The organism is Pseudomonas sp. LRF_L74 (assembly GCF_965644255.1).
Lineage (GTDB): Bacteria > Pseudomonadota > Gammaproteobacteria > Pseudomonadales > Pseudomonadaceae > Aquipseudomonas.
In genome coordinates this window covers 1-57398 of sequence record NZ_CBFFRH010000012.1, presented here as the reverse complement: position 1 = coordinate 57398, position 57398 = coordinate 1, and the positions used below count along the sequence as shown (strand labels likewise).

Below are 57398 nucleotides of genomic sequence, written 5' to 3'. Positions count from 1 at the left end.
GCGCCTGCCGCCGACAGTTGCTCGGCCAGTGCGAAGCCCACATTGCCAAGCCCCTGTATGGCAATGCGCAGTCCCTCCAGATCATCGCTGCCCAGGCGTGCCCAGGCACTGGCGCGAATACCCGCGAGCACGCCCAGCGCCGTATGCCCGGAAGGATCGCCGGCAGCGCTGGTGCTGGTGACGTGGCGGGTGTGCCGGGCGACGCAATCCATATCGACACTGGATGTACCGCTATCGACCGCGGTGACATAGCGACCGGCGAGGGACTCGACCATCCGTCCGAAGGCTTCGAACAACGCCGCGCGATTGGCAACGTGGGGCGGACGCATGATCACCGCCTTGCCGCCACCCAGCTCCAGCCCGGCGAGCGCGGCCTTGTAACTCATGCCACGGGCCAGACGAATGGCATCCTCGATAGCGCTTGGCTCGTCCGCATAGGGTAGATAACGACAGCCACCGAGCGCCGGCCCCAGGCGCGTGTCGTGAATGGCGACGATGGCACGCAGGCCGGTCGCCGGATCGGAAAAAAGATGCAACGCTTCTAGCCTGGCGCTTTCCATCATGACGAACATGCGGACGACCTCGCTGGCCTCTTATTGTATGGCCAGTATAGATCGGGCCCGGCGGCACGCCGGGAGCGGAAAGCTTCAGGACTCTCGATCCATCCTTGCAGCTACCGCCCCTGCACTTTCCACCAGTTGCAGAACTCCTCCAGCGCCGTCCAGATCGGTACGCGCGGTTCGTAGTCGAGATACCGCCGGGCACGAGCGATGTCCAGGGAGAAATCCCGCGCCATCACTGCCACGCCAAGGCGATACAGGGACGGCTCTGGCTGGCCGGGCCACAACCTGCACACGCCTTCATTGAGCAGCGCCGCGCTGTAGGCCGCCGCGTACGGCACATGGCGCCGGACCGGTGGTAACTGCAACTGGCGCAGCACGAAGTTGACCACGTCCCACAGTGGCACAGGCGCGCCGTTGCTGATGTTGTAGGCCTTGCCCAGCGCCAGGTCAGGCGCCAGCAAGCTCGCGAGCAGCGCATCGTTGAGATTCTGCATGCTGGTGAAGTCGACCCTGTTCAGGCCGTCGCCGATGATCGCCAGGCGCTTCTTGCGCTGCATGGCGATCAGCCGCGGGAAGATGCTGGTATCACCTGCGCCGGTGACGAAGCGCGGGCGCAGCGCGATCACCTCCAGGCCGAACTCCTGGGCCTCCAGGGCTTTCTGCTCGGCGATGTACTTGGTCTTGCCATAGTTGTCGGCGATGCGCTTGGGCACCTGCTCTTCGCGTAGCCCGACATGGGACTTGCCGTCGAAATAGATCGACGGCGACGACAGGTGCACCAGGCGTCGCACACCCTGGCCGAGGCAGCCTTCGACGACGTTCTGGGTCAGCACCACGTTGGCCTGGTGAAAATGCGCGTACTTGCCCCATACACCGACCGCGCCGGCACAATGCACCACCGCCTCGACGCCCCGGCACAACTGATGGGCCAGGTTGGGATCGGACAAATCGCCCGGCACGAACTCGGCACCACGATTGGTCAAGTGGCGCACAGCCTCGGGGCGCCGGCCGTTGACCCGCACCTGCAGCCCCTGCTCCAGGGCGAAACGGGCAAAACGTCCGCCAATGAACCCGCTTGCCCCGCTCACCAGAATCTTCATCGTCAGCATTTCCCTTGTTCACTCGCCACCAGCCAGGCGCCAGCGTGACTCAACAGGTGGCCGGTCAGATCATTGAGCAACTCGCCGCCATTGCGCCAGTGATGCCAGTACAGCGGTACATCAACCGAGCGATCGGTCATCAGTTCGCATAGCTGCCCGCCGGCCAGCTCCTCGCGCACTTGCTGCTCCGGCACCAGCCCCCAGCCAAAGCCGGCAACCGCCATCTGCACGAAACCCTCCGAAGACGGGCACAGGTGATAGTCGAAAGCACTGGTCACGCCCATGGCCGCCAGGAAGCGATGCTGTAGAAAATCATCCGGCCCGAACACTACACAGGGCGCCAGCCCCAGACTACGCGCGTCGACCCCGTTGGCGAAATGCCGGGCGATGAACGCCGGACTGGCGACGGCACGGTAGCGCATGGCACCGAGCAGCAACGAGCGAGCCCCGGCCACTGGACGCTCCGCGGCGCAGACGCAGGCCGCCACTTCGCCGGCCCGCATGCGCTTGAGGCCGACTTCCTGGTCTTCCACCACCAGATCGAGCAACAGCCCATGACGCGAGCAGAACTCGCCCGTGACCGGCGCCCACCAGGTCGCCAGGCTGTCGGCATTGAGCACCAGGCGCAGGCGCTCGCGCGCAGCGCCGTCATCGAGCCCGGGCACCTGGCCTTGCACGTCTCGTTCGAGCAGGCGCACCTGTTGCACATGATTGAGCAGGCGCCGGCCGACATCGGTGGCCACTGGAGGGGTGCCCCTGACCAGCACGGGCTGGCCGATGCGCGCCTCAAGCAGCTTGATCCGTTGCGATACCGCTGATTGCGACAGCCCCAGCAACTGCGCGGCGCGTTCGAAACCACCCTGTTCCACCACCGCCGCCAGGGCCGCCAGCAATTTGTAATCGAACATCAATTTTCCTAATGAGAGATCAGCAGGATTCGTTTTTCTTATATAGCGCCTTTTCCCAGAATGACCACCTCGATTCTTCAGGAACAGGGTCATGAGCGAACGCAATCCTTCCTTGTATTCCAGCCTGGGAGCGGCCTGACATGTGGCAGAGCTACGTCAACGGCCTGCTGGTCGCCGCCGGGCTGATCGTCGCTATCGGCGCACAGAATGTCTTCGTCCTGGCTCAGGGCCTGCGCCGCGAGCACCACCTGCCGGTCGCGGCACTCTGCGTGCTGTGCGACGCCTTGCTGGTGGCAGCAGGCGTGTTCGGCCTGGCCACGCTGCTGGCGCACAGCCCGCTACTGCTGGCCATCACCCGCTGGGGCGGAGCGGCATTCCTGCTCTGGTATGGGCTCAAGGCGTTGCTGCGCGCGCTACGCCCACAGGCGCTGGAACAGAATCGCGAACAGGCGCCACGCTCCCTGCGCGCCGTACTGCTGGCCGCGCTGGCGGTCACCTTACTGAATCCCCACGTGTACCTGGACACCGTACTGCTGATCGGTTCCCTAGGCGCCCAGCAGGCGGTGCCAGCCGCCTATGCGGCCGGTGCTGCCTGCGCTTCACTGCTATGGTTCTTCGCCCTGGCGCTGGGCGCAGCCTGGCTGGCGCCGTGGCTGGCGCGCCCCGCGACCTGGCGCCTGCTCGATCTGACGGTCGCCGCGATGATGTTCGCCGTGGCCTTTCAACTCCTGCTGCCGGCACACGCCTGAGGCGACGCCCATCACCGTTGTCCCGATGCCGGCCCAAAAGGCACAGAACAGCGCACCAGACGCCCTTTGCCCACACAGTTGCTGCGTGGATAACGCAGTCGGGCCGGTGCTATGATCCCGACCCTGCGGTAATAAAAGAGTACAAACTCACACCGCTCATCCGGCCGCCCCGTGAACGGCCCCGCGCTTGTCGCGCACCTTTAAGACCTGATGAAAGGAGATTCACCATGGCTTTCGAATTACCGCCGCTGCCTTACGCGAAGAATGCCCTCGAGCCGCACCTGTCCGCCGAGACCCTGGAAATCCACCACGACAAGCACCACAACACCTACGTGGTGAACCTGAACAACCTGGTGCCAGGCACCGAGTTCGAAGGCAAGAGCCTGGAAGAGATCATCAAGACCTCTTCCGGCGGCGTGTTCAACAACGCCGCCCAGGTCTGGAACCACACCTTCTACTGGAACTGCCTGAGCCCGAACGGCGGCGGCCAGCCGACCGGTGCCCTGGCTGACGCGATCAACAGCGCCTTCGGCTCCTTCGACAAGTTCAAGGAAGAGTTCAGCAAGGTTTCCATCGGCACCTTCGGCTCCGGCTGGGGCTGGCTGGTGAAGAAGGCCGACGGTTCCCTGGCCCTGACCAGCACCATCGGCGCCGGTAACCCGCTGACCAGCGGCGATACCCCGCTGCTGACCTGCGACGTCTGGGAGCACGCCTACTACGTCGACTACCGCAACCTGCGTCCGAAATACGTCGAGGCATTCTGGAACCTGGTCAACTGGGACTTCGTGGCCGCGAACTTCGCTGGCTGACAAGCCCTGACGACGCAACGAAGAACCCGGCCACACGCCGGGTTCTTCGTTTATAGCCACGACGTTCACACCCGCGTGTCTCGCCAGCGCATTCCCGGCCCTGGCGGCACCATGCAAATTGTCCTGAAAAATACGTTTTATGGACTGCTGGCCCTTTGACGGCTACCGCGCATTTGCCAATACTCAGCGCTCACAAGCCTTCAGTAGCGAACAAGGAATACGCGCTTGAAGCTGGAATTGAAAAACAGCCTGTCGCTCAAATTGCTTCGTGTCGTACTGCTCTCTGCACTGGTCGTCGGTGTGGTGTTGAGTTGCGCGCAGATCGTCTTCGACGTTTACAAGACCCGCCAGGCAGTGGCCAGCGATGCCCAGCGCATCCTCGGCATGTTCCGCGACCCGTCGACCCAGGCGGTATACAGCCTCGACCGCGAAATGGGCCTGCAAGTCATCGAAGGCCTGTTCCAGCATGAGGCGGTGCGCAAGGCATCCATCGGCCATCCTGACGAACCCATGCTCGCCGAACGCTCGCGCGACCTACAGGATTCACCGCTGCGCTGGATCACCGACCCGCTGCTGGAAAAGGAACAGACCTTCAGTACCCGCCTGGTCGGCAAAGGCACCTACAGCGAGTACTACGGCGACCTGAGCATCACCCTGGATACGGCCACCTACGGTTCGGCGTTCCTCACCAGCTCGGTGATCATCTTCATTTCCGGCGTATTGCGGGCGCTGGCCATGGGCCTGGTGCTGTATTCGGTCTATCACTGGCTGTTGACCAAGCCGCTGTCGCAGATCATCGAGCACCTGAGCCGGATCAATCCGGACCGTCCCAGCGAGCACAAGCTGCCAATGCTCAAGGGCCACGAGAAGAACGAGCTGGGCATCTGGGTCAACACCGCCAACGGCTTGCTTGCCTCCATCGAACGCAATACCCAGCTACGTCGCGAAGCCGAGAACAGCCTGTTGCGCATGTCGCAATACGACTTCCTCACCGGCCTGCCCAATCGCCTGGAGCTGCAGCAGCAACTGGACCAGATCCTTGACGAGGCCGGGCGCCTGCAACGTCGCGTTGCCGTACTGTGCCTGGGTCTCGACGACTTCAAGGGCATCAACGAACAGTTCAGCTATCAGACCGGTGACCAGTTGCTGCTCGCCCTGTCCGATCGCCTGCGCACCCACAGTGGCAAGCTCAGCGCCCTTGCTCGCCTCGGCGGCGACCAATTTGCCCTGGTCCAGGCCGACATCGAACAACCCTACGAAGCTGCCGAGCTGGCACAAAGCATACTCGACAGCCTGGATACCGCCTTTGCCCTGAAAGAACATCAGGTTCGCCTGCGCGCCACCATCGGCATCACCCTGTTCCCCGAAGACGGCGACACCACCGAGAAGCTGCTGCAGAAAGCCGAGCAGACCATGACCCTGGCCAAGAGCCGCTCGCGCAACCGCTACCAGTTCTACATCGCCAGCGTCGACAGCGAAATGCGTCGCCGTCGCGAGTTGGAGAAAGAGCTGCGTGAAGCACTCAGCCGCAACGAGCTCAGCCTGGTCTACCAGCCCCAGGTCGATTACCGCGACCACCGGGTGAGCGGTGTCGAAGCCCTGCTGCGCTGGCAGCATCCGCAATACGGCATGGTCTCGCCGGATCTGTTCATTCCACTGGCCGAGCAGAACGGCAGCATCATCGCCATTGGCGAGTGGGTGCTCGACCAGGCCTGCCGCCAGTTGCGCGAATGGCACGACCAGGGCTTCAGCGACCTGCGCATGGCGGTGAACCTGTCGACGGTGCAACTGCACCACACCGAACTGCCGCGCATGGTCAGCAACCTGCTGCAGGTCTATCGCCTGCCCGCCCGCAGCCTGGAACTGGAAGTGACCGAAACCGGCCTGATGGAAGACATCACCACCGCTGCCCAGCACCTGCTCAGCCTGCGCCGCGCCGGCGCGCTGATCGCGATCGACGACTTCGGCACCGGCTACTCCTCGCTCAGCTACCTGAAGAGCCTGCCGCTGGACAAAATCAAGGTCGACCGCAGCTTCGTCCAGGACGTGCTGGAAGACGAAGACGACGCGACCATCGTCCGCGCCATCATCCAGCTCGGCAAAAGCCTGGGCATGCTGGTCATCGCCGAGGGCGTAGAAACCCTCGAACAGGAAAGCTACATCATCGCCCAGGGCTGCAACGAAGGTCAGGGCTACCTCTACAGCAAGCCGCTGCCCGCCCGTGAAGTCACCCTCTACCTGAAACAGGCTCGTCGACTGAGCAAAGCCAGTACGACGCACTGAGCTGAAAGCGTAAGATCAGAACCGGGACATGCTTCCCATCGCGCGCGTTACGACCAGGCTCAGGGCCCATGTCGTTGGGGCTGGAGTGTTGATTTTGAACAGGCCGCTTTGGGGCAAGAGCGGACGTTCCACGAACACCCGGTCCACACTCAATCGTCATTCCCGCGAAGGCGGGACAGCGGCTCCATCGCTGGACAGCGCTTGCGCTGGCCCGAAGGGGAACAATCCAAATGCACTGAGTCTTCTGGGTTCCCGCCTTCGCGGGAATGACGGAGGGATAACGAACGTCCGCAGTTGCCTCGATACAGCCATTCAGGCTGAAACCTCGACGGTGCCATGCGGTGATCGGATGGGCCAGGCGACATTTGCCTCAGCCCTCCACGATAGACGTCAGGCCGCTTTTCTCAGCAGGTAGAAGCCCGCTATCGCGCAGATCAACGCGGGTACGGTTACCGCCAGCAACGGCGAGAAACCGAACACCAGGCTCGAAGGGCCGAGCAACTCCTGGCCAATACGGAAAATGAACCCTACCAGTACACCGGTAAAGATACGCTGTCCAAGGGTAACCGAACGCAACGGGCCGAAGATGAAGGAAATCGCCATCAGCACCAGGGCTGCGGTGACCAGCGGCTGCAGGACCTTGGTCCAGAAGGCCAGCCAGTAGCTGCGATTGTTCAGCCCCTGGTCGCCCAGATAATGGATATAGCTCCACAAGCCCGTCACCGATAGCGACTCCGGCTCCATTACCAGGGTGCCGAGCAGTTGAGGCGCCAGTTGCACGTCCCAATTCACACGGGCCTCATTGACCACTTCGGTATGGTCGCCCTTGAGTTGGGTGGTGGTCACACCCTCAAGCAACCAGCGGTCGCCCTGGTAGGAGGCTTTCTTGGCAAAGCTCGAAGCCTGCAGATGACGCTGATCGTCGAACTGTTGGCGAGTCACGCCGTACAGAACGCCATTGGGCTGGACCGAGTTGATGTGCACGAACTCCTGGCCCTGGCGGTGCCACATGCCATGTTTGGAACTCTGGGCCACACCACCACCTTGGGCCAGCGAGCGACCGGCCTGGGCCTGGTTCTCGCTCCACGGCGCCAGGTACTCGCCGATCAGGATACCGACCACCATCAGCACCAGCATGGGCTTCATCACCGCCCAGACGATACGCCCGACTGAGATTCCGGCCGCCCGCATGATGGTCAGCTCACTGCTACTGGCCAGGCTGCCAAGGCCGATCAGACAGCCGATCAAAGCCGCCATCGGCAGCATGTCGTAGATCCGCCGGGGCGCGGTGTAGAGCACGTAGATCAGCGCATCGAGCGTGCCGTAGGAGCCGCTGAGGTCGCCCAATTCGTCGATGAAGGCGAACAGCAGGGCCAGCCCGGAGATGACACCGAGCACGGCAAGGATGGCCATGAACACACTGGCGCCGATGTAACGATCAAGCCTGGACATGAGCCACCCCTTTGATTGCGCGGCGACTTGCCAGCTTGAGTTTCAACGGTTCCCACAGGAACAGACCGAGGCCGACCAGCAGGAACAGCAGGTGTACCCACCACATGCCGAGGCTCGGCGGCAGCTTGCCCTTGTCCAACTGGCCGCGAATCGCGATCAATACGCCCAGATAGGCCATGTACAGCAGGATCGCTGGCAGCAACTTGAGGAAACGTCCCTGGCGCGGATTGACCCTGGCCAGCGGCACTGCCATCAGGGTCACGATGAACACCAGCAGCGGAATCGAGAAGCGCCACTGCAGCTCGGCCTGGTGCCGGGCATCCTTACTGGCGAACAGTTCGCGGGTGGGAATCGCCTCGCGCTCGCTGACCTCGACCGCCGCACTGGGCTTGGGCAGCAGGATGCCGTAGGTCTCGTACTGGATCGCGCGGTAGTCGGCCTGGCCCGGGTTGCCGTCATAGCGATAGCCATTCTCCAGGATCAGGTAACGGCTGCCGTCGGGCTTGATTTGCTGATGCCCCTTCTCCGCCACCAGCACGGTGATGGCGGGCTCTTTCTTGCTCTTGCCGTCGGCGCCGCTGCGCTCGCGCTTCTCGGAAATGAACACGCCTGCAAGCTCGGCGCGGTCCGCCGACAGTTTCTCGGTATAGGTGACCCGCGAGCCATTCTTCATCGACTGGAAACGCCCGGGCTCCAGGGTATCGAACTCGCTCAGGGTGTCCTGCTGGTTGAGAATCCGGCCGACCTGGGTCACCCCCTGGGGCGCCAGGCTCAGGCTCAGCCAAGCCACCAGCAGTGCGACCAGAGCGGCTGGCGCCATGGTGTAGGCGAGCAGGCGGCGGTTGCTCATGCCGGTGGCGGTGAGCACGGTCATCTCGCTGTCCAGGTACAGACGTCCGTACGCCAGCAGGATGCCGAGGAACAACCCCAGCGGCAGGATCAGTTGCAGGAAGCCGGGCATCCGGTAGCCCATGATCAGGAACAGCACGCTCGGATCGAGCAGCCCCTGCGCCGCTTGCGCCAGGTACTTGATGAAGCGACCGCTCATGATGATCACCAGCAATACGGCACTTACCGCGCTCATGGTGATCAACAGCTCGCGGGATAGATAACGGAACAGGATCAAACCAGACACTCCAGGGTTGTCAGGCTCAGGCGGCTACGCTCAAACTAGCCGGCCACTGGCCGGACCCGCACATCGGCAGGCCCACGAAAAAATAGCGGGCATTATCCGTTAAACCCGACTCTTTGTCTTGGGGACAGCTCACCATGGAATTCCTCGTAAAAAGCATTCGTCCAGAAACCCAGAAGACCGCCACCCTGGTGATCCCGGTCGGTGAAGGGCGCAAGCTCGGCAACATCGCCCAGGCCGTCGACAAGGCCAGCGCTGGCGCCATCAGCGCCGTGCTCAAGCGCGGCGACCTGACCGGCAAGCCGGGCCAGACCCTGTTGCTGCACAGCGTGCCGGGCCTCAAGGCCGAGCGCGTGCTGCTGGTCGGCAGCGGCCAGGGAGAGCTATCGGACCGTCAATTTCGCAAACTGGTTGCATCGGCCCATGGCGTATTGAAAAGCCTGGCCGGCGGCGACGCGCTGATCGCCCTGGGCGAGCTGGCCGTGAAGGGCCGCGATGCCTACGGCAAGGCGCGCCTGCTGGTGGAAACCCTGGCCGATGGCGCCTACGTGTTCGATCGGTTCAAGAGCAAGAAAGCCGAACCCAAGGCCCTGAAGAAGATCACCCTGGTCGTCGACAAGGCTGAAGTGGCCGAGGTCGAGCGCGCCAGCCTGCACGCCCGCGCCATCGTCGCCGGCACCACCTTCACCAAGGACCTCGGCAACCTGCCGCCCAACCTGTGCAACCCGGTCTACCTGGCCGAGCAGGCCAAGGCCCTGGGCAAGGCGCACAAGAACCTCAAGGTCGACATCCTCGACGAGAAGAAGCTCAAGGAGCTGGGCGCGGGTGCCTTCCTCGCCGTCGCCCAGGGCAGCGAGCAACCGCCGCGCATGATCGTCATGCAGTACAACGGCGGCAAGAAAGGCGAGCAGCCCTACGCCCTGGTCGGCAAGGGCATCACCTTCGACACCGGCGGCATCAGCATCAAGCCTGCTGCCGCCATGGACGAAATGAAGTACGACATGGGCGGAGCCGCCAGCGTGTTCGGCACCCTGCGCGCGGTACTCGAACTGCAACTGCCGATCAACCTGGTCTGCCTGCTGGCCTGTGCCGAGAACATGCCGAGCGGCAGCGCGACGCGTCCGGGCGACATCGTCACGACCATGAGCGGCCAGACCGTGGAAATCCTCAACACCGACGCCGAGGGCCGCCTGGTGCTGTGCGACACCCTGACCTACGCCGAACGCTTCAAGCCACAAACGGTGATCGACATCGCCACCCTGACCGGCGCCTGCATCGTCGCCCTGGGCAGCAATGCCTCCGGCCTGCTGGGCAACGACGACGACCTGATCCAGGACGTACTCAAGGCCGGCCAGTTCGCCGACGACCGCGCCTGGCAACTGCCGCTGTTCGACGAATACCAGGAGCAGCTTGACAGTCCATTTGCCGACATTGCCAACATCGGTGGCCCCAAGGCCGGCACCATCACCGCGGCGTGCTTCCTCTCGCGCTTCGCCAAGAGCTTCAAGTGGGCACACCTGGACGTGGCCGGCACCGCCTGGATCAGCGGTGGCAAGGATAAAGGCGCCACCGGTCGCCCGGTTCCGCTGCTGACCCAATACCTGCTGGATCGGGTCAAGTGACGCGAGTCGAGTTCTACGTTCTCTCCACCAGCAACACGGCAGACCGCCAGCGCGCGGCCTGCCAGTTGGCGTTGAAGGCCTGGCGCGCCGGCATGCAGGTTTTCCTGCGCGGCGCGGACAGTGCCCAGTGCGAGACACTGGATGATCTGCTGTGGACGTTCAAGGGCGATGCCTTCGTACCCCACGACCTGCATGCCAGCGATCCGCTGGCACCGGTGGTGATAGGCCTGGACGAGCAGCCTGAAGCCGACAACGGCCTGTTGATCAACCTGCATCCGGCGCTGTCACCGCACCTCGGAAAGTTCACTCGGATCATCGAGATCGTCAACCAGGAACCCGAACTGCTGGCCCTGTGCCGGGAGAATTTCCGGCTCTATCGGCAGAAGGGCTATGATCCCAAGCGGGTCGAGTTGTAACCCTGTCGTTCGTCCCTTCATGCATCCGCCTTTCTCGCCGGCCGCCCGGTGAACCGCAAACAGGCTTCTGAACCCATGGACACCCCCAAACCGACGAAACCCGGCCACCTGCTGGACGACCTCGAAACCATTCGCCAATTGCTGGAGAACGACGGCCTGGAGCCGCCATTGCTGACCGAGCAGTTGGATGACGACGTTCAGATCCCGCTGCTCGATGACGTCATCGAGCCCGGGCCGTCCGCACCCAATCCACCTGCTCCGCTTCCGGCGCCGCCTGCCGCCAGCACTCCAGCGCCCGTTCGCCCTGCGCCACCGGCCCAGGCAGCGACGCCCGACATCAGCGAATCGTTGCAGCGCAGCCTGAATGCCCAGGGCGTCGGCGAACTGCGTCGCCTCGATGGCGAACTGCGGTCTGCTGCGCAACTGATCCTGCAGGATGTGATCGACGATTTCGTGCCGCAGATCGAAGCCGAGCTGCGCCGCCGTCTCGATGCCCGGCTGGATCGCCTGATCGCCCAACGGCGTAATTAATATCCAGTAAAGCGCTGGTGGTGTACGTATTCAGGACGCCACCGCCTGTTGCGCCACTACTGGCTCCGGCGACCTTTCTTGCGCCTTGAGAATCAGGCTAGCGGCCTTCTCCGCGATCATCACTGTGGGTGAACAGGTGTTGCCGGAAACGATGGTCGGCATGATCGAGGCATCGGCGACACGCAGCCCCGGGACGCCCTGAACACACAGTTCGTCGTCGACCACCGCCAACGCATCCCGGCCCATGCGGCAGGTGCCGACCGGATGGAAGATGGTCGTACCGATACGCGAAGCCGCCTCGTGCAATTCCTCTTCACTCTGCAGCGACGGTCCCGGCAAGTATTCTTCAGGCCCGAAGGCGCGCAGCGCCGGAGCACAGACGATGCGCCGGGTCAGGCGGATGGCATCAGCGGCGACCCGCAGGTCCTCCGGGTCAGACAGGTAATTGGGGTCGATGAGCGGCGCCTCGCGCGGATCATGGGAACGGATAGCCACCTGCCCACGGCTGCGAGGTCGTAGATCACACACCGAGGCGGTGAACGCGGGAAAGCTGTGCAGCGGCTCGCCGAAACGGTCCAGCGACAAGGGTTGGACGTGATACTCCAGGTTGGCGGTGGCCTGCTCCGGCCCCGAGCGGGCGAAAGCACCGAGTTGGCTGGGCGCCATCGACAGCGGCCCGCCACGGTTATAGAGGTACTGCATGCCCATGGCCATCTTGCCCCACAGGCTGCCGGCGATCTGGTTGAGCGTGCGGGTACCGTTGATCTTGTAGATCAGGCGCAGTTGCAGATGGTCCTGCAGGTTGGCGCCGACCCCCGCCAGTTCGTGACGCACGCCGATGCCCAGGCGCTGCAACAATGCACGAGGGCCGATGCCCGAACGCTGCAGGATGCTCGGCGAACCGATGGCGCCAGCACAGAGGATGATTTCGCGGCGGGCGCGGAACTGCCGCTCGGCATCTTGCCAGCGCGCACTGACCGCCACCGCTCGGCCCTGCGCCAGCAACACCTTGTCCACTTCCACGCCGGTCAACACCGTGAGGTTGCTGCGCTTTCGTGCCGGACGGAGAAACGCCTTGGAGGCATTCCAGCGAATGCCCGCACGCTGGTTGACCTGGAAATAGCCACAGCCCTCGTTATCGCCGCCGTTGAAATCATCCACGGCAGCGATACCGTTCTGTGCCGCGGCCTCACGGAAGGCATCGAGGATTTCCCAGGACAGCCGCTGGCGCTCGACCCGCCACTCGCCCTTGCCACCATGCAAGGCGCTCTCACCGTCGAAATGATTCTCGCACTGACGGAACAACGGCAGCACGTCGCGCCAGCCCCAGCCCCGATTACCAGCAGCGGCCCAGCGATCATAGTCGGCTGCCTGGCCGCGCATGTAGATCATGCCGTTGATCGATGAACAGCCGCCCAGCACCCGGCCGCGCGGGTAGCTCAGCGCGCGACCACCCAGGCCATCCTGTTGCTCGGTCTTGAAACACCAGTCGGTGCGCGGATTGCCAATGCAGAACAGGTAGCCAACGGGAATATGAATCCAGGGATAGTTGTCGTTGCCGCCAGCTTCCAACAGCAGCACGCGGTGCCGTGGATTGGCGGACAGGCGGTTCGCCAGCAAGCAACCGGCAGGACCGGCACCGACGACCACGTAATCGTATTCAAGGCTTTCGGGCAGCATGGAATACCTCGTCTGTATTTATCGTTCTTGTTGGTTTCGATCCTATTGGTTAGTTTTCGAATGACAAACAGTTGTTTTCACCCACCCGCTGTGCGTTTTTGAACAACCCATGGAGTGACAGCCGTGTTCGACTGGAACGATCTGCGCTACTTCCTCGAGCTGCAGCGCAGTGGCCGCCTGCTCACCGCGGCCAAACGCCTGAACACCAGCCACGCCACCGTGGCCCGCCACATCCAGGCTATCGAACGACAACTCGGCAGCGCGCTGTTCATCCAGCATGCCCAGGGCTACGACCTCACCCCGGCCGGCCAGGCCCTGCTCAAACATGCCCAAGCCATGGAAGAAGTCGCCCTGCTCGCGCAGGAGGAACTGACCCAGTCGCGCACGCCGCTGGGCAAGGTGCGCCTGGGCGTGACCGAAGGGCTCGGGGTAATGTTCCTCGCCTCGCGCCTGGGCGAGCTGTTCGAACGCCATCCTGGCCTGGAAGTCGAGCTGGTGGCAGTGCCTCGCTTCGTCGGCATCCTCAATCACGAGGCGGAAATCAGCATTCACCTGGAGCGGCCCAACGCCGATCTGCTGGTCACCCGCAAGCTCAGCGACTACCGCCTGGCGCTGTATGCCACCGAGCAGTACCTGGAAAAAGCGCCACCACTGCGTGACCGAGATGACCTCGCCAATCACGCCTGGATCGGCTACGTCGACGACCTGCTGTTCAGCCAGGAGCTGATGTTCCTCGACAGCTTCTGTCGCAATCCCACTGTGATCCTGCGCAGCACCAGCGTGATCGCCCAACACCAGGCCGCGCGCTCCGGCCTGGGCATCGCCGTGCTGCCCCGCTACATCGGCGACAACGACCCGAACCTGCGCTGCCTGCTACCGGACCTGGCGATCCAGCGCAGCTACTGGCTGTGCACGCGGCGTGAGCTGCACCGTTCGGTGCGTCTGCGAGTGGTCTGGGATTATCTCGTCGAGCTTTGCGAGCGTGAGCAAGAGGTACTGTTAGGCGCCTGATCCCGCATGACGACTTTGTTATACTCGCCCGCTTTTCCGCTCAGTTGCCTATAGGGTCCCGCCGCACTCATGGACAAGACCTACCAGCCCCACGCCATCGAAACGCCTCTGTACGAGAACTGGGAGGCGAAGGGTTACTTCGCCCCGCAAGGTTCCGGCGAACCCTACACCATCATGATCCCGCCGCCGAACGTGACCGGCAGCCTGCACATGGGCCACGGCTTCAACAACGCGATCATGGACGCGCTGATTCGTTTCCGCCGCATGCAGGGTCGCAACACCCTGTGGCAACCCGGTACCGACCACGCCGGTATCGCCACCCAGATGGTGGTTGAGCGCCAGCTCGCCGCCCAGGGCATCGACCGTCACGACCTAGGCCGCGAAAAATTCCTGGAAAAGGTCTGGGAGTGGAAGAACGAATCCGGCGGCACCATCACCCGCCAGATCCGTCGCCTCGGCTCCTCGGTGGACTGGTCGCGCGAGCGCTTCACCATGGACGACGGCCTGTCCGAAGCGGTCAAGGAAGCCTTCGTGCGCCTGCATGAAGACGGCCTGATCTACCGCGGCAAGCGCCTGGTCAACTGGGACACCAAGTTCCACACCGCGATCTCCGACCTCGAAGTGGAAAACCACGACGAGAAAGGCCACCTGTGGAACCTACGCTACCCGCTGGCGGATGGCGAGAAGACCGCCGAAGGCCAGAGCTACCTGATCGTCGCCACCACCCGCCCGGAAACCGCCCTCGGTGACGCCGCCGTCGCCGTGCACCCGGACGACGAGCGCTACAAGAAGCTGATCGGCAAGTACGTCGAGCTGCCCCTGGTAGGCCGCCGCATCCCGATCATCGCCGACGACTATTGCGATCCTGAATTCGGCACCGGCTGCGTGAAGATCACCCCGGCCCACGACTTCAACGACTACGAAGTCGGCAAGCGCCACAACCTGCCGCTGATCAACATCTTCGACAAGGACGCCGCCGTCCTGCCGGGCGCGCAGATCTTCAACATCGATGGCAGCGTCAACGCCCTGATCGACTCCGGCCTGCCGGCCGAATACGCCGGGCTGGACCGCTTCGAGGCGCGCAAACGCATCGTCGCCGCCTTCGAGCAACTGGGCCTGCTGGAAAAGATCGAAGACCACGCGCTGAAAGTGCCGAAGGGTGACCGTTCCGGCACCATCATCGAGCCGTGGCTGACCGATCAATGGTACGTCTCCACCAAACCGCTGGCCGAGAAAGCCATCGCCGTGGTCGAGAGTGGTGAAATCCAGTTCGTGCCCAAGCAGTACGAGAACATGTATTTCAGTTGGATGCGCGACATCCAGGACTGGTGCATCAGCCGCCAACTGTGGTGGGGCCATCGCATTCCGGCGTGGTACGACCAGGCCGGCAACGTCTTCGTCGGCCGCGACGAGGCGGAAGTACGCGAGAAGTACGATCTCGGCGACCGCGCCCTGCGTCAGGACGATGACGTGCTCGACACCTGGTTCAGCTCCGGCCTGTGGACGTTCTCCACCCTCGGCTGGCCCGAGCAGACCGACTTCCTCAAGACCTTCCACCCCACCGACGTGCTGGTCACCGGCTTCGACATCATCTTCTTCTGGGTCGCCCGGATGATCATGATGTCCACCCACCTGACCGGGCAAATCCCGTTCAAGACCGTCTACGTCCACGGCCTGGTGCGCGACGGCCAGGGCCAGAAGATGTCGAAGTCCAAGGGCAACGTCCTTGACCCACTGGACATCGTCGATGGCATCGACCTGGAAACCCTGCTGGCCAAACGCACCAGCGGCATGATGCAGCCCAAGCTGGCCGAGAAGATCGCCAAGCAGACCAAGGCCGAGTTCCCCGAAGGCATCGCCAGCTACGGCACCGACGCCCTGCGCTTCACCTTCTGCTCGCTGGCCACCACAGGCCGCGACGTGAAGTTCGACATGGGCCGCGTCGAGGGCTACCGCAATTTCTGCAACAAGCTGTGGAACGCCGCCAACTTCGTCATCGAGAACACCGATGGCAAGGACACCGGCGTCAACGGTGAAGAGGCGGCCGGCGCTCCGGTGGAACTGTCCGCTGCCGACCGCTGGATCATCAGCCGCCTGCAACGCGCCGAAAGCGACGTCACCCGACACCTCGACACCTTCCGCTTCGACCTGGCGACCCAGGCGCTGTACGAGTTCGTCTGGGACGAGTACTGCTCCTGGTACCTGGAACTGGTCAAGCCGGTGCTGTGGGACGAAAACGCCCCGGCCGAGCGCCTGCGCGGCACCCGCCGCACCCTGGTTCGCGTGCTGGAGGTGATCCTGCGCCTGGCCCATCCGTTCATGCCGTTCATCACCGAGGAAATCTGGCAGCGCATCAAGGCGCAGGCCGGTGTCAGCGGTGACACGCTGATGCTGCAACCCTGGCCGGTGGCCAACGAGAGCCGCATCGACGCGAGCGCCGAAGGTGACATCGAGTGGGTCAAGACGCTGATGCTCGGCGTGCGGCAGATCCGTGGCGAGATGAAGATTTCCATGGCCAAGCGCATCGACGTGGTCCTGGCCAACGCCAATGCCGAAGACCTGCGCCGCCTGACCGAGAACGCGCCGCTGCTGAACAAGCTGGCCAAGTTCGAATCGGTGCGCATCCTCGCCGACGGCGAAGAAGCACCGATGTCCGCGACCACCCTGGTCGGCGACATGCAGGTGCTGGTGCCGATGGCCGGCCTGATCGACAAGGACGCCGAACTGGCGCGCCTGGACAAGGAAATCCAGCGCCTGGATGGCGAGGTCAAGCGGGTCGGCGGCAAGCTGGCCAACGAAGGCTTCGTCGCCAAGGCGCCAGCCGAAGTGCTGGACAAGGAACGCGCCAAGCTGGCCGAAGCCGAACAGGCCCTGGCCAAGCTGGTCGAGCAGCGCGGCAAGATCGCCAGCCTGTAACAAGAAGAGGCCCGCCCAGCGCGGGCCTTTTTCATGCAGTCACGGATGAGCGTGCCGCGCAGCCTGCGCAACCTCGCCGAGGTGAATATCCACCTGATACCCGCCCCGCCAGGCGCGGCAGTTCTACTCCGCCGCCATCGCACTTCGAGCCCGCATCGTTCCGCGCTACACTCCGCCAACCCGAAGCGCAACGGCCGAAGGAACGTGCCGGCGTTGAAACAGGACAAGGAATGAGCCGATGAATATCGACGACCTGGAACTGCACGAATCCGCAGATCGCGAGTGCAAACTGGCCGCAGGCGCGGATGGCAAGGGCCGCCTGCCCGAAGACTTCTGGAGCACCTACAGCGCTTTCGCCAATACCCACGGCGGGTTGGTCTTGCTGGGTATCAAGGAACGTAACGGGCGCCGGGAAATACACGGGGTGGAAAAACCCGAGCGTATCCTCAAGGCCCTGTTCGACACCCTGAACAACCGGCAGAAAGTCAGTGCCAACCTGCTTGAGGATCGACACGTACGCTGCGTGCCGACCGCCGAAGGCACGATCATCCGTATCGAAGTGCCGGCAGCCTCACGCAAACAGAAACCGGTCTACCTGAACGGCAATCCGTTCGGAAATACCTACCGACGCCTGCACGAAGGTGACCGTCGCTGCGATGACGAGACGGTCAAGCGCATGCTCGCCGAGCAGGTCGAAGAAAGCCGCGACGTGCGCATTCTTTCCGGCTTCGGCCTGGACGAACTGAACATGACGAGCCTGCATGCGTACCGAAGCATGCTCGCCAGCCACCGGCGCGATCATCCCTGGCTGGCACTCGACGACCTGGCCTTCCTCAAGGCCATCGGCGGCTGGCGGCGCGAGCGCGAAACCGATGCTCAAGGCCTGACCGTGGCGGGGCTGTTGATGTTCGGCAACTGGCCGGCGCTGCAGGAGGCCCTGCCCTACTACTTCCTCGACTATCGCGAACAGGGCGAGGAAGACACCCAGACCCGCTGGCTGGACCGCCTGGTGCCAGATGGCAGTTGGTCAGGCAACCTGTTCGATTTCTATCGCAGGGTCGTGGGCAGGCTGGTCGCCGACCTGAAGGTTCCCTTCGCCCTGAAGGGGCAAGTGCGCCAGGACGAAACGTTGCTTCACCAATCCCTGCGTGAAGCATTGGTGAACACCCTCGTACATGCCGACTACTCGGATCATGCCTCTATCCTGATCGTCAAACGTGACGACGGCTTCCTTTTCCGCAACCCCGGCCTGATGCGCGTACAAGCCAACCTGGCCCTGCAGGGCGGTGAAAGCGACTGTCGCAATCGCACGCTGCACCAGATGTTCCTGCTGATCGGCCTGGGCGAGCGCGCGGGCTCTGGATTGCCGAAGATTCGCCAGGGCTGGGACAGCATCGGCGGGCAGTTGCTGCTGGTCGACGATCTTGAACCCTATGAGCAGACCCGACTGGAGTTGCTCTGGCCCAGTACGGCTTCACCGATTGCTTCACCGATTGCTTCACCGATTGCTTCACCGATTGCTTCACCGATTGCTTCACCGATTGCTTCACCGATCAACACCGCTGCGATCAGTGCGACCATCCTGCAACGACTCAAGGCGGAGCCCAATCTCTCCACCCGTGCACTCGGTGAGCAACTCGGGGTGTCCAAGCGCACCATCCTTACCTACATCGACAAGCTCAAGTCCACTGGAGCGTTGCGCCGTATCGGCAATCCCCGCAGTGGCCACTGGGAAGTGGTCGATGGGGAAAACGCCTGAGCTACAGGTCGCCACTTTTTCACGGAATCCCCCATGGACGTCAGCAAGACCAAGACCAGTTTCTATCGTCGCCTCTACGTCGCCTGGCTGATCGACAGCGGCGCGGCCACCAGCGTGCCAGCCCTGCTGGAAGCCACCGGCATGCCCCGGCGTACCGCTCAAGACACGCTCACGGCCCTTGGCGAACTGGATATCGAGTGCGAGTTCGTCCAGGAGGGCGGCGCACGCAACAACGCGGGCCACTACACCATCCGCGACTGGGGCCCGATTGATCGCTCCTGGGTCGCGGCCCACCAGGACAGGATCAAGACACTGCTGGGTTATCCCTGAGACATTGGCGTCGGCTGGCCAATGGAGACGATATGAATCCCCAACTGCTTCTGGTCCTCGCCCTGCTATTCGGCACGGTCGCCCTGTTCGCTCTCAACAAACCGCGCATGGATGCCGTCGGCCTGCTGGTGCTGGTTGCCCTGCCACTGTCTGGAGTCATCGACATCCAGCAGGCCCTGTCCGGTTTCGGCGATGCCAACGTGGTGCTGATCGCGGCGCTGTTCGTGATTGGCGACGGCCTGGTACGCACCGGGATCGCCTATCGCCTGGGTGACTGGCTGGCGGCTCGTGCCGGCAACAGCGAAGTACGCCTGATCACTCTGCTGATGCTGGCCGTGGCCGGCCTCGGTTCAGTGATGAGTTCCACCGGCGTGGTCGCGATCTTCATTCCGGTAGTGATCAGCGTTGCCGCGCGCCTGCGCCTGTCGCCCACCCGGCTGATGATGCCGCTGGCCTTCGCCGGCTTGATCAGCGGCATGCTGACCCTGGTCGCGACGCCACCCAATCTGGTGGTCCATGCCGAACTGCTGCGCGCTGGCCTGCAAGGTTTTGGCTTCTTCAGCCCGACCATGATCGGTCTGCCGGTGCTGATTCTCGGCATTGGCTACATGCTCCTCGTGCGCCACTGGTTGCAGCGTGACGACGACTCGACGAGCGGCACAGCGGCACGCCCGACCCTCGCCGATCTGTCACGCAATTACCGGCTCGGTGAACGCGAGCGACGCTTGCAGGTAAAAGCCGGTTCATCGCTGGCCAGCCAGGTTCTCGACGAACTGGCACTGCGCCGCCAGCACGGCATCAATGTGATTGCCGTAGAGCGCCAGCAGCAGTTTCGCTCGTTGCTGCTGATGGCGACCGGCAGCACCCAGTTGCAAGTCGGCGACGTGCTCCTGGTGGACCTGGCCAGCCCCGCGATTGGCCTGCTCGGCATTTATGAGGAACTAGGCCTCGAACCGTTGCAGTTGAACGCCTCGTACTACTCGCGCCACTCACACCAGTTGGGCCTGGCCGAAGTGGTGCTGCCACCGGAATCGCACTTGGCTGGCAAGACCGTTCAAGAGATCGCCTTCCGTAGCCGCCATCGCCTCAACCTGGTCGGCCTGCGCCGCCAGGGTCGGGCCATCGAAGGCGTACTGGTCGACGAAACCCTGCGCGCAGCCGACAGCATGCTGGTGGCTGGCGAATGGAAATACATTCACCGCCTGCAACAACAGACTCGCGACTTCCTGGTACTCGGCCTGCCAGTGGAAGTGGACGAGATCGCACCCGCCATTCGCAAGGCGCCTTACGCGTTACTCAGCGTGGCGGTGATGATCGGCCTGATGATCAGCGGCGTGGTCCCCAATGTACTGGCCGCCTTGATTGCCTGCCTGCTGATGGGCGCATTCCGCTGCATCGACCTGGATAGCGCCTACCGCTCCATCCACTGGCCGACCCTGATCCTGATCGCCGGCATGCTGCCGTTCGCCCAGGCATTGCAACAGACCGGCGGTGTCGATCTGGCGGTGCATGGCTTAGTGGCATTGCTGGGCGACGCGGGTCCGCACGCAATCCTCGCCTGCCTGTTCGTGCTCACCGCAGTGATCGGCCTGTTCGTGTCCAATACCGCAACCGCCGTGCTCATGGCCCCGGTCGCCATCGCGACCGCCCAAAGCCTCGGCATGTCGCCTCTGCCCTTCGCCATGACTGTCGCCCTCGCCGCTTCGGCAGCGTTCATGACCCCGGTGTCCTCGCCGGTGAACACGCTGGTGATGACGCCAGGCCGCTATCGTTTCGGTGACTTCGTGCGGGTTGGCGTGCCCTTCACCGTGCTGGTGATGCTGGTCAGCGTATTGCTGATTCCATGGTGCTTTCCCTTCTGAGAACCTGCTCACGATCTCGGGTTAGCTCTTTTGGCCGCTTTGAGGCAGGAGCGGACGTTCGTACGGTGAGCATTATTACGCGGTGTGTTTAGCCGTCATTCCCGCGAAGGCGGGAACCCAGAAGCGCTTTTTATTTGGGTTCCCGCCTTCGCGGGAATGACGGAAGAACGAACGTCCGCAATTGCCTCGAAGTAGCCATTCGAAAAAGCTCGAAAAGATCGTGAACAGGTTCTGAGCGTTCTTTTCAAAAACCTGTACAAACTAAAAATCCTGTACAACTTTCCCATCCCGTGCTTTCTTGTACAAGAACGATCTTCTTGTACAAGTATTCGCGGAGGTGGTCATGGGCGTTCCTCTCAAGCTGGGTATCAGTGCCTGCCTGCTCGGTGAACCCGTGCGCTTCAACGGCGGGCACAAGGAATCGCGCCTGTGCAGCCATACGCTGAGCGAGCACTTTCAACTGGTGCCGGTGTGCCCTGAAGTCGCCATTGGTTTGGGCACGCCACGCGAAGCCATTCGCCTGGTCGGCGCCCCCGAAGCACCGCGCGCGGTCGGCACGCGTAACCCGGACTGCGACGTCAGCGATGCGCTGCTCGGCTATGGCGCGCTGATGGCGAACAAGATGAATGACCTGTGTGGCTATATCTTCATGCAGAAGTCACCGTCCTGCGGCCTGCATCGAGTCAAGGTCTACCAGGCCAATGGCTATCCGGCCGACGCTGGCAGTCGCGGCCTGTATGCCAGAGCCTTCTGCGAACATCGCCCGGATCTGCCGGTAGAAGAGGAAGGCCGCCTCAACGACCCCGTGTTGCGCGAGAACTTCCTCGCTCGCGTCTATGCCTACGCCGACTGGCAACAGGTACTGGCCAACGGGCTCACCCGAGCGGCCCTGACCGACTTCCACGCTCGCCATAAATACCAGCTGCTGGCCCACCATCCCGAGCAATACAAAGCACTTGGCCGCCAGCTCGGCGACCTTGGCGAACACGATCTCCAGGCATTCGCCCCGCGTTACTTCAGCCAGCTGATGCGGGCCTTGAGCAAATGCGCCACACGTGGCACCCACAGCAACGTGCTGCAGCACCTGGCCGGTTACCTGAAGCGGGTGATCGGCCGGGAGGAAAAGCACGAGCTTGGCCTGCTGATCGAACAATATCGAAGCGGAATAGTGCCGCTGGTGGTGCCCATCACCCTGCTCAAGCACTACTTCCGCCGCCACCCGGACCGCTATATCGCCGAGCAGGTTTACCTGCAGCCGCATCCGGAAACTCTCAGCCTGCGGAATTCCATCTGATGAGCCTCGATTACCAAGACGCGATCGCACAGGGCTACCTGCCGATTCGTGAAGTCGCCCGAACCACCGGGATCAACCCCGTCACCCTGCGCGCCTGGGAGCGTCGCTATGGCTTGGTGGTGCCCTACCGCACGCCGAAAGGCCACCGCCTGTACTCGCCGGAACACGTACAGCGCATCCAGGCGATTCTCAGTTGGCTCGACCGTGGCGTCGCAGTGAGCCAGGTACGCGATCTGCTCGAAGAGCGCGCGCCGCAAACACAACCACGCAACGAAGACGGCGACTGGCAGCAGCGGCGCGACAGCCTGCTGCAGTGCATCGCCCAGCAGGCCGAGCGCGCCCTCGAAGAGGCCTTCAACCGCCTGACCTCGCTCTACCCGCCGCGCACCTTGTGTGAACACTTGCTGTTGCCACTGCTCGACGAACTGGACCAGCGCTGGCGCCAGCAGGCTCTGGGCCTGCAACTGGAGCAAGCGTTCTTCCACACCTGGCTGCGCAGCAAGCTCGGGGCGCGTATCCAGCACGCCAGGCGCCAGGCCAGCGGCGCGCCTCTGCTGTTGGTCGGTATCGGCTCGCGGTCGATGGAAGCCGGGCTGTGGCTGAGCGCCTGGCTGACCACCAGCGCCGAATGCCCGGTGCAGGTGATCGAGGGGCCGCTGTCAGCCAGCGAGCTGGCCGTGGCGCAGGAACACCTCGCCCCGCGCGCACTGGTGCTCTACGCCAGCCAGCAACTGGAGGATCGCTACATCCAGCGCGACCTGCCGCAATTGCTGCGAGCCGACCAGGCGCCGCTGATTCTCGCCGGCCCGGCCAGCCATATCCACCAGCAGGCCTTGCAGGAATTGACGGGGCTGCACCGGGCCAACGACCCACTCGCCCTCCAGTTGCGCTTGCAGGAACTGGGTCTGTTCAGCGAATGAAGGATTTTCCATGCGTCAACTGATGTGGTTTCGCACCGACCTGCGCGTCCAGGACAACACTGCCCTGAGCGCAGCCATGCAATCAGGGCCGACCGTGGCGCTGTTCCTGATCAGCCCTGTGCAATGGCGCGAGCACGACGATGCGCCGTGCAAGGTCGATTTCTGGCTGCGCAACCTCACCGAACTGAGCAAAGCCCTCAACGCATTGAACGTGCCGCTGCTGATTCGCCAGGCGGACCACTGGAACGATACGCCCGCCGTGGTCGCCGAGGTCTGCCGCGAGCACGATATCGGCCAAGTGCAGGTCAACGACGAGTACGGCATCAACGAGACGAAACGCGACCAGGCCGTGGAAGCGGCATTGAAGAACATCCAAGTCGGCTTCCAGGGCCACCTGGACCAGTTGTTCTTCCAGCCCGGTAGCGTGCTGACCCAGAGCGGCGGCTACTTCAAGGTCTTCAGCCAGTTCCGCAAGGTCTGCTACCAGCGCCTGCACAGCGCCCTGCCGCAACGGGTCGCCGTTGTGGATAAGCAGCAGCCGCTGCAAATTGCCAGCGACAAGGTCCCCCATCAGGTCGACGGATTCGAAACGCCGGACAAGGCCCTGCGCGACCTTTGGCCAGCGGGTGAACATGCGGCCCTAGAGCGACTGTCACGCTTCGCCGACGAAGACCTTGACGACTACCACGAACAACGCGACATGCCGGCCATCCCCGGCACCAGCACGTTGTCGAGTTACCTCGCTGCTGGCGTCGTCTCGCCGCGCCAGTGCCTGCATGCGGCGCTGCGCCACAACCACGGCGAGTTCGAAAGCGGCGGCAAAGGCGCCGTCACCTGGATCAACGAATTGCTCTGGCGTGAGTTTTACAAGCACGTACTGGTGGGCTACCCACGGGTCTCGCGGCATCGCGCGTTCCGCCCGGAGACCGAGAAGCTGGACTGGCGCCATGCCGAGAAAGACCTGGAAGCCTGGCAGCAAGGCCGAACCGGTATCCCAGTCATCGACGCAGCGATCCGCCAGTTGCTTGCCACCGGCTGGATGCACAACCGCCTGCGCATGGTGGTGGCGATGTTCCTCAGCAAGAACCTGCTGATCGACTGGCGCGAAGGTGAGCGCTTCTTCATGCGTCACCTGATCGACGGCGATCTGGCAGCCAACAACGGCGGCTGGCAATGGAGCGCCTCCACCGGCACCGACGCCGTGCCGTACTTCCGCATCTTCAACCCGATCAGCCAGTCCGAACGCTTCGACCCGAACGGCGAGTTCATCCGCGAATGGCTGCCCGAACTAAAAGACCTGAGCAAACGCGATATCCACAACCCGGCCAAACTCGGCCTGTTCGGCGCAACGGATTATCCACAGCCTATCGTCGACCTCGGCGCCAGCCGTGAGCGCGCCTTGCAGGCCTTCCGTGACCTGCCGTCGCGAGGAGAACTCGATGACTGACTTCCTGCAGCGTTTCGCCGAAGGCTTCGCCAGCCTCGACAAGCACAACCTGGAACGGGTCGAAACGCTGTACAGCGCCGACATCGCCTTCCGCGACCCGCTGCATGAGGTCCATGGCCTGAAAGAATTGCGCGCTTACTACGCACAGCTCTACGCCAACCTCAGCGCACTGCGCTTCGTCTTCGACGCTTTCGACGAACTGCGCGAGGGCGAAGGCTACCTGCGCTGGACCATGCATTACCGCCACCCGCGCCTCGCGGGCGGCAAGCCCCTGCAACTGGAAGGCTGCTCGCACCTGCTCTGGCGTGACGGCAAGGTCTATCGCCACCGCGACTACTTCGATGCCGGCGCACTGCTCTATGAACACATCCCGGTGCTCGGCGGAGCGATTCGCCTGCTGAAACGGAGGCTGGCATGAAACGCATCTGGCTCACCGGCGCGAGCAGCGGCATCGGTGCGGCCCTGGCCGAACTGCTGCTGCAACAAGGCCATCGCCTGGCCCTCAGCGCACGCAACGAAGAGGCCCTGGAACGGCTGGCCAAGTGCTTCCCCAAGCAGGTGCTGGTGCTTGCCGGCGACCTGACCGATCCACAGCAGGTCGCCACGATCGCCGAGCAGATCGCCCAGCGCTGGGGCGTGCTGGACCAGGTGATCCTGAATGCCGGCACCTGCGAATACCTGGACAGCCGTGCCTTCGAGGCCGCATTGATCGAGCGGGTCATGCGTACCAACCTGCTGGCCGCCAGCTACTGCATCGAAGCCGCGCTGCCGCTGCTGCGCCTGAGCAAGACGCCCCACCTGGTCGGTGTCGCCAGCTCGGTGACCTTTCTTGCCCTGCCGCGCGCCGAAGCCTATGGCGCATCGAAAGCGGCGCTGCGTTACCTGTTCGAATCGCTGCGCATCGACCTGGCCAGCGAAGGCATCGCGGTCACCCTGGTCAGCCCCGGCTTCGTCGACACGCCGCTGACCCAGGGCAACGACTTCCCCATGCCGATGCGCTGGCCGGTGGATAAAGCCGCCCATCACATCGCCGCGCGGCTGGACAAACGCCCCTACGAAATCGCCTTCCCCACGCCATTCATTCTCGGGCTCAAACTGCTCGCCGCGCTGCCCCAAGGGTTGCGCCTGGCCATCGGCAAACGCCTGTCGCGCACCCAGGACAGCCACTCATGAAGATCGCCATCATCGGCAGCGGCATTTCCGGCCTGACCTGCGCCCACCTGCTCGCCCGCCGTCACGACATCACGGTGTTCGAGGCCAGCGACTGGATCGGCGGCCACACCCACACGGTCGATGTGCAGGTGAATGGCCAGAGCCATGCCATCGACACTGGCTTTATCGTCTTCAACGACTGGACCTATCCCAACTTCATCAAGTTGCTGGACCGGCTCGGCGTCGCCTCGCGGGCCACGGAGATGAGCTTCTCCGTGCACGATCCCATCACCGGCAGCGAATACAACGGCAACAACCTCAACAGCCTGTTCGCCCAACGCAGCAACCTGCTGTCGCCGACCTTCTGGGGCATGCTGCGCGACATCCTGCGCTTCAACCGCGAAGCCCTGCAGGACCTGCAAGAACAGCGCATCGCCGAGCACATGACCCTGGGCGATTACCTGCGCGAGAAACGCTACGGGCAGCGCTTCATCGACCACTACATCGTGCCCATGGGCGCGGCGATCTGGTCGATGTCGCTGGATGACATGCTCGGTTTCCCGCTGCAGTTCTTCGTCCGTTTCTTCAAGAACCACGGCCTGCTCTCGGTCAACGACCGGCCGCAGTGGCGCGTGATCAGCGGCGGCTCGCGCAGTTATGTCGAACCACTGACCGCCAGCTTTCGCGAACGCATCCGCCTGACCTGCCCGGTGCAGAAAGTCGAGCGGGATGCCGACGGCGTAACCATCCACAGCAGCGCGGGCAGCGAGCGCTTCGATCAGGTGGTGTTCGCCTGTCACAGCGACCAGGCCCTCGCCCTTCTGGCCACGCCCAGTGAGGCGGAGTCGAGCATCCTCGGGGCGCTTCGCTACGCCGAGAACGATGTGGTCCTGCACACCGACACCCGCCTGCTGCCCGACCGCAAGCTGGCCTGGGCCAGCTGGAACTACCGTCTTGGCGGCGAGCGCGCCGCGGCGGTGACCTACGACATGAACATCCTGCAAGGTATCGAAGGGCCGACCACCTTCTGCGTCAGCCTCAACCAGAACGATGCCATCGACCCGGCCAAGGTACTCGGCCGCTACCGCTACGCCCATCCGCAATACAGCCTGGCGGGCATCGCCGCCCAGGCACGCTGGGCCGAACTCGACGGTGCCAACCGCAGCCACTATTGCGGCGCTTACTGGGCCAACGGCTTCCACGAAGACGGTGTGGTCAGCGCCCTGCGCGTAGCCGCCAGCCTCGGCGAGCAACTGTGAACAGCGCCCTCTACAGCGGCTGGGTCGCGCACAAGCGTTTCTCTCCGCGCGCCCATGCTTTCCACTATCGCATGGGCATGTTGCTGCTCGATCTCGACGAGCAAGACCAGGTATTCGGTCTCTCACCACTCGCCGGTACAGGTCGATTCAGTGCCTTCTCCCTCCGTGAAAGCGACTACCTGAAAACCTTCACCTCCCAAGGCATGCGCCTGGTCGATGCGGTGCGCCAGCGGGTCGAGGAAGCGCTCGGCACGGCAGCGCCAGGACCGGTCTACCTGCTGACCCAGGCGCGTAGCTGGGGATTGGCTTTCAATCCGGCGAGTTTCTTCTATTGCCATGACGCCGAGGACCGACTGGTCGCGATTCTCTGCGAAGTGACCAACACGCCGTGGCGCGAGCGTTATCACTACGTGCTGCCGGCTGGCGAGGCCGACGAGGTGCAGATCACCGTGGCCAAGTCCTTCCACGTCTCGCCCTTCCTGCCGCGCGACCTGCAGTACCGCATGCGCTTCAGCCCGACCGGCGAGCGCCTCAAGGTGCTGATGGAGGATTGGCGCGGCGATGAGCGCGTATTCGTCGCCTCGCTGGACCTGCAACGCCACGAGCTGAGCCGCGCCAGCCTGCACCGCCATCTGCTGGCCTTTCCCTGGATGACCGCCAAGACCGTGCTGGCCATCTATTGGCAGGCCTTGCGCCTGCTGCTCAAGCGCACACCGATCTACGACCATCAGGAAGCCGACGGTCATTACCGCACCGCCTCCCCCATTGCCAAGGAGCACGCCGATGAAAAACCCCAGCCTGACCTCCGCTAAGTCATCCATCCGCGCGGGCAACGGCATCGGTGCCGGCCTGCTAAGGGGAGCTGTAATGCGCCAGCTCGAACTGCTACGCCATGGCCAACTGAGCCTGATCGAGAACGGCGAGCGCCGCGTGTTCGGCCAAAGCGGCGAGCTGCAGGCCGAGATTCACGTGCATGACCCGGCAGTCTGGGGGCTGGTCGCCAGCAACGGCTCCATCGGCTCCGGCGAGGCCTACATTCATGGCTACTGGAGCAGCCCGGACCTGACTGCGGTGATCCGCGTGTTCGTCAGCAACCTGGACGTGCTCGACGGTATGGAACGCGGCCTGATGCAGTTGCTGGGTCGCCCGCTGCTGCACGCCCTGCACTGGCTCAACCGCAACACCCGCGCCGGTTCGCAGCGCAACATCGCCGCCCACTATGACCTGGGCAACGATTTGTTCGAACGCATGCTCGACCCGACCATGATGTATTCGGCGGCGATGTTCGAACGCGCCGATGACAGCCTGGAACAAGCGCAATTGAACAAGCTTGACCGCATCTGCCAGAAACTCGACCTGCAACCAGGCGACCACTTGCTGGAAATCGGCACGGGCTGGGGCGGTATGGCGATCCATGCGGCACGCCACTATGGCTGCCGGGTCACCACCACCACGCTGTCGCGCGAGCAGTTCGCCTACACCCAGAAGCGCATCGCCGAAGCCGGCCTGGAGGGCCGCATCACCCTGCTGCTCAAGGACTATCGCGACCTGGCTGGTCAGTACGACAAGCTGGTGTCCATCGAGATGATCGAAGCGGTCGGCCATCGCTTCCTGCCGACCTACTTCAAGCAGTGCGCTCACCTACTCAAGGACGACGGACTGATGTTGCTGCAGGCCATCACCATCCGCGACCAGCGCTACCAGCAGGCGACGCGTACCGTCGACTTCATCCAGCGCTATATATTCCCTGGCGGCGCGCTGCCATCGATGCAGAAGATGCTCGATGTGATCAGCCATGACACCGACCTCAACCTGCACCACATGGAAGACTTCGGCCTGCACTACGCCAGGACCCTGCGCCTGTGGCACGACAACCTGCGCCAGGCCCGCCACACCCTGGAGCAACTGGGCTACGACGACTACTTCTATCGCCTGTGGGAGTTCTACCTGTGCTACTGCGAAGGTGGATTTCTCGAACGCAGCATCGGCACCGCGCAATTGCTGCTGGCCAAGCCGCAATCGCGTCCAGCACCGCTGCTCGGCCGCTTCCCGGCGTGAAACGGCAACTGGCCAACGCCGCGCTGTTCCAAACCGGCTGGCTGGCCTGCGTGTTCGGCGCACAACGGCCATGGCTGCTGCTGGTCGCGGTCATCTGCCTGACGATTCATCTGGTCTTTCTGGCGGACGGTCGCCGGGAGGCACTGCTGATCCTGGGGATCACCCTGTGCGGTACGGCACTGGATAGCCTGCTGCTCAATCTCGGTGTATTCGACTTTCACAATGCCAGCCCCGTGATTCCGCCTTGGCTGGTTCTGCTCTGGGCACTATTCGCCACGACCCTGCGCCACTGCCTGCACTGGACAGCGCGCCCCTGGTGGCTGGGTTGCCTGCTCGGCGCGCTGTTCGCACCGCTTTCCTACTATGGCGGTGCCCACTTGGCCGGCGTGGAATTTCCCCTCGGCGTCGTGCCGACCCTGCCCTTGCTTGGCTTGGTCTGGGTGGCGGTAATGGGTACGGCGAACAGGCTGGCAAGACGGGTCGATTCAAAACCGACAGTCCAATAAAAACGCCGCGTCTGCGAAGAGAAGCGGCGTTCGTCATCGGGTCGCGAAAAATCAGAAACTCATGCGGTAATGCACCGTGTAGGCTTCGACACCGTCATTCGGGTTGCTGATCCCCGCGTTGGAATAGTGGATCGCACGCAAGCCAACCTCCTGGCCAGAGAAACGCAGACCTACGCCCAGGCGATCCTCGAACTGGAACGCCGACCCCAGCTTGTTGCCTTCCACTTCGGTATTGGCGAACCCGGCGACGCCGATGCCGGCCTCGATATAAGGCTTCACCCTTTGCCCGGCAAACTCGTAGACGAACACCGGAGCAAAGGACAGGGTGTGGTTCGAGGCTGACTTGTCGCCGTCCCAGTAGGTGTAACCCAGGTCCCAGTAGCCGCTCAGGTGACCGGTATCGCTCTCCCACCAGCGCTGGTCCCAGTTCCACTGGGCCCCCAAGCGGTAAATCATCGTCGATTCGCTACTCTGGCCCACGGCGGCCGTCAGGTCGACGGCGTGCGCGGAAACACTCGATAGTCCCAGCACGGTTAATGCAGCCACGGCTATTGTTTTCTTCATGTAAACATCCTGTATTCGATTTGTACGGGATTACTCACAAACGTCAGAAGTATAGGGCCCTACAACTCCAGAGAAAGCACAGCGGCGAATAGATTCAAGGTTTTTGTCGCGCAGAAATGGCCTTCAACCTGCGGACAGCACCTGCACATCGACCGGCTCCTGCCACAGGATCGGCAGAACACGTTGCAGTCGGTCGACATCGCCACTGCACCACAGCCGGGTCGGCCTGCTGGAGCCGGCGGGCGCGCGCAGATCCCGCCCATCGAGCAGGGCCTGCAACTGGCGCGCGACGGCCGCGCCGGTATCGACCAGGCTGATCTCGGCTGGCAGCATCTGCCGTAGTAGCGGCTTGAGGAAGGGATAGTGAGTGCAACCGAGGATCAGCGTATCGCAGCCCTCGGCCAATAGCGGGTCGATCCACTGTTGCAGCATGCGCCGGGTCTCGGAACCATCGAGATCCCCCTCCTCGATTCGCTCGACCAGGCCGGGGCACGGCTGGGTGATGACTCGCACATCACTGGCAAAACGGTCGAGCAAGGCAGCGAATCTGGCGCTCTTCAGCGTGCCGGTCGTGGCCAGCACACCGACCACGCCAGTGCGGGTCATCGCCGCCGCCGGCTTGACCGCCGGCTCCATGCCAACGATGGGCAGGTCGGGATAGTGCGCGCGCAGCTCGGCCGCCGCCGCGGCCGTGGCGGTGTTGCAAGCCAGCACCAGTGCCTTGGCGCCCTGGCCGACGAGAAAGTCGCTGATTGCCAGGCTACGCGCCCGAATGTATTCGGCGCTCTTCTCGCCGTAAGGCACATGACCGCTATCGGCCACGTAGAGCAGCGACTCATCCGGCAGCCGCGCCCTGATTTCGGCGAGAACGGACAACCCGCCGACGCCGGAGTCGAATACGCCAACCGGCGCGTCACACTTCATGTCGTTGGCCACAGACACTACAGGCCGGATCACGCCGGACACGCAACTCCCGAAAGCGCGAGCCGAGCGCATCGACCAGCAGCAGGCGCCCCACCAGCGGCTCACCAAAGCCGGCCAGCAGCTTCAAGGCTTCAAGAGCTTGCAGGCTACCGACCAAGCCCACCAGCGGACCGATCACCCCGGCCTCGCTGCAGGTCAGTTCGGCTTCGTCGCCATGGCCGAACAGGCAGTGGTAGCACGGGCTATCTGCCCGGCGCGGGTCGAACACCGACAACTGCCCTTCCAGGCGGATCGCCGCACCGCTGACCAGTGGCACCCGCGCGGCCACACAGGCTGCATTGACGGCGGCACGCGTGGTGAAATTATCCGAGCAGTCGAGCACCACATCGACGGCGGCAACCGCAGCAGCCAGCGAGTCCTCGTCTAGCGCTCGGCGATGCTTGACCAGCTTGACCAGGGGATTGATGGCATTGAGGCGAATCCCGGCCGAATCGATCTTGGCGGCACCGACCTGGCTCTGCTCATGGATGATCTGGCGCTGCAAGTTGGTCAGGTCGACCGTGTCGAAGTCTGCCAGGTGCAACTCGCCCACCCCGGCAGCGGCCAGGTACAACGCCACGGGCGATCCCAACCCACCAAGACCGACGATCAAGGCCCGCGATTGTTTCAGGCGCAGTTGTCCGTCGATATCGACCTGGGCCAACAGGATCTGCCGGCTGTAACGCAGCAGTTCGTCGTCATCGAGCATTCAATCTCTCCGTCCCAGGCTGATGCGCTCGTGCCCGCCCAGATCGAGGCGACTGTGCACATCGGCGAAGCCTTCGGCAGCGAGCAGTTCACGCACCGTGGCTGCCTGATCGTAACCGTGTTCGAGCATCAGCCAGCCGCCGGGCTGCAAGTGCTCGGGCGCCTGGCGCACGATGATACGGATATCGTCCAAGCCATCGGGACCGGCAACCAGAGCGGTGGACGGCTCGAAGCGCACGTCACCCTGGCCGAGATGCCTGTCGTTCGCCGCTATATAAGGAGGGTTGCTGACGATCAGGTCGTAACGCTCACCCGCCAAGGCGGAGAACCAACGGCTCCTGCACACCTCGACGTTGTCCAGGCCCAGGCGCTGGCGATTACGCTCGGCCAGTTCCACCGCCTGCGCGATCATATCGACCGCTGTCACTTGCCAACCTGGTCGTTCGCTGGCCAAGGCCAGGGCGATGGCACCGCTACCGGTGCCCAGGTCGAGAGCACGCAAGGGCGTGGCCGGCAGCAGCGCGAGTGCGGTTTCCACAAGCAGTTCAGTATCCGGGCGGGGAATCAGCGTGTGCACCGCGACTTCCAGCTCCAGGCTCCAGAAACCTTGATGCCCGAGGATGTAGGCCACCGGCTCGCCCTGACGACGCCGGGCCAGCATGGCGGCAAAAGCATCGAGTTGGGCGGGTTCTGGCACTCGGTCCGGCCAGGTACGCAGGTAACTGCGTGGCTTGCCCAGGCAATGGGCGAGCAGCAACTCGGCATCCAGGCGCGCCGTCGGCGAATCGGGCAAGTCGGCAGCGGCGAGTAATTCGTCAATCGTAGCCATATCTATCAAGCCTCAAACAGCCAATACCAAGCGCCAGGGCCCAGCGTGACGACTTGCAGCGTGCCGCTGCCGTCAGTCGCCCAGCGCGGCCAATTGGTCAGCCTGGTATTCCTGCAACAACGGCTCGATCACCGACTCGACGCCGCCGGCGATCACGTCGTCCAGGGAGTACAGGGTCAGGTTGATGCGGTGATCGGTGACTCGCCCCTGGGGGAAGTTGTAGGTGCGGATGCGCTCGGAGCGATCGCCGGAGCCGACCAGCAGGCGGCGCGTGTCGGAGATTTCCTTGGCCGCGGCCGAGTCCTGCTTGTCCTGCAATTTGGCTGCCAGCCAGGCCATCGCCTTGGCGCGGTTCTTGTGCTGCGAACGCTCTTCCTGACACTCGACGACGATGCCGGTGGGGATGTGGGTGATGCGAATGGCCGAGTCGGTCTTGTTCACGTGCTGGCCACCCGCGCCCGATGAGCGATAGGTGTCGACGCGCAGGTCAGCCGGGTTGATCTCGATGGCTTGCTGCTCGTCCGGCTCGGCCAGGACCGCCACGGTGCAGGCCGAAGTATGGATACGCCCCTGGGACTCGGTCTCCGGCACCCGCTGTACACGATGCGCACCGGACTCGAACTTGAGCTTGGCGTAGACGTTATCGCCTTCGACGCGGCTGATGACCTCTTTATAGCCACCGTGCTCGCCAGGGTTCTCGGAAAGAATCTCGACGCGCCAGCCCTGCCTCTCGGCATAACGCGAGTACATGCGGAACAGGTCGCCGGAGAAGATCGCCGCTTCGTCGCCGCCGGTGCCCGCACGAATCTCCAGGAACACGTTACGCCCGTCGTTGGGGTCCTTGGGCAGCAACATGCGCTGCAGCACGTCTTCGAGTTCGAGCAGACGAGCCTTAGCCTCGGTCACTTCTTCCTCGGCCATCTCGCGCAGGTCCGGATCACTGTCCTTGAGCAGCGCCTGGGCGCCTTCGAGGTCATCCTGAACCTTGCGCAGCTCGTTGTAGGCCAGGACCACCGGCTCGACCTCGGCGTACTCCTTGGAGTACGCACGAAACCTGCTCTGCTCGGCGATCACCTCGGCATCGCCGAGCAGCGCGGTCAGTTCTTCATAGCGGTCCTGGAGCAGGTCCAGTTTATTCAGCAACGAGGCTTTCATGGTTTCGACTCGCCCTCGTCGAGGGCAAAGAGTTCCTGGGCCACGGCCAGCGCTTCGAAGCGGCCGTCGGCGGATATTTTCTTCAACTGCACGCTGGGCGCATGCAACAGTTTGTTGGTCAGGCCGCGCGCCAATTGCGCCAGCACGTCTTCGGCCGAAGCGCCGTTGGCCAGCATGCGCTGGGCCCGTGCCAGCTCTTCGTCACGCAGGCGCTCGGCTTGCTGGCGGTAGGCCTTGAGCACATCGACCGCTGCCAGCTCACGCAGGCGCAGCATGAAATCGTCGGCCCCGCTGGCGACCAGTTCTTCGGCGACCTGGGCCGCGCCCTGGCGGCTCTTAAGGTTTTCCTCGACGACTTCATGCAAGTCGTCGACGGTATACAGGTAAACGTCGTCGAGTTCGCCGACTTCCGGCTCGATATCGCGCGGCACGGCGATGTCGACCATGAAGATCGGCTTGTGCTTGCGCTGCTTCAGTGCCCGCTCGACAGCGCCCTTGCCGAGGATCGGCAACTGGCTGGCCGTGGAACTGATGACGATGTCGCTGTTGACCAGTTCCTGGGGAATATCCGACAGCAGCACCGCATGGGCGCCGAACTCCTCGGCCAACAGGCTGGCCCGCTCCAGGGTGCGGTTGGCGACCACGATGCGTTTTATCCCTTGGTCTCTGAGGTGGCGAGCCACCAGGCTGATGGTTTCGCCTGCGCCGATCAACAACGCCTGGCTGCGGTGCAGGTCGGCGAAGATCTGCTTGGCCAGGCTGACAGCGGCAAAGGCCACCGACACCGGGTTTTCGCCGATCGCGGTATCAGTGCGTACGGTCTTGGCCGTGCTGAAGGTGGCCTGGAACAGGCGGCTGAGCATGGGCCCGACGGTGCCCGCCTCGCGGGCTACGGCGTAGGCGGACTTCATCTGCCCGAGGATCTGCGGCTCGCCGAGCACCATCGAGTCCAGGCCCGAGGCCACACGCATCATATGGCGCACGGCCAGGTCCCCCTGATGCACATAGGCACAGGTTCGCAGGTCGTCGACACTCAGATGGTGATAGTCGGCCAGCCACTGCAGGACTTCATCGGCCGCCAGGCTCTCCTGATCCAGGTACAGCTCGCTGCGGTTGCAGGTCGAGAGGATCGCCGCCTCGCGACTGGAGGTGCGACTGCACAGCAAACGCAGGGCCTCCACCAGTTGCTCCGGGGTAAAAGCCACGCGCTCGCGTACATCCACCGAAGCGGTCTTGTGGTTGATACCAAGAGCGAGAAAAGCCATGCAGGGTCGCTACAGGAATACGAAGGCGCGCAATTGTCCTACTTCATCCGATGCGGGACAACCATTGCCGCGCGTATTGGCCTGATAGCCGACATATAGAAGGGTTCGCGCCCCGTCCGCCAGGCCTTTGCGGCGTCCTAGCGGCGGATTGCCGCATCGATGTTGAACCGTAGCGATGAATTGGCAGTCACACGGCCCACACACAAACGAAGGCAACGGTATGCGCCTGCCCGTTGGGCTTGCCAGACCGCTTGTGTCATGATGCCCGCACCGCAGGTTAGTCGCACTCTCCCCATGAATAAATCCTTAGCGTTGCTGGCCACCTTCCTGTTCCTCGGCGGTTGCCAGAGTCTGGCCCCATCCAAGCCCGACGGCGCTCCGCCGGTCGAGGACGAAGCCGCACAGACGAAGGCCGAGGCGCCCAAGGTCTATGCCCCCTTTACCGAAGAGACCCTCTACTCGCTGCTCGCCGCCGAGCTGGCCGGGCAACGCAATCGCTTCGATATCGCCCTCGGCAACTATGTGCAGCAGGCCAACGCCACTCAGGACCCGGGGGTTTCCGAGCGCGCCTACCGGATCGCCGAGTACCTCGGAGCCGACCAGGCAGCCCTGGATACCGCGCTGATCTGGGCCCGTAACGATGCCGACAACATAGACGCCCAGCGTGCCGCCGCCATTCAGTTGGCTCGCGCCGGGCGTTATGACGAATCCATGGCGTTCATGGAGAAGGTGCTGCAGGGCCAGGGCGCCACACACTTCGACTTCCTCGCCTTGTCCGCGGCGGAGACGGATTCGGACACTCGCGCCGGATTGCTGCAAAGCTTCGACCGCCTGCAAGTGAAATACCCGGAGAACGGCCAACTGCTATTCGGCAAGGCCCTGCTGCTTTACCAGGACAATCGTCCGGAAGAAGCCCTCGAACTGCTCGAGGACCACGACGCCAGTGAAACGGAAGTCACCCCGTTGCTGCTGCGCGCCCGCCTGCTGCAAAGCCTTGGTCGCGGCGAAGAGGCACTGCCACTGCTGAAAAAAGGCATCAAGCAGCACCCTGACGAGAAACGCCTGCGCCTGGCCTACGCCCGTGAACTGGTCGAACTCAAGCGCATGGAAGAAGCCCGTGCCGAGTTCTCCAGCCTGGTCCAGCAATATCCCAATGATGATGACCTGCGCTACTCCCTGGCGCTGGTCTGCCTGGAAGACGAATCCTGGGACGAAGCGGCCGTACACCTGGAAGACCTGGTGGCCCGTGGCGCCCATGCCGATGCCGCGCACCTCAACCTTGGCCGCATCCACGAACAACGCCAGGACAACGACAACGCCCTGATCGAGTACGGCCTGGTAGGTCCGGGAGAAGATTTCCTCGCCGCCCAGCTGCGCCAGACCGAGATTCTTCTCGACGCCGGTCGCGCCGACGAAGCGGCCAGTCGCCTCAATCGCAGCCGCGAGGCTCAGCCGGACTATGCGATCCAGCTTTACCTGATCGAATCCGAAGCCCTGGCCAATCGAAACGAGACCGAACGCGCCTGGAAGGTGATTGAGCAAGGGCTGCAACAATTCCCCAACGACACCAACCTGCTCTACACCCGCGCCATGCTGGCCGAGAAGCGCAACGACTTGCCAGGCCTGGAGCGCGACTTGCGCAACGTGATCGAACGCGAACCGGACAACGCCACCGCGCTCAACGCGCTCGGCTACACCCTGGCCGACCGCACCACGCGCTACGAAGAAGCCCGCCAGTTGATCGAGAAGGCGCACCAGATCAACCCGCAGGACCCCGCCACCCTCGACAGCATGGGCTGGGTCAACTATCGCCTGGGCAACCTGAGCGAAGCCGAACGCTATCTGCGCCAGGCCCTGGAGCGATACCCGGACCACGAAGTCGCAGCCCACCTGGGCGAAGTCCTCTGGGCCCAGGGCAAACAGAAGGAGGCCCGGCAGGTCTGGGCCGACGCCTTCAAGGACGAGCCCGACAGCCCCATCCTGCGCGCCACCCTGAAACGCCTGACCGGTTCCGAGAAGCCTTGAACCATGTTGCGTAATCTCCTCCTCATCGGCCTCATCGCCCTGCTCGCTGGCTGCGCCGGCCATGAAGCCATCCAGGGCCAGGGCGACAGCCAGCTGTGGAAGGTCCACAAGGTCCAGGTCAGCGCCCTCGACGGCTGGCAGATCAACGGCAAGGTCGGCATCCGCGCCCCGAAAGACTCCGGCAGCGGTACGCTGTTCTGGCTGCAGCGCCAGGATTACTACGACATCCGCCTGTCCGGCCCACTCGGCCGTGGCGCGGCACGCCTGACCGGTCGCTCTGGCGCCACCACGCTGGAAGTCGCCAACCAGGGCCGCTTCGAAGCCGCGTCTGCGGAAGCCCTGCTGGAAGAGCAACTGGGCTGGCGCCTGCCGGTTTCCCATCTGCTCTGGTGGATTCGTGGCCTGCCCGCGCCGGACAGTAAGAGCCGTGTGACCCTGGACAGCGCCAGCCGCCTGGCACGCCTGGAACAGGACGGTTGGGAAGTACAATACCTCAGCTATGTCGAGCAAAATGGCTACAACCTGCCGGAGCGCATCAAGCTGCATGGCGAAAATCTCGACGTCACCCTGGTAATCAAGGACTGGCAGCCCCGTCAGTTGGGCCAGTAATCCCGCGCATGACTCTTGCCCTTCTCCGGTTGGCGTGAGAGCAAACCCGCCAACAAACGCTCAATACCACCATGCAAAACGCCCAACTGATCCTCCCCGCTCCGGCCAAGCTCAACCTGATGCTGCATATCCTCGGTCGCCGTCCCGACGGCTATCACGACCTGCAGACACTCTTTCAATTCCTCGACCATGGTGACCAGTTGGGCTTCGCCCTGCGCGCCGACGGGGAAATCCACCTGCATAGCGAACTGACCGGCGTGCCTCACGACAGCAACCTGATCGTGCGCGCCGCCCGTCAATTGCAACAACAAAGCGGCACGCGACTGGGTGCCGACATCTGGCTCGACAAGCACTTGCCCATGGGCGGCGGAATCGGCGGCGGCAGTTCCGACGCAGCCACCACCCTGCTCGGCCTCAATCGTCTGTGGCAACTCGACTGGGACGAAGATCGCCTGGCCGCCCTAGGACTGAGCTTGGGCGCCGACGTCCCGGTATTCGTACGCGGACACGCCGCATTTGCCGAAGGTGTCGGCGAAAAGTTGATTCCGGTCGAACTCGATGAACCCTGGTATCTCGTCGTTGTGCCGCAAGTATTTGTCAGCACAGCAGAAATTTTCTCCGATCCAGAGTTGACACGAGATACACCCGCGATTAAAGTGCGCACCGTTCTCGAGCGGGGCGGTCGAAATGACTGTCAGCCGGTAGTCGAGAAGCGTTACCCAGAAGTTCGTAACGCTTTGATCTTGCTAAACAAATTTGTTTCGGCTAGATTAACCGGCACTGGAGGTTGCGTGTTTGGGTCCTTCCCAAGCCAGGTCGAAGCTGATAAAGTCGCGGCCCGTCTTCCAGACCATCTACCAGGGTTCGTCGCAAAGGGCAGCAACGTTTCCATGCTGCACAGAGCGCTGGAAAACTGGGTCGAGAGTCGGATGTAGCATCATCCAATTAGGGGCGTCGCCAAGCGGTAAGGCAGCAGGTTTTGATCCTGCCATGCGTTGGTTCGAATCCAGCCGCCCCTGCCATATTCTACGAAGCTGTTCAAGGTCACGGTCCAAACCGTTATTTTGAACAGCTTTTTAATTCATCAGGTCCACCCTCAGCCGGCAGGTACTGCGCGTGTCCAAGATGATGGTCTTTACGGGGAATGCCAACCCCGACCTGGCGCGCCGAATCGCTCGCCAACTGCACATTCCCCTCGGTGATGCCTCTGTGGGCAAATTCTCCGATGGCGAAATCAGCACTGAAATCAATGAGAACGTTCGCGGTAAGGACGTCTTCATCATTCAGCCTACGTGCGCCCCAACCAACGACAACCTGATGGAACTGGTGGTGATGGCCGACGCCTTCCGCCGCTCCTCGGCGACGCGCATCACCGCGGTCATCCCCTACTTCGGCTACGCACGCCAGGATCGCCGTCCGCGCTCCGCTCGTGTTGCGATCAGCGCCAAGGTAGTGGCCGACATGCTCACCGTGGTCGGTATCGACCGCGTGCTGACCGTCGATCTGCACGCCGACCAGATCCAGGGTTTCTTCGATATCCCGGTCGATAACATCTACGGTTCTCCGGTCCTGGTCGACGACATCGAAGACCAGCGCTTCGACAACCTGATGATCGTCTCCCCGGACATCGGTGGCGTGGTTCGCGCTCGCGCCGTGGCCAAATCCCTGGGCGTCGACCTGGCGATCATTGACAAACGTCGTGAGAAAGCCAACCACTCCGAAGTGATGCACATCATCGGTGACGTGGAAGGCCGTACCTGCGTACTGGTCGACGACATGGTCGATACCGCCGGCACCCTGTGCCATGCGGCCAAGGCCCTGAAAGAGCATGGCGCAGCCAAGGTCTTCGCCTACGCGACGCATCCGGTACTCTCGGGTCGTGCCATCGAGAACATTGAAAACTCCGTGCTGGACGCACTGGTGGTGACCAACACCATCCCGCTGTCCGCCGCGGCGCAAGCCTGCCCGCGTATCCGTCAACTGGATATGGCGCCGGTAGTGGCTGAAGCGGTACGCCGCATCAGCAATGAAGAATCGATCAGCGCGATGTTCCGCTAAGCGAAACGCGCACTGACGCAAACGCCCCGCCACGTGCGGGGCTTTTTTGCCTGATGCCCCTTGATGCTGGTCGCAAGCATCGCGGACATCATGGCTATTTTGGAGAAGTGAAATGATTGAATTTGCCCTGAATGCCGAAGTGCGTTCCGACCTGGGGAAAGGTGCGAGCCGCCGCCTGCGTCGTAACGACAGCCAAGTGCCTGCCGTGATCTACGGTGGCGAGAAAGCCCCGGTTTCCATCAGCCTGCTGGCCAAAGACCTGGCCAAACTGCTGGAAAACGAAGCAGCCTTCAGCCACGTACTGACCCTGGACGTAGCCGGCAGCAAAGAAAGCGTTCTGATCAAAGCCCTGCAGCGCCATCCGGCCAAAGGTTTCGTTCTGCACGCAGACTTCGTTCGCGTCGTTGCCGGTCAGAAACTGAGTGCCCACGTCCCGCTGCACTTCGTCAACGAAGCTGGCGCGGCTGGCGTCAAACAAGGCGGCGGCGAAATCCTGCACGCCCTCAGCGAAGTCGAAGTTTCCTGCCTGCCGAAAGACCTGCCGGAATTCCTCGAAGTCGACATGACCGACGTTGCCATTGACCAGACAGTTCACCTGTCCGACATCAAGCTGCCGAAAGGCGTCGAGCTGGTCGCCCTGGCCCACGGCAGCGACCTGCCGGTTGCCAGCATCCACCTGCCACGCGTTCGTGAAGACGCTGCCGGTGAAGGCGCTGCCGAGTAATCGACAGCCACCGCCGCGTGCTACCTGATAGCTCGCGGCGTACCAGAGAAGGGCCCCTGACGTGACTGCCATCCAACTGATCGTCGGCCTGGGAAATCCAGGTCCCGAATACGACCAGACCCGGCATAACGCAGGGGCTCTTTTCGTTGAGCGTCTGGCGGATAGCCAACGCGTCAATCTCAGCGTTGATCGCAAGTATTTCGGCCTGGTCGGCAAGTTCAACCACCAGGGCCGCGAAGTTCGCCTGCTCATCCCCACCACGTTCATGAACCGCAGCGGCCAGTCCGTGGCGGCCCTGGCCAATTTCTTCAAACTGAAGCCCGAAGAAATCCTGGTGGCCCACGACGAACTCGACATGCCTCCCGGCATCGCCAAACTCAAGCAGGGTGGCGGGCATGGCGGGCATAACGGGCTGCGCGACATCATTGCCCAGCTCGGCAACCAGAACAACTTCCACCGTTTGCGGCTTGGCATCGGTCATCCTGGGCATGCCAGCATGGTCTCCAATTTCGTCCTAGGCCGCGCGCCGCGTGGCGAGCAGGAACTGCTGGATGCCAGCATCGGCTTCGCCCTCGACGTCCTCCCGGAAATACTCGCCGGTGACTGGACCGTCGCCATGCGCAAGTTGCACAGCCAGAAAGCCACTTCCTAACCTATTCACCGCCTTTGGCACGAGGGACATACCATGGGATTCAACTGCGGCATCGTCGGCCTGCCCAACGTCGGCAAGTCCACCCTGTTCAACGCCCTCACCAAATCCGGCATCGCGGCGGAAAACTTCCCGTTCTGCACCATCGAGCCGAACAGCGGCATCGTGCCGATGCCCGACCCACGCCTGGACGCGCTGGCAGCCATCGTCAAGCCTGAGCGGGTACTGCCCACGACCATGGAATTCGTCGACATCGCCGGCCTGGTCGCAGGCGCGTCGAAGGGCGAAGGCCTGGGCAACAAGTTCCTCGCCAACATTCGCGAGACCGACGCCATCGCCCACGTGGTGCGCTGCTTCGAAGACGACAACGTGATCCACGTTTCCAACAGCGTCGACCCCAAGCGCGACATCGAGATCATCGACCTCGAACTGATCATGGCCGACCTCGACAGCTGCGAGAAGCAATTGCAGCGCGTGACCCGCACCGCCAAGGGCGGCGACAAGGACTCCGTGGCGCAAAAGGCGCTGCTGGAAAAACTCATCCCGCACCTCACCGAAGGCAAGCCGGCACGCAGCCTGCTGAAGAACCTCGGCGACGACGAGAAGCGCCTGGCCAAGAGCTTCCACCTGCTGACCACCAAGCCGGTGATGTACATCGCCAACGTCGCCGAAGACGGCTTCGAGAACAACCCGCTGCTCGACGTGGTGAAAGCCATCGCCGAGGAAGAAGGCGCCATCGTCGTGCCGGTGTGCAACAAGATCGAAGCCGAGATCGCCGAACTGGACGATCCGGAAGAGATGCAGATGTTCCTCGAGAGCATGGGCATGATCGAGCCGGGCCTGAACCGCGTGATCCGCGCCGGCTACGAGCTGCTCAACCTGCAAACCTACTTCACTGCAGGCGTCAAGGAAGTCCGTGCCTGGACGGTCAAGGTCGGCGCCACCGCGCCCCAGTCCGCCGCCGCGATCCACACCGACTTCGAAAAAGGCTTCATCCGCGCCGAAGTGATCGCCTACGACGACTTCATCCAGTACAAGGGCGAGAGCGGCGCCAAGGAAGCCGGCAAATGGCGCCTGGAAGGCAAGGAATACATCGTCAAGGATGGCGACGTAATGCACTTCCGTTTCAACGTTTAAACGTGTGTGCCACTCCCCCCTGCTGTCGCTGAGAACGTGCAGCGTCACTATGACCCACGCCGAGGATTACCGGCCGTGCATCATTCGGGAGGGCACCCCTGCTCCCAATCTCGCCCTCATCGTCCTCCAGCCATCGGCACGATGGCACCTGTCACATAAGACGCCGCCTCGGAAACCAGCCAGCTCACACAGTCCGCAACCTCGGCTGGCACTCCAGGTCGTCCGAGGGGAATGCCGGCAGCCATTTGCGCAGGCCTGTCGGGCTTGCCAGCAAAAGCGTGCAAATCCGTCTCGATGAGGCCGGGCGCAACGGCATTGACCCGGATGCCCTCTCCGGCCACTTCCTTGTCAGCGTATCCAGCGCACCCTTGGTCGCCGCATAGTGAATCCATTCCCCCGCGCCTCCCAATTCGGCCGTGCGCGATGAAATATTCACGATGCAGCCTCCGTGACCACCATGTCGCGTCGACATTCTCCGTACCGCTTCTCGCGAACAGAAAAAGGCCCCCATCACGTTGACAGAAAAGACCCGCGCCAACACGTCACCCCGCAACTCATCCAGCCGGGAGAAACCACCGGTCACACCACCGTTATTCACCAATACCGATAGCGCCCCCAGCGCATCCTGAACCTGATCGAACAACGCCAGAACCTCAGCCTCGACCGCCACATCGGCACGAAAGCAGTGAGCGAATCCCACCGGATGCACGTATCTCGCTGACCAGACCATCCGTAGCAGCACGCTCATGGATATAGTTGACCGCCAGCAGGTAACCATCCCGTGCCAGCCTGCGCGCAATCGCCGCCCCAATACCTCGACTCCCTCCTGTTACCAGCGCCACACCACTCATGCCTCTTCTCTCCTTTTCTTATCCGGCAGCCCCGAGCTTGCCGTACCCTCCACCACCCTGCCAGCAGAGACAAATGCGACAGACCTAAGCATTTGATTCAACCGAAAAAATCTTTGCATGAAGGTGTTGACAGCATTCGCTGTGACGAGAATAATGCGCGCCTCGAATGGCTACGTAGCTCAGCTGGTTAGAGCACGGCATTCATAATGCTGGGGTCCGGGGTTCAAGTCCCTGCGTAGCCACCATACAAAACAAGGGTTTACCGAAAGGTAAGCCCTTTTTTGTTTCTAGGGTGTCCCAATCCTGTCCCAGCTTACGACTGCCCCGATAAGCGATCTGGTATCGCATCCATGCAGTCACATACCTCCTCAAGCAGCTCAGAAAATGCGCTCATAGCGGCCACTACTTTTTGGTACTCCGACAGGCTAGCTGAACATGCATCGCGGAGAGGAAAAGGCTCCAACACACCCATCGTGTAGCTGACACATTTCTTGGTCGGATGATCTACAAGCACGTATCCACCGCATGGTTGCTTCACGCTTTCTTGCCACGGCTCAATCGAACGAACTGCGCGCATGATTTGCCCAACCATGAACCTAGGTGCGAACGAGTGAACAGATAGGTCGCGGAAATTGCGACTAAGCTTTCGATAGGCAGAGTCATTCATTGCATCCAACGCAGCCAGAAACCTATTAAATCGTGTCCAGCGGTGACCGAGGCGAATGACCTGCTTTCTGCGATCAGAGCGCCGAAGCCCTTGTCCATGTCTCAAACCATCCTGATCAAGTCGATCAACGTAGCCTGGTTCTATAAGACAGTTCGCCTGATGTAAAAGTGTCTCGGTAAGGAACATCAGGCGATCACTGACTGTGCTAGGTTGATGCATGCAGAAGAAAGCTAAGGGTTGAACGAAGTGATGCATCAGCTGCCCTTTATCGTCATCCGTCTCAAATGACTCAACAACGGCATTCCAAGCGCACCAATCGTGCAGGTGCATCCCCCACGAATTTATCGTATTGATAGTTTCCTGAATTTCAGCAGCGGCCCCCCAAGACCAGGCAAAGTTCCCATTAGCTGCCCGTGCGCGTTTCGCGGCCTCGTAGCCCACCAAACCCGGCGCCCTGGAAACGTTCGCAAGAAGCTGCTCGTGAAAGCGCTCCATGGCTTCAGTGGTCAAGTTTCGCCATGAGATCCAGCCTTCGTTATCGGCAAAATTCTCCTCCGATTGCTCATTGAGAGAGGGTTTCCCGGACGATTTCGCGGAACGTTCAGTCATGATGCAACAAAAATACGGTTCAAAGAGGGCTCAACTTTGTCGTGCTTTCCGACTAACAGCAAGAAGGTTCAGCCCTTAAAAAGAGCAGAGAAGGTTATTACGAACTGGCTCATTAGCCTTAGCAGGTCTCCAGCAACGCCAATGGCGAGCTGGTCAGCACTGCCTTGAAGTGATCAGGAGCCAAGTGCGAATAGCGCATTGTCATCTTGATATCGCCATGGCCCAGGATGCGCTGCAAAGTGAGGACGTTCCCCCCCCTGCATCATGTAGTGGCTGGCGAACGTGTGCCGCAGGATGTGAGTCAGTTGCCCAGGCGTATGTAACCCGGTGCGCTCATAAGCCTTGCGAAAGGCACCACGGCAGGGGCTGAACAGCCGGCCAGATCCAGGGTAGCCACGCGCCAAAATCAGCTTTTCAAGTTCAGCCGGGATAGGCACTGATCGCCCCTTCCCGTTCTTGGTGCGTACGAACCGCACCTGGCCATTGCGTACCTCTGAACGTGCCAGGCTTTCGGCTTCGTCCCAACGTGCCCCGGTAGCAAGACAGATCTTGGCGACCAGCAGCGTATGGCTGTTGCTCGATACCTCGCACTCCTCGAGCAGCAAACGGCATTGCTCCAGGGTGAGATAGGATCGCTCGGTCTCCTCGACCTTGAGCTGGCGAATAGCGCCAATCGGGTTCGGCTCGTTCCACACGCCGAGACGGATCAGCTCGTTGAAAACGGCTTTCAGGTAACGGTGCTCATGATTCACCGTGGCCGGCGAACAGCTCTTCAAGCGATCAGAACGGTAGCGACCGAAGTCCAGGGCGGTGAAGCTGGTAGCGACCGGGTTGCCCAGCGCGACGGCAATCGCCTTGGTACGCGAGTAGCGGGAAGGATCTTTCAGGGTTGCCCCAGGCAGCTCGTACCAAACTTCGACCAGAACCAGCAGACGCTCTCCAGGGTCACAGCCTCGACGGCTGTATTCACGACGCATATCGGACACCCAACACTCAGCCTCTGACTTGGTGCGAAAGCCACATTTGCGCTTCATAATGCTGAGCTCCGGGGTTCAAGCCCTGCGTAGCCACCATACAAAACAAAGGCTTACCTTCGGGTAGGCCTTTGTTGTTTCTGGGCAGTTGCTACAGCCTCTTTCAGGCTCACACTAAGAGTGGTATTGGGCGAGAACAGACATCTCCCGAGACTCAACCTCCACGCACGCAGCCCGCGAACGCTTCGGCTGCGGCACTCACATCCTCCTTCCTCGCATAGCTTTCAGGCGCATTGGCAAATACGCGCTCCTCGCAGGTCACCTGGTTGCCACTGTAGCGAGCAACACATTCCGCCGAACTGGTGGTTGGCACCTGGGAGCACTGGAAGCGGGCCAGGTCATTGGCCCCAAAGATCACGTCCTGCCGGGAAACCGTGGAGGTTTCAGCCTTCTTCAGCAGTTCCTGGTAATTAGCGACTGACGCATCAGTGCTGGAGGTTGTTGAGTAATAAAAAAGCGCGGCGCCGGTCATGGCGAGGATCAGGAGTAGTTCCTTCACGATGCGACTCTTTGATTGAAAGGGAGGGGGCGCCCTGTCAGGCAGCACAACAATATCATTACGATATCAACTAGCCATCAACCCAATCCTTTTGGACTAGATCGACATATTCCTGACGGTCGAACCCTTTTGCTAAAGTGCGCGTCCAACTCACACCGAGGCAAACGGTGCGCCGCGGCAGAACGGCAAAGGTCGCCGTGTCTAAACAAAGGTCGAAGATTTCATGCAACGAGACAGACATACGCGGCTGGAAAGTTTCAGCGCACGCGAGCGTGACCCTCTGGAACTGGATGACGACACGCCATACCCGCAACGGCAGCACTCGACCAGTTCGACCAGGCCACGCAATCTGACCTTGCAGATCGCCGCAGGCATCTGGCTCGGCGGTACCGCGCTGCTGATCACGGCCTGGGCACTATGCCTGGTATTGCCCCATATACCTGTCATCGGCACGCCGAACATCGGCGCCATGCAACAAGAAACGCCACAGAAACCGCAGCCGCGTCGCTAAGCCCCCTACCCTACCTAGGCCCTGTTGGACAACAACAGCCCGCCGAAAATGAGCGCGCCGCCGACCCAGTGATAATGCTGCAACCCTTCGCCGAGTAGCAGCCAGCCGAGTAGCGCGGTGAACACCGGCATCAGATAGCTGCTGAGCGAGGCCTGAGCTGCGCCGACCATTTTCACCCCATGGTTCCACAGCACGTAGGCGGTCAGCGAGGCGCCGATGGCGGTGTAGGCAATGGCAGAAAGATTTTCCAGCGACAAGACGAACCGGGCTCCGCTGGAAAACTCCCAGAGGTAGAGCGGCAGGAGGATAGGCACACCAAGCAATACGAGCACACCCAGCAAGGCTGGCGCAGGCAATGGCAGCAACGGTGTCCAACGACGCAGCAGCAGGGTGTAAAGCGCCCAATCGAGCACGCCAACCAGCATCAACAGGTCCCCGGGATTGAATGACAGCCCAGCAAGCACCGCCCAATCGCCACGTGCGATCAGCCAGAACAGGCCCAAGGTAGCCAGACCGATCCCCAGCCAGGCACGGCTGCCCGGCCACTCTCCAAGCAACAGGCCCGAACCGAGAAACAACGCCAGCGGCAGGCAGGTACTTACCAAGGTCAGGTTAAGAGCCGCGGTGCTGTGCGCGGCGCTGTAGAGGAAACAGTTGTAGCCTGCGATCCCCAAGGCAGCCAGCAGCGGAACTCGCCAGCCGGCACGGCGCAGATCCTGACGATGACGCCAGATTGGCGCTGCCACGAAAGGCAACAGCAACGCCAGTGCCATGCTCCAGCGCCAAAACGCCAGGGTGAAGGGCGGAATGCTATGGCTGAATGCCCTGGCAACCAAGGCATTGCCAGCCCAGAAAATAGCAGCCAATACCAATCCCGCCCAGGCCAGGGCTGGTGAGTTCTTCCAGCTCATCAGTCGTTTCCGATGGGACGCAGCCGATACTGTGGCGGCAGTTGGTCGAGACCGCTGACGGTCACGTCCAGGCTTTTCCAGCGACCGTCCTTGATCCCGTAGATGCAGCCATGCACGGCCAGCGACTGCCCACGATGCCAAGCGTTCTGCACGATGGTGGTATGGCTGACGTTGGCCACCTGCTGGATCACGTTCAGCTCGCACAGGCGGTCGACGCGCTCCTCCTCGCAGGAGAACAGCGCCAGATGATCACGCTGTTCGTAAGCCAGGTCGCGAATCGAACGCAACCAACCGTCGATCAGGCCGAACTGGCTGTTCTGCATCGCCGCGCGCACGCCACCGCAACCGTAATGACCGGTGACCAGGATGTGCTTCACCTTGAGCACGTCGACTGCGTACTGGATCACCGACAGGCAGTTCATGTCAGTGTGCAGGACCACGTTGGCAACATTACGGTGAACGAAGATATCGCCAGGCAGCAGGCCGACGATTTCGTTGGCGGGCACACGTGCATCGGAGCAGCCGATCCACAGATACTCGGGCATCTGCTGCTTGGCCAGCTTGGCGAAAAAGGTTGGATCTTCCTGATTGATCGCCTCAGCCCAGCGGGCATTGTTGTCGAACAGCTCTTGCAACTCGTCGCTCATGGCGGCCTCAGTCGATCAGCGTACAGGCCATGACGAGGGCATCCTCGCGACCGCCGGGTGCCGGATAGTAATCACGGCGCTTGCCGATCTCGTTGAAACCATAGCGCTCATACAAACGATAGGCGGACTGGTTGCTGGCGCGCACTTCGAGAAAGCACTCCCCGGCCTTGAGCGTCATTGCCCGACGCATCAGGTGCTCGAGCAACTGCTGGCCCAGGCCTTTGCCCTGGCGTTGCGGGTGCACGGTGATGTTGAGCAGGTGTGCCTCGTCGATGATCACCTGAATCACGCCATGACCGACTTGAACGCCATCCTCGAACATCACCCAGCAATCGTAGGACCTCAGGCCGTCCTCGAAGATGCCGCGAGTCCACGGATGACTGAAGGCCGCCTGTTCGATCTCCAGCACGCGGGTAAGATCCGCCATATTCATAGGGCGGAAGCTGACTACACCACTCATGCCGGTGTCGCCCAGCGCTGGCGCACCCGACGCATGGCTTGCCATAACCCGGCTTTGCGACGCGGCTCGTCCATCAGGCTTTCCAGGCCTGGCAGGGCCCAGGCGACGCCCAACCCGTCGATGGTCAGCTCCCGGTTGAAGGTGTCCTCATCCGCTTCTCCGGCGAAACGCACGGCTGGCAAGCCAATCAGCCACAGGCACGCGCATGGCTGGTCGTCCAGTTGGCCCATCAGTACGCCCTGGACGTAATCACGCGCGGCCTCGGCCCCTTGGTCAAGGCTACCGCGAGTCAGCAACGGCCAGCGGATCGGCGAACCGTCGCCGACCTGCTGCGGGCTGTCGGGCAGGCCAGCAGCCCGCAGCAGATCCTTGAGCAGCAGGTACGCCGGATCGCGGCTCTGGAACGGCTCGCCTGTGGGTAACTCGACCAGGATCGCGCAATTACCGGCACGCAGTAACTGTAGAGAGAAGCGCGGAGGCGGCAACGCTACTGGTTTGTCCTGGATCGGCTCGGCTTCCTCGTTGACCGTGGGTTCCAGGCGAGAGACGGGCTTGTTGCCGGGAATCGCTGACTTGATCGCCTCCAGCGCGGGCACAGCAGTGACGACTCGCGTCGGTTCGGCGACGGCCGGCTCGCTGGCAACGGGCCTGGCGTCCTGCTCGCCTCTGGTCTCGACACGTACCGGCTCGATCACGGGCTCGGCAAGCGCCATCAACTCAGGCCGTGAAGGCGCGGCGAACGGCAGCGCATGGCGCGGCAGCCAAGTACTCACCTGCATGGCGCTCAAGTAGGCACGTCGGCGGACTTCTTCGATCAAGGCGGTATTCCAGATAAATGCAGGCCGCGATTGTGGCCTGATTCGTCCTTTGGGAAAAGCTAAACGGTGCCCGACTGGTCGGCTTCTTTACAGTACAATCGCGCCTTTTGCGACGGACCCGGCCCGACATGATCGATCCCAAGCGCGTGTTGCGCGCCCTCGCCGAGCACTGGACGCTGCTCGAACCGCTGTGCGAGCGGTTCGATGCCGGCACCCTGAGCCTGGTGGAGCTGCGCAACCAGCTCGGCGCGCAACTGCCCGAAGGCACAGCCGCCGACATCACCACCCTGCTCGACCAATGGATTCGCCTGGATATCCTGGTGCCCGTGGCCAAGAGCCCGAACCGCTTCGAACTGAACGCGCAGATCCACGACTTCCTCGCCTACCTGCGCCGTGAGCACCGCCTCGGCCTGTGCCTGGAGATCGAAGCGTATCTGCGCCATCTGGAGCGCCTGGCCGGCTACATCCAGGATGCCTTCGAAGTACGCGACGGCAACGACCTCGCCCGCCAACTGCGCCTGCTCGACATGCGTGTGCGTGACGTATTGAAGAAGCTGGCCAACGACGAACAGGCACTGGTCGGCGTGGCCGAGCGAGCCAAGACCAGCGACCGGCAGATCCCACTGCGTCAGCGTTATGCCGAAGTGCTGGCCACCTGGGACGAGTACGTCGAGCCGATGATCCAACTGGTCTCTGCCGACGGCGCCTTCGAACAGGGCGTGCGCCGCGTCGAACAGGTGCTGCTGCGCCTGCTCGGCGAACAGCAACGCCTTGGCCAGTTGGTCGACGACGACCTGCTGCTGCGCACCCACGCGCGTATCCTGGAAATGCAGACCACCGCCCAGCTGACCCTGCGCAAGGCCCGCGAACTGCTGCTGCCGCTGCGTGAAGAGGCGCGCCGCCACAATGCCGTGACCCGTGGCGCGGCCCTGGCGTTGTCGGTGATCCGCAAGAAAGGTCTGGATGCCCTGCCCCAGGCGGCGATGCCATTGTTCACCCGGCCGCAGAGCACCTTCCTCGGCACCGCCAGCCAAGTCGAAAGCTACGTCTACGCCCTCGCCCGCTTCGAGCCCAAGCCATCGCAGTTCCCCAAGGCCAGTGGTTCGCGCAAAGGCGACGCGCCGCGCGCGCCACGTACCGCACGGGAGATGATCGATCGCTGCAGCCAGGCCCTGCCGCTGCCGGACCTGATGGTCTGGCTGCTGGAGCAGGAACCGGAAGGCGCCACCGACGAACTGCTGTACTGGTTCTCGCGCCTGTCCCGCGACGGCCGCTTCCAGCGCGAGCGCCTGGAGCGTCGGGAGTACCTGACCCGTGAGCACCAGGTCAGCCTGACCTCGTTCGCCCTGGTGGGACGTCCCAATGCTTGAGCCTTGCGTAGGGTGGACAACGCTCTCTTTGTCCACCGACCACTCCATCGAACTTTCTGCCGGAAAACCCACTGCGCTTTTCCTGCCTACGACTGCCAGTGAGCATCGCGTATGAATATCGACCTGAAAGAACTCACCCAGCTCACTCCGATCTTCCGCGAGTTGTTCAAGGGCAACCACATCAGCCGTGGCCACCTGGAGCTGTATACCCAACTGTCCGGCATGCAGGATGCCTACCGCGCGCTGTTCAAGTCACTCGGCTACGAACTGGTCTGTGACATCCGCGGCTTCTACTATTTCGTCCCCGAGCAGATGGGCGCCCAGGTCAACAAGACCGCCCAGCGCCTGGCCCTGTTCACCTTCATCCTGGTCGAGCATCTGGCCGACCAGGGGCGCGACCCGCTGGCCGTGCTCGACGGCGGTAGCATCGGTCGCGACGAACTGCCGGCACTGCTCGACAAGTACCGCGACCTGTTCCTCCAGGCAGAAATCCTGACCCAGGACGAACTGGAAGAGAAAGTCATGCGTCGCCTGACCCAGCTCGGCTTCGCCAGCGAAGAGAACGGTGTGTATCGCTTCCTCGCACCGATGCACCGCTTCCTCGACGTTTGCCTGTCCGTGCAGCAGGACCGTGACCTGGCCGCCAGCCTGCATAGCAGCCTGCCGCTGCCGGCCCCCGATCTGGTCGAGGATCAGGAAGAAGACATCGTCATCATCGAGAAACGCGAGAGCGTCGAATCCGAAGAAGATGCCCTGGCTCGCGCCATGGCTGAAGAACGCGCCGCACAGGAGCAAGACGCATGAGCCAGGAACGCTACGGCATCCGCCGCTTCGCCCTGCTGAATACCGCCGGCTACAGCCTCGGCCTGTTCCCGCTGGAAAACCCGCTATCGGTCTATGGCGCCAACAACCTGGGCAAGTCGGCCTCGATCAACGCCCTGCAGTTCCCGATCCTGGCGCGCATGTCGGACATGAGCTTCGGCAAGTACAGCCTGGAGCAGTCGCGCAAGTTCTACTTCGCCTCGGACACCAGCTACATCCTCGTCGAAGTCGCCCTGCCCCACGGCCCCCACGTGATCGGCGTGGCCGGACGTGGTCCGGGAGGTGGCTTTGGCCACCAGTTCTTCGCCTACCAGGGCGAACTGGACCTGGAGCACTACCAGCAGAACGGCACCTGCCTGCGCCAGCGTGAACTGTTCAAGAACCTCGGCCAGGCTGGCATCGTTGCCTATGAACTGAAGCCCGAAGAGCTACGTCGCCTGCTGGTCGGCGGCCATACCAGTATCCCGCTGGACCTGACCCTGATTCCGCTGCGTTCGACCAGCGAGCAGAGCCTGAAGACCTTCCGCGCACTGTTCATCAACCTGCTGCACATGCGCGAGATCACCGCGGCCAAACTCAAGCAATTATTCCTCGACGCCTTCGAGCACAGCCTGCGCTCGGGCAGCGTCGACTACATCGCCGCCACCGAAGAGGCCTTCCGCGACGTGCGCCGCATGGAGCAGGACTACCAGGCGCTGGTCGCGGCCGGGCCGCTGGTGGAGGCCCTGTCCAACGGTGTGAGCCAGCGCGACATACTGCGCGGCAAGTTGCATCGACTTTCTCCCCTGCTGGATAACCTGCTCGGCACCTGGCAGGACTATTCCGGAGCACGCAAGGAAGAGCTGGTGATCCAGGCCGAGCACTACCAACGCGAACAGGACGGCCTGCAGCAGGAGCAACGCGGCGGCACCGCCGAGCTGATGCGCCTGGAGCGCGAGATCAGCGAAATCCAGCGCTGGCTGGGTGAACTGGCGGTGCTGAAGAACCGCTTCGCCCTGATCGACGACGCCAAGATCCTCGAAGAACAGTTGCTCGCCGCCAAGGACGCCCACGACGAACTGGCCGGCGCCCTGGCCCAGTCGCGACAGTTCTCCGCCGAGGACCTGGACGAGCGCTTGCGTGAACTGGAAAAGCGCCTCAAGTCGGTACGCCAACAACTTGATCATGCCGACAACAACAGCTACTCGCGCCTGCGCGAAGAATTCTCCCAGGCCGACGTCGACCGCCTGATGCGCCTGTTCAACAGCCAACTGTTCAGCCTGCCGCTGGGCGAGAAAGGTATCCAGGCCGCAGGCGACGATTGGGTCAAGGCGGTGGAGGCCGTGCTCGACCACTTCAAGGGCCACCAGTTCGAAGTGCCGGGCCTGTCCATCGACCTGACCCATATCGAGCCGCCCGCCCTGCAGGCGCTGGCCGACCGTGCCGCACTACGTGACCAGAAAGACCGCCTGGACCGTGAACTCAAGCAGCTCAAGACCCAGCAGGCGGTCGCCTCCGACCGCGCGGCGAGCAAGGCCCAGGCCGAGCAGTTGTACCAGGCCGTGCTGGACGCGCAAAAAGCCCTGGAAGATTTCCGCAAGAGCCAGACCCTGTCCGCCGAAGAGCCAGCCAAGCTGGAACTGCTGGCCCAGGCCGAGGCCGCTCAGGATGAGCTCAAACGCTCCAGCGATGCCTTCGCCGAGCGTGTTCAGCAACTGTCCGCCAAGCTGCAACTGATCAGCCGGCAGATCGGCGATCTGGAATCCAAGCAACGCACCCTGGAAGACGCGTTGCGTCGTCGCCAGTTGCTGCCAGCCAACCTGCCATTCGGCACACCGTTCATGGAGCCGGTCGACGACTCCCTGGACAACCTGCTGCCGCTGCTCAACGACTATCAGGACAGTTGGCAGGCACTGCAGCGCGTCGATGGCCAGATCGAGGCGCTGTACGCCCAGGTACGCCTGAAAGGTGTGGCCAAGTTCGACAGCGAAGACGATCCGGAGCGCCGCCTGCAACTACTGGTCAACGCCTACGCGCATCGTCAGGACGAAGCCCTGACCCTGGCCAAGGCGCGCCGTGCGGCAGTCACCGATATCGCCCGCACCCTGCGCAACATCCGCAGCGACTACGACAACCTGGAACACCAGTTGGCGCTGTTCAACCGCGAGATCAACAAACGCCAAGTGTCCAACCTGGAAAGCTTCCGTATCGTCCTCGCCGCAAACCGCGATGCCCTCAAGCATATTGACCAGATCATCCACAGCGCCGGCCAGTACGAAGAAGGCGAGACGCTTTCGGTGTTCGACCTGAGCCAGTCCTCGGAGCAGGACGCAAAGAACGAGGAAGCCAAGGAGTACCTCGCCCGCCTGGTGGCGGCCAACCATAACCAGTTGGGCCTCAAGGATTTGTTCGAGCTGGCGTTCGAGATCACCAAGGTCGGCGGCCAGCCGGTGATGCACACCGACATCGACGGCGCCGCATCCAACGGTACGACCATGACCATCAAGGCGCTGACCAACATGTACCTGTTGCTGCACCTGATGGACCGCGAACAGGCCGGCAAGGTACGCCTGCCCTACTACCTCGACGAAGCCGCGGACATCGACGAGCGCAACCAGCAGGCACTGATCGAGACCAGCCTGCAACTAGGCTTCGTGCCGATCCTCGCCTCGGTGAAACCGCAGGTTTCCGCCCATGTCGCCATCGACCTCGAAGGTGGCAGCGGGCCGAACGGTATCTATATCGATGAGGCGGACTGGAAGTACATCAGGCGTCGCGAAAGCGCCAAGAGCGACGAGCCGGAACCGGCCTGATGCGCAAACGAGAAGGGCCGCTCATGCGGCCCTTCCTCGACTCAGTCATCCTGATGATCCTTTAGCACCTCGCCAGTCTTGGCATCCAGCTCCAGGTCCCACTGTACGCCTTTGGTGTCGCGTAGCTCGACCTGGTAGATGTAGCGACCGTATTCCTCTTCCAACTCGGTCTCTTCGACCCTGGCACCGGGGTGCCTGGCAATCGCCGCGGCGTTCAACCTCTCGAAGGACTGGATACTACCGGCATCACGCAGCTTGAGAACTTCGTCCGGACCAAGATCACGTGCTTGGGCCAGACCGGAAACAGCGGCAAGTGCAGTAGCGGCAAACAGTGCAGTGAAGGTTTTCATCGTGGTACTCCGTATCGTTTTGGCTTTCTACGGTGACCACGATAACCACGCCGGCTTAAATCAAACTGAATGGCGGCCTCACTTCTTTTCCAGAACGATCTTCGGTGCCCACATCAGCCACTCTTCATTTAGTTCGTCGTTGAGTACGAAGGTCTGGTTCGGCAGCGCCGGCCCGCCCATCTGCGGGTTGTCCGGAGTGGCGAATGCGATACCGCCCTCGACAAGTGCCTCAAGGGATTCAGTTCGTACCTTGACCCCCTTGAACAGCCCCGCATCGATACCGATACCACTGGCATTCCAGAATCGGCTGCCACTGCGCACCAAAGGTGCGTAGCGCGGCTCGATGAGTGCGTGGATCAACACACGATCCGACGTGGGTCCAAGTTCGAAGTCGGTGACCTTGCCCACTGGAATTTCTCGGTAACTCACAACCACGCCAGGCTTGATCGAACCACGACGCGCAGTGCTCAGGGTAATCTTCAAGCCCTCTTCGCTGACAGAAGCCTGAGGAGGCTCCTTGAGCGCTTCGAACAAGGTCTGGGCCTTTCCGGGACGCGAGGCGGGCAGTACCTCAAGGTACTGGCCTGTTACCAGGGTCTGCAGGTTGGCCGTACGGACCAGACCCAACTCGGGCTTCACCACCCAGAACTGAGTACCGGCACGCGCAATGCTTTGCTCGGCCTTGGTGACCCTTACGCTCAGCATCACCGATTGAAGGTCATCGTTCAGCTCGACGGTTTCCACCTTGCCGACATCAATCCCCTTATAACGCAAAGCGCTTCCGGGGCTGATGCCATCGCCGGTTGGAACCTTGATGCGGATGGCGATGCCTTCCTTGAGTGCATCGCTACGGTCCTTGTGCAGACTGAAGCTTTGGATCTTTTTGGTTACCGGGGCCTTGAGATCAGGTGTTTCGAAAGCGACCCCGCCGACCAGCAGCGTTTGCAATGACTCGCTCTTCACTTCAATACCGGAAAGACCGCCACTCAGGCTGATACCACTGGCATTCCAGAAGCGTGTCGAACTGTTCACGAGATTGGCATAGGCCGGCTCGATATGCGCTCCCAGCACAACGCGTTTCTGGTCACGGGAAAACTGGTAACTCTGAATACTGCCAACTTTGACCTGTTTGTAGAGAATCGGACTACCGACATCGAGCGAGCCGAGAGTGTCGGTGACCAGCACCAGATGCAGGCCTGGCGCACCAAGGTCCAAAGGTGGCGCCTTGAGGCGAGCAACGAAATCGCGCTTTGGCTTGGCGTTGCGATCCCCAGGGCGAATGGCAATGTAGTTGCCTTTCACCAATGCCTCGATGCCAGTAATGCCAGCCAGGGAAATCGAAGGCTTGACCACCCAGAAGTCGGTACCCTCGACCAGATACTCTTCGGCACGTGGATCAAGGGTCAGCTCTGCAGTCGCAGCACTGAGATCCTCGTCGATCTTGAAAGTCTTCAGCGTGCCAACCTGCACGCCCTTGTACATCACCGGAGTACGTCCTGCATCCAGGCCATCGAACTCGGTCAGCTTTACAGTTGCCTTGATACCGGACTGTGCAGCGTCATAGTCGTCATACAGACGGAATGGCAAAGTTGGGTCGGTTGGAGGGCTGTCTTTACGGTGCTCTGGAGTAGCGAAGGCAATGCCGCCTGCGACGATGCTCGACAACGACTCGGTACGAACCTTGACCCCGGACAGGCTGGCGTCGATCGATACGCCGCTGGCGTTCCAGAAGCGCGTGTGCTTGCGCACCAGAGAAGCGAACTGCGGCTGGATGTAGACCTTGATCTCGACGATGCTTTGATCTTGCGAAAGGTTGTAACTCTTAACCTGCCCAACCTGAATCTGCTTGTAGAAGACCGGGCTGCCTTGGGCAAGAGAGCCCAACCTGTCAGCCTTCAAAGTCAAATGCAAACCCGGAATAGAATCGGACATCGGCGGTGGCTCACTGAGCGCCGTGAATTTGCGCTCGGGCTCGCCCTCGCCAGGACTGACAGCGATGTAATTACCGGAAACCAAGGTTTCCAGCCCCGTGATCCCTGCCAGAGACACACTCGGTTTGACAAGCCAGAAGCGCGTATTCTGACGCAACTGCGGGTCAATGCTTTTATCCATCTCGATGGTCGCGCGAACACCGCGCTGGCTGCCTTTGTCGTCCAGTTCCATGCCAACGACCTTGCCGACCTGCATCCCCTTGTAGATCACCTCGGTCTTGTTGACCTGGATACCTTCACCCGTGGTGAAGAACACCTGGATTTCCACACCGGCCTGATCATAAGCACGCCATGCCAGCCAGCCCCCTATGAGCAAGGCCACCAGGGGCAGAATCCAGATAGCGGACCAATTGGATGTGCGACGAGTCTTGGCTGATTGCAGCTCAGTCATGATCGGCAGGGAGCTCCATTTCAGAACGACGATGACCAGACGAAGCGGCTAACCCCTTCTGGCCCATGGGAAATACAGAAGGCGCATGATAGCGATCCGAAGCTGATCCCGACAGTAGCGCCGCAACAGGCCCGTTGGCTGATATTTTCCCTCGCCCAAAGCCAAACCCCCAACCCGATTGCTCGGATTGGGGGTCTGGTGATAGGAGCTTGACGATGACCTACTCTCAC

Annotated in this window: 52 protein-coding genes, 2 tRNA genes and 1 pseudogene (1 of these 55 running past the window's edge); 33 read left to right on the top strand and 22 right to left on the bottom strand. The window is 62.3% G+C overall.

What is annotated here, in order from left to right:
* The 3 genes from ACSZPK_RS24055 to ACSZPK_RS24045 form a co-directional block, all read right to left on the bottom strand.
* Positions 1-572, bottom strand: the 5' portion of a protein-coding gene (locus tag ACSZPK_RS24055) for a Leu/Phe/Val dehydrogenase (protein WP_437884122.1). Its footprint begins 451 nt before the window's first position; 572 of the gene's 1023 nt are visible here — the first part of the coding sequence; it begins with the start codon at positions 570-572; the stop codon falls past the left edge of the window.
* Between the two features lie 101 nt (positions 573-673).
* Positions 674-1663 (bottom strand): NAD-dependent epimerase/dehydratase family protein, encoded by a 990-nt coding sequence (locus ACSZPK_RS24050; protein ID WP_437884121.1) that lies wholly within the window; start codon positions 1661-1663, stop codon positions 674-676.
* A 2-nt stretch (positions 1664-1665) separates the two neighbouring features.
* On the bottom strand, positions 1666-2571 hold the full coding sequence (locus ACSZPK_RS24045) for a LysR family transcriptional regulator ArgP (RefSeq protein WP_437884120.1): 906 nt from the start codon (positions 2569-2571) through the stop codon (positions 1666-1668).
* Positions 2572-2711: 140 nt separating this feature from the next.
* Between ACSZPK_RS24045 and ACSZPK_RS24040 the strand changes: the two genes are divergently transcribed.
* The 3 genes from ACSZPK_RS24040 (at position 2712) to ACSZPK_RS24030 (ending at position 6412) form a co-directional block, all read left to right on the top strand.
* Positions 2712-3320, top strand: coding sequence for a LysE/ArgO family amino acid transporter (locus tag ACSZPK_RS24040; protein WP_437884119.1), 609 nt, complete (start codon positions 2712-2714; stop codon positions 3318-3320).
* A 227-nt stretch (positions 3321-3547) separates the two neighbouring features.
* The gene (locus ACSZPK_RS24035; protein WP_437884118.1) at positions 3548-4129 is read left to right on the top strand and encodes a superoxide dismutase; all 582 of its coding nucleotides are present in this window, start codon (positions 3548-3550) and stop codon (positions 4127-4129) included.
* 225 nt (positions 4130-4354) lie between these two features.
* Positions 4355-6412, top strand: coding sequence for a putative bifunctional diguanylate cyclase/phosphodiesterase (locus ACSZPK_RS24030; RefSeq protein ID WP_437884116.1), 2058 nt, complete (start codon positions 4355-4357; stop codon positions 6410-6412).
* 390 nt (positions 6413-6802) lie between these two features.
* Here ACSZPK_RS24030 and lptG read toward each other — a convergent pair whose 3' ends face one another.
* Complete coding sequence (gene lptG, locus ACSZPK_RS24025) at positions 6803-7864, bottom strand: LPS export ABC transporter permease LptG (RefSeq protein ID WP_437884115.1); 1062 nt, start codon at positions 7862-7864, stop codon at positions 6803-6805.
* The gene (gene lptF, locus ACSZPK_RS24020) at positions 7851-8990 is read right to left on the bottom strand and encodes an LPS export ABC transporter permease LptF (RefSeq protein ID WP_437884114.1); all 1140 of its coding nucleotides are present in this window, start codon (positions 8988-8990) and stop codon (positions 7851-7853) included. Before lptF ends, lptG begins: the two co-directional genes overlap by 14 nt.
* Before the next feature lie 143 nt (positions 8991-9133).
* Here lptF and ACSZPK_RS24015 point away from each other — a divergent pair, with 143 nt between their 5' ends.
* The 3 genes from ACSZPK_RS24015 to ACSZPK_RS24005 all read left to right on the top strand — a co-directional run bounded on the left by ACSZPK_RS24015 (position 9134) and on the right by ACSZPK_RS24005 (position 11565).
* The gene (locus tag ACSZPK_RS24015) at positions 9134-10618 is read left to right on the top strand and encodes a leucyl aminopeptidase (protein WP_437884112.1); all 1485 of its coding nucleotides are present in this window, start codon (positions 9134-9136) and stop codon (positions 10616-10618) included.
* Entirely contained in the window at positions 10615-11034 is a 420-nt protein-coding gene (locus ACSZPK_RS24010) for a DNA polymerase III subunit chi (RefSeq protein ID WP_437884111.1), read from the top strand. The genes ACSZPK_RS24015 and ACSZPK_RS24010 overlap by 4 nt, the downstream gene beginning before the upstream one ends.
* Positions 11035-11109: 75 nt before the next feature.
* On the top strand, positions 11110-11565 hold the full coding sequence (locus ACSZPK_RS24005) for a DNA polymerase III subunit chi (protein ID WP_437884110.1): 456 nt from the start codon (positions 11110-11112) through the stop codon (positions 11563-11565).
* Between the two features lie 30 nt (positions 11566-11595).
* Here the strand turns inward: ACSZPK_RS24005 and ACSZPK_RS24000 are convergent, their stop codons facing one another.
* Positions 11596-13245, bottom strand: a complete 1650-nt coding sequence (locus ACSZPK_RS24000; RefSeq protein WP_437884109.1) for a GMC family oxidoreductase — start codon at positions 13243-13245, stop codon at positions 11596-11598.
* Positions 13246-13368: 123 nt separating this feature from the next.
* Between ACSZPK_RS24000 and ACSZPK_RS23995 the strand changes: the two genes are divergently transcribed.
* The 14 genes from ACSZPK_RS23995 (at position 13369) to ACSZPK_RS23930 (ending at position 29759) form a co-directional block, all read left to right on the top strand.
* Positions 13369-14256: a LysR family transcriptional regulator gene (locus ACSZPK_RS23995; RefSeq protein ID WP_437884107.1), complete on the top strand. Its 888-nt coding sequence runs from the start codon at positions 13369-13371 to the stop codon at positions 14254-14256.
* Between the two features lie 69 nt (positions 14257-14325).
* Positions 14326-17172: a valine--tRNA ligase gene (locus ACSZPK_RS23990; RefSeq protein ID WP_437884106.1), complete on the top strand. Its 2847-nt coding sequence runs from the start codon at positions 14326-14328 to the stop codon at positions 17170-17172.
* A 238-nt stretch (positions 17173-17410) separates the two neighbouring features.
* Complete coding sequence (locus ACSZPK_RS23985) at positions 17411-18931, top strand: RNA-binding domain-containing protein (RefSeq protein WP_437884104.1); 1521 nt, start codon at positions 17411-17413, stop codon at positions 18929-18931.
* A gap of 33 nt (positions 18932-18964) precedes the next feature.
* Positions 18965-19261, top strand: coding sequence for a winged helix-turn-helix domain-containing protein (locus tag ACSZPK_RS23980; protein WP_437884102.1), 297 nt, complete (start codon positions 18965-18967; stop codon positions 19259-19261).
* A 32-nt stretch (positions 19262-19293) separates the two neighbouring features.
* Positions 19294-21123: an SLC13 family permease gene (locus tag ACSZPK_RS23975; RefSeq protein ID WP_437884101.1), complete on the top strand. Its 1830-nt coding sequence runs from the start codon at positions 19294-19296 to the stop codon at positions 21121-21123.
* 343 nt (positions 21124-21466) lie between these two features.
* A complete protein-coding gene (locus tag ACSZPK_RS23970; protein WP_437884100.1) occupies positions 21467-22417 on the top strand; it encodes a YbgA family protein in 951 nt (316 codons plus the stop codon).
* Positions 22417-23337: a MerR family transcriptional regulator gene (locus ACSZPK_RS23965; RefSeq protein WP_437884099.1), complete on the top strand. Its 921-nt coding sequence runs from the start codon at positions 22417-22419 to the stop codon at positions 23335-23337. Before ACSZPK_RS23970 ends, ACSZPK_RS23965 begins: the two co-directional genes overlap by 1 nt.
* Positions 23338-23347: 10 nt before the next feature.
* Positions 23348-24784: a deoxyribodipyrimidine photo-lyase gene (gene phrB, locus ACSZPK_RS23960; protein WP_437884097.1), complete on the top strand. Its 1437-nt coding sequence runs from the start codon at positions 23348-23350 to the stop codon at positions 24782-24784.
* The gene (locus tag ACSZPK_RS23955; protein ID WP_437884096.1) at positions 24777-25202 is read left to right on the top strand and encodes a nuclear transport factor 2 family protein; all 426 of its coding nucleotides are present in this window, start codon (positions 24777-24779) and stop codon (positions 25200-25202) included. Before phrB ends, ACSZPK_RS23955 begins: the two co-directional genes overlap by 8 nt.
* On the top strand, positions 25199-25957 hold the full coding sequence (locus ACSZPK_RS23950) for an SDR family NAD(P)-dependent oxidoreductase (RefSeq protein ID WP_437884095.1): 759 nt from the start codon (positions 25199-25201) through the stop codon (positions 25955-25957). The genes ACSZPK_RS23955 and ACSZPK_RS23950 overlap by 4 nt, the downstream gene beginning before the upstream one ends.
* Positions 25954-27195 (top strand): NAD(P)/FAD-dependent oxidoreductase, encoded by a 1242-nt coding sequence (locus ACSZPK_RS23945; RefSeq protein ID WP_437884094.1) that lies wholly within the window; start codon positions 25954-25956, stop codon positions 27193-27195. The genes ACSZPK_RS23950 and ACSZPK_RS23945 overlap by 4 nt, the downstream gene beginning before the upstream one ends.
* Positions 27192-28007: a DUF1365 domain-containing protein gene (locus ACSZPK_RS23940; RefSeq protein ID WP_437884093.1), complete on the top strand. Its 816-nt coding sequence runs from the start codon at positions 27192-27194 to the stop codon at positions 28005-28007. The genes ACSZPK_RS23945 and ACSZPK_RS23940 overlap by 4 nt, the downstream gene beginning before the upstream one ends.
* Complete coding sequence (locus ACSZPK_RS23935; protein WP_437884092.1) at positions 27979-29253, top strand: class I SAM-dependent methyltransferase; 1275 nt, start codon at positions 27979-27981, stop codon at positions 29251-29253. The genes ACSZPK_RS23940 and ACSZPK_RS23935 overlap by 29 nt, the downstream gene beginning before the upstream one ends.
* Positions 29250-29759 (top strand): DUF2878 domain-containing protein, encoded by a 510-nt coding sequence (locus ACSZPK_RS23930; protein ID WP_437884091.1) that lies wholly within the window; start codon positions 29250-29252, stop codon positions 29757-29759. Before ACSZPK_RS23935 ends, ACSZPK_RS23930 begins: the two co-directional genes overlap by 4 nt.
* Before the next feature lie 51 nt (positions 29760-29810).
* Here the strand turns inward: ACSZPK_RS23930 and ACSZPK_RS23925 are convergent, their stop codons facing one another.
* The 6 genes from ACSZPK_RS23925 to hemA all read right to left on the bottom strand — a co-directional run bounded on the left by ACSZPK_RS23925 (position 29811) and on the right by hemA (position 35243).
* Positions 29811-30323, bottom strand: coding sequence for an acyloxyacyl hydrolase (locus ACSZPK_RS23925; protein WP_437884090.1), 513 nt, complete (start codon positions 30321-30323; stop codon positions 29811-29813).
* Positions 30324-30446: 123 nt separating this feature from the next.
* Positions 30447-31247: a glutamate racemase gene (gene murI / locus ACSZPK_RS23920; protein WP_437884089.1), complete on the bottom strand. Its 801-nt coding sequence runs from the start codon at positions 31245-31247 to the stop codon at positions 30447-30449.
* Complete coding sequence (moeB, locus tag ACSZPK_RS23915) at positions 31237-31995, bottom strand: molybdopterin-synthase adenylyltransferase MoeB (RefSeq protein WP_437884088.1); 759 nt, start codon at positions 31993-31995, stop codon at positions 31237-31239. The genes murI and moeB overlap by 11 nt, the downstream gene beginning before the upstream one ends.
* Positions 31996-32823 carry a peptide chain release factor N(5)-glutamine methyltransferase gene (gene prmC / locus ACSZPK_RS23910; RefSeq protein ID WP_437884087.1) on the bottom strand — a complete coding sequence of 276 codons (828 nt, stop codon included), beginning with the start codon at positions 32821-32823 and terminating at the stop codon, positions 31996-31998.
* A 72-nt stretch (positions 32824-32895) separates the two neighbouring features.
* Complete coding sequence (prfA, locus tag ACSZPK_RS23905; RefSeq protein WP_437884086.1) at positions 32896-33978, bottom strand: peptide chain release factor 1; 1083 nt, start codon at positions 33976-33978, stop codon at positions 32896-32898.
* Entirely contained in the window at positions 33975-35243 is a 1269-nt protein-coding gene (hemA, locus tag ACSZPK_RS23900; RefSeq protein WP_437884085.1) for a glutamyl-tRNA reductase, read from the bottom strand. Before hemA ends, prfA begins: the two co-directional genes overlap by 4 nt.
* Positions 35244-35537: 294 nt before the next feature.
* Here hemA and ACSZPK_RS23895 point away from each other — a divergent pair, with 294 nt between their 5' ends.
* From ACSZPK_RS23895 to ychF, 8 genes are all read left to right on the top strand, one after another.
* Positions 35538-37268: a tetratricopeptide repeat protein gene (locus ACSZPK_RS23895; RefSeq protein ID WP_437884084.1), complete on the top strand. Its 1731-nt coding sequence runs from the start codon at positions 35538-35540 to the stop codon at positions 37266-37268.
* A gap of 3 nt (positions 37269-37271) precedes the next feature.
* Positions 37272-37877, top strand: coding sequence for a lipoprotein insertase outer membrane protein LolB (gene lolB, locus ACSZPK_RS23890; RefSeq protein WP_437884083.1), 606 nt, complete (start codon positions 37272-37274; stop codon positions 37875-37877).
* 71 nt (positions 37878-37948) lie between these two features.
* Positions 37949-38812 (top strand): 4-(cytidine 5'-diphospho)-2-C-methyl-D-erythritol kinase, encoded by an 864-nt coding sequence (ispE, locus tag ACSZPK_RS23885; protein ID WP_437884082.1) that lies wholly within the window; start codon positions 37949-37951, stop codon positions 38810-38812.
* 12 nt (positions 38813-38824) lie between these two features.
* A tRNA-Gln gene (locus tag ACSZPK_RS23880) sits at positions 38825-38899 on the top strand.
* Between the two features lie 94 nt (positions 38900-38993).
* Positions 38994-39935: a ribose-phosphate pyrophosphokinase gene (locus tag ACSZPK_RS23875; protein ID WP_437884081.1), complete on the top strand. Its 942-nt coding sequence runs from the start codon at positions 38994-38996 to the stop codon at positions 39933-39935.
* A gap of 112 nt (positions 39936-40047) precedes the next feature.
* Complete coding sequence (locus ACSZPK_RS23870) at positions 40048-40659, top strand: 50S ribosomal protein L25/general stress protein Ctc (protein ID WP_437884080.1); 612 nt, start codon at positions 40048-40050, stop codon at positions 40657-40659.
* Positions 40660-40720: 61 nt separating this feature from the next.
* The gene (gene pth / locus ACSZPK_RS23865) at positions 40721-41311 is read left to right on the top strand and encodes an aminoacyl-tRNA hydrolase (protein ID WP_437884079.1); all 591 of its coding nucleotides are present in this window, start codon (positions 40721-40723) and stop codon (positions 41309-41311) included.
* Positions 41312-41344: 33 nt separating this feature from the next.
* Entirely contained in the window at positions 41345-42445 is a 1101-nt protein-coding gene (ychF, locus tag ACSZPK_RS23860; protein ID WP_437884078.1) for a redox-regulated ATPase YchF, read from the top strand.
* Between the two features lie 116 nt (positions 42446-42561).
* Here the strand turns inward: ychF and ACSZPK_RS23855 are convergent.
* Positions 42562-43296 (bottom strand): annotated as a pseudogene (locus ACSZPK_RS23855) (SDR family oxidoreductase).
* Positions 43297-43464: 168 nt separating this feature from the next.
* On the opposite strand from ACSZPK_RS23855, the gene ACSZPK_RS23850 reads away from it, so the two are divergent.
* Positions 43465-43541, top strand: a tRNA-Met gene (locus ACSZPK_RS23850).
* Between the two features lie 68 nt (positions 43542-43609).
* Here ACSZPK_RS23850 and ACSZPK_RS23845 read toward each other — a convergent pair.
* The 3 genes from ACSZPK_RS23845 to ACSZPK_RS23835 form a co-directional block, all read right to left on the bottom strand.
* Entirely contained in the window at positions 43610-44572 is a 963-nt protein-coding gene (locus tag ACSZPK_RS23845; protein WP_437884077.1) for a hypothetical protein, read from the bottom strand.
* A 173-nt stretch (positions 44573-44745) separates the two neighbouring features.
* Positions 44746-45549 carry a phage integrase gene (locus ACSZPK_RS23840; protein ID WP_437884076.1) on the bottom strand — a complete coding sequence of 268 codons (804 nt, stop codon included), beginning with the start codon at positions 45547-45549 and terminating at the stop codon, positions 44746-44748.
* Positions 45550-45760: 211 nt separating this feature from the next.
* Positions 45761-46105: a hypothetical protein gene (locus tag ACSZPK_RS23835; RefSeq protein WP_437884075.1), complete on the bottom strand. Its 345-nt coding sequence runs from the start codon at positions 46103-46105 to the stop codon at positions 45761-45763.
* A 223-nt stretch (positions 46106-46328) separates the two neighbouring features.
* On the opposite strand from ACSZPK_RS23835, the gene ACSZPK_RS23830 reads away from it, so the two are divergent.
* Entirely contained in the window at positions 46329-46616 is a 288-nt protein-coding gene (locus tag ACSZPK_RS23830) for a hypothetical protein (protein WP_437884074.1), read from the top strand.
* A 14-nt stretch (positions 46617-46630) separates the two neighbouring features.
* Here ACSZPK_RS23830 and ACSZPK_RS23825 read toward each other — a convergent pair whose 3' ends face one another.
* The 4 genes from ACSZPK_RS23825 to ACSZPK_RS23810 are packed head-to-tail and all read right to left on the bottom strand — an operon-like array spanning position 46631 to position 49452.
* The gene (locus ACSZPK_RS23825) at positions 46631-47527 is read right to left on the bottom strand and encodes a DMT family transporter (protein ID WP_437884073.1); all 897 of its coding nucleotides are present in this window, start codon (positions 47525-47527) and stop codon (positions 46631-46633) included.
* Positions 47527-48174, bottom strand: a complete 648-nt coding sequence (gene can, locus ACSZPK_RS23820; protein ID WP_437884072.1) for a carbonate dehydratase — start codon at positions 48172-48174, stop codon at positions 47527-47529. The genes ACSZPK_RS23825 and can overlap by 1 nt, the downstream gene beginning before the upstream one ends.
* Before the next feature lie 7 nt (positions 48175-48181).
* On the bottom strand, positions 48182-48634 hold the full coding sequence (gene rimI / locus ACSZPK_RS23815; protein WP_437884071.1) for a ribosomal protein S18-alanine N-acetyltransferase: 453 nt from the start codon (positions 48632-48634) through the stop codon (positions 48182-48184).
* Positions 48631-49452, bottom strand: a complete 822-nt coding sequence (locus ACSZPK_RS23810) for an energy transducer TonB (protein WP_437884070.1) — start codon at positions 49450-49452, stop codon at positions 48631-48633. The genes rimI and ACSZPK_RS23810 overlap by 4 nt, the downstream gene beginning before the upstream one ends.
* Positions 49453-49580: 128 nt before the next feature.
* Here ACSZPK_RS23810 and mksB point away from each other — a divergent pair, with 128 nt between their 5' ends.
* The 3 genes from mksB to mksF all read left to right on the top strand — a co-directional run bounded on the left by mksB (position 49581) and on the right by mksF (position 54436).
* Complete coding sequence (gene mksB, locus ACSZPK_RS23805) at positions 49581-50822, top strand: Mks condensin complex protein MksB (RefSeq protein ID WP_437884069.1); 1242 nt, start codon at positions 49581-49583, stop codon at positions 50820-50822.
* 111 nt (positions 50823-50933) lie between these two features.
* Entirely contained in the window at positions 50934-51626 is a 693-nt protein-coding gene (mksE, locus tag ACSZPK_RS23800; RefSeq protein ID WP_437884068.1) for an Mks condensin complex protein MksE, read from the top strand.
* On the top strand, positions 51623-54436 hold the full coding sequence (gene mksF, locus ACSZPK_RS23795) for an Mks condensin complex protein MksF (protein WP_437884067.1): 2814 nt from the start codon (positions 51623-51625) through the stop codon (positions 54434-54436). Before mksE ends, mksF begins: the two co-directional genes overlap by 4 nt.
* A 41-nt stretch (positions 54437-54477) precedes the next feature.
* Here the strand turns inward: mksF and ACSZPK_RS23790 are convergent, their stop codons facing one another.
* Both ACSZPK_RS23790 and ACSZPK_RS23785 read right to left on the bottom strand, forming a co-directional pair.
* Complete coding sequence (locus ACSZPK_RS23790) at positions 54478-54786, bottom strand: PepSY domain-containing protein (RefSeq protein WP_437884066.1); 309 nt, start codon at positions 54784-54786, stop codon at positions 54478-54480.
* 78 nt (positions 54787-54864) lie between these two features.
* Positions 54865-57168, bottom strand: coding sequence for an MlaD family protein (locus ACSZPK_RS23785; RefSeq protein ID WP_437884065.1), 2304 nt, complete (start codon positions 57166-57168; stop codon positions 54865-54867).
* Between the last annotated feature and the right edge of the window lie 230 nt (positions 57169-57398).

Coding starts and splice junctions, on each gene's coding strand:
- ACSZPK_RS23980 (WP_437884102.1), top strand. CDS start 18,965: ATGGACGTCAGCAAGACCAAGACCAGTTTCTATCGTCGCCTCTACGTC.
- ACSZPK_RS23785 (WP_437884065.1), bottom strand. CDS start 57,168: ATGACTGAGCTGCAATCAGCCAAGACTCGTCGCACATCCAATTGGTCC.
- phrB (WP_437884097.1), top strand. CDS start 23,348: ATGCGTCAACTGATGTGGTTTCGCACCGACCTGCGCGTCCAGGACAAC.
- ACSZPK_RS23975 (WP_437884101.1), top strand. CDS start 19,294: ATGAATCCCCAACTGCTTCTGGTCCTCGCCCTGCTATTCGGCACGGTC.
- ACSZPK_RS23825 (WP_437884073.1), bottom strand. CDS start 47,527: ATGAGCTGGAAGAACTCACCAGCCCTGGCCTGGGCGGGATTGGTATTG.
- ACSZPK_RS23970 (WP_437884100.1), top strand. CDS start 21,467: ATGGGCGTTCCTCTCAAGCTGGGTATCAGTGCCTGCCTGCTCGGTGAA.
- moeB (WP_437884088.1), bottom strand. CDS start 31,995: ATGCTCGATGACGACGAACTGCTGCGTTACAGCCGGCAGATCCTGTTG.
- ACSZPK_RS24040 (WP_437884119.1), top strand. CDS start 2,712: ATGTGGCAGAGCTACGTCAACGGCCTGCTGGTCGCCGCCGGGCTGATC.
- ACSZPK_RS23935 (WP_437884092.1), top strand. CDS start 27,979: ATGAAAAACCCCAGCCTGACCTCCGCTAAGTCATCCATCCGCGCGGGC.
- ACSZPK_RS23925 (WP_437884090.1), bottom strand. CDS start 30,323: ATGAAGAAAACAATAGCCGTGGCTGCATTAACCGTGCTGGGACTATCG.
- ACSZPK_RS24015 (WP_437884112.1), top strand. CDS start 9,134: ATGGAATTCCTCGTAAAAAGCATTCGTCCAGAAACCCAGAAGACCGCC.
- ACSZPK_RS23945 (WP_437884094.1), top strand. CDS start 25,954: ATGAAGATCGCCATCATCGGCAGCGGCATTTCCGGCCTGACCTGCGCC.
- ACSZPK_RS23955 (WP_437884096.1), top strand. CDS start 24,777: ATGACTGACTTCCTGCAGCGTTTCGCCGAAGGCTTCGCCAGCCTCGAC.
- mksE (WP_437884068.1), top strand. CDS start 50,934: ATGAATATCGACCTGAAAGAACTCACCCAGCTCACTCCGATCTTCCGC.
- murI (WP_437884089.1), bottom strand. CDS start 31,247: ATGAAGTGTGACGCGCCGGTTGGCGTATTCGACTCCGGCGTCGGCGGG.
- prmC (WP_437884087.1), bottom strand. CDS start 32,823: ATGGCTACGATTGACGAATTACTCGCCGCTGCCGACTTGCCCGATTCG.
- ychF (WP_437884078.1), top strand. CDS start 41,345: ATGGGATTCAACTGCGGCATCGTCGGCCTGCCCAACGTCGGCAAGTCC.
- ACSZPK_RS23830 (WP_437884074.1), top strand. CDS start 46,329: ATGCAACGAGACAGACATACGCGGCTGGAAAGTTTCAGCGCACGCGAG.
- ACSZPK_RS24035 (WP_437884118.1), top strand. CDS start 3,548: ATGGCTTTCGAATTACCGCCGCTGCCTTACGCGAAGAATGCCCTCGAG.
- ACSZPK_RS23950 (WP_437884095.1), top strand. CDS start 25,199: ATGAAACGCATCTGGCTCACCGGCGCGAGCAGCGGCATCGGTGCGGCC.
- ACSZPK_RS23985 (WP_437884104.1), top strand. CDS start 17,411: ATGAATATCGACGACCTGGAACTGCACGAATCCGCAGATCGCGAGTGC.
- ACSZPK_RS23990 (WP_437884106.1), top strand. CDS start 14,326: ATGGACAAGACCTACCAGCCCCACGCCATCGAAACGCCTCTGTACGAG.
- rimI (WP_437884071.1), bottom strand. CDS start 48,634: ATGAGTGGTGTAGTCAGCTTCCGCCCTATGAATATGGCGGATCTTACC.
- ACSZPK_RS23845 (WP_437884077.1), bottom strand. CDS start 44,572: ATGACTGAACGTTCCGCGAAATCGTCCGGGAAACCCTCTCTCAATGAG.
- ACSZPK_RS23790 (WP_437884066.1), bottom strand. CDS start 54,786: ATGAAAACCTTCACTGCACTGTTTGCCGCTACTGCACTTGCCGCTGTT.
- lolB (WP_437884083.1), top strand. CDS start 37,272: ATGTTGCGTAATCTCCTCCTCATCGGCCTCATCGCCCTGCTCGCTGGC.
- ACSZPK_RS23895 (WP_437884084.1), top strand. CDS start 35,538: ATGAATAAATCCTTAGCGTTGCTGGCCACCTTCCTGTTCCTCGGCGGT.
- ACSZPK_RS23965 (WP_437884099.1), top strand. CDS start 22,417: ATGAGCCTCGATTACCAAGACGCGATCGCACAGGGCTACCTGCCGATT.
- ACSZPK_RS23840 (WP_437884076.1), bottom strand. CDS start 45,549: ATGCGTCGTGAATACAGCCGTCGAGGCTGTGACCCTGGAGAGCGTCTG.
- ACSZPK_RS24045 (WP_437884120.1), bottom strand. CDS start 2,571: ATGTTCGATTACAAATTGCTGGCGGCCCTGGCGGCGGTGGTGGAACAG.
- mksF (WP_437884067.1), top strand. CDS start 51,623: ATGAGCCAGGAACGCTACGGCATCCGCCGCTTCGCCCTGCTGAATACC.
- lptG (WP_437884115.1), bottom strand. CDS start 7,864: ATGTCCAGGCTTGATCGTTACATCGGCGCCAGTGTGTTCATGGCCATC.
- ACSZPK_RS24050 (WP_437884121.1), bottom strand. CDS start 1,663: ATGAAGATTCTGGTGAGCGGGGCAAGCGGGTTCATTGGCGGACGTTTT.
- ispE (WP_437884082.1), top strand. CDS start 37,949: ATGCAAAACGCCCAACTGATCCTCCCCGCTCCGGCCAAGCTCAACCTG.
- hemA (WP_437884085.1), bottom strand. CDS start 35,243: ATGGCTTTTCTCGCTCTTGGTATCAACCACAAGACCGCTTCGGTGGAT.
- prfA (WP_437884086.1), bottom strand. CDS start 33,978: ATGAAAGCCTCGTTGCTGAATAAACTGGACCTGCTCCAGGACCGCTAT.
- can (WP_437884072.1), bottom strand. CDS start 48,174: ATGAGCGACGAGTTGCAAGAGCTGTTCGACAACAATGCCCGCTGGGCT.
- ACSZPK_RS24000 (WP_437884109.1), bottom strand. CDS start 13,245: ATGCTGCCCGAAAGCCTTGAATACGATTACGTGGTCGTCGGTGCCGGT.
- ACSZPK_RS23870 (WP_437884080.1), top strand. CDS start 40,048: ATGATTGAATTTGCCCTGAATGCCGAAGTGCGTTCCGACCTGGGGAAA.
- ACSZPK_RS24005 (WP_437884110.1), top strand. CDS start 11,110: ATGGACACCCCCAAACCGACGAAACCCGGCCACCTGCTGGACGACCTC.
- mksB (WP_437884069.1), top strand. CDS start 49,581: ATGATCGATCCCAAGCGCGTGTTGCGCGCCCTCGCCGAGCACTGGACG.